General features: G+C 58.2%; 53 protein-coding genes and 2 pseudogenes (1 of these 55 only partly in view). 31 read left to right on the top strand and 24 right to left on the bottom strand.

The window, feature by feature from the left end; translation table 11 throughout:
• Positions 1-628, bottom strand: partial view of a LysR family transcriptional regulator gene (locus tag QN399_RS02065; RefSeq protein ID WP_322179722.1) — the 5' portion only. The gene continues 338 nt to the left of window position 1, outside the view; only the first 628 of its 966 coding nucleotides appear in the window; the start codon lies at positions 626-628; its stop codon lies beyond the left edge, outside the window.
• Between the two features lie 246 nt (positions 629-874).
• On the opposite strand from QN399_RS02065, the gene QN399_RS02060 reads away from it, so the two are divergent.
• Positions 875-1,591: a DUF969 domain-containing protein gene (locus tag QN399_RS02060; RefSeq protein ID WP_322179720.1), complete on the top strand. Its 717-nt coding sequence runs from the start codon at positions 875-877 to the stop codon at positions 1,589-1,591.
• Positions 1,588-2,538 carry a DUF979 domain-containing protein gene (locus QN399_RS02055; RefSeq protein WP_330200495.1) on the top strand — a complete coding sequence of 317 codons (951 nt, stop codon included), beginning with the start codon at positions 1,588-1,590 and terminating at the stop codon, positions 2,536-2,538. The genes QN399_RS02060 and QN399_RS02055 overlap by 4 nt, the downstream gene beginning before the upstream one ends.
• Before the next feature lie 9 nt (positions 2,539-2,547).
• Here the strand turns inward: QN399_RS02055 and QN399_RS02050 are convergent, their stop codons facing one another.
• On the bottom strand, positions 2,548-3,444 hold the full coding sequence (locus QN399_RS02050; protein ID WP_322182738.1) for an alpha/beta hydrolase: 897 nt from the start codon (positions 3,442-3,444) through the stop codon (positions 2,548-2,550).
• A gap of 205 nt (positions 3,445-3,649) precedes the next feature.
• Here QN399_RS02050 and QN399_RS02045 point away from each other — a divergent pair, with 205 nt between their 5' ends.
• Both QN399_RS02045 and QN399_RS02040 read left to right on the top strand, forming a co-directional pair.
• Positions 3,650-4,483 (top strand): AraC family transcriptional regulator, encoded by an 834-nt coding sequence (locus tag QN399_RS02045; protein ID WP_322179716.1) that lies wholly within the window; start codon positions 3,650-3,652, stop codon positions 4,481-4,483.
• 97 nt (positions 4,484-4,580) lie between these two features.
• A complete protein-coding gene (locus QN399_RS02040) occupies positions 4,581-4,970 on the top strand; it encodes a cupin domain-containing protein (protein WP_330200494.1) in 390 nt (129 codons plus the stop codon).
• Between the two features lie 38 nt (positions 4,971-5,008).
• On the opposite strand, the gene msrA is transcribed toward QN399_RS02040, so the two are convergent.
• The 3 genes from msrA to msrB all read right to left on the bottom strand — a co-directional run bounded on the left by msrA (position 5,009) and on the right by msrB (position 8,132).
• The gene (gene msrA, locus QN399_RS02035) at positions 5,009-5,740 is read right to left on the bottom strand and encodes a peptide-methionine (S)-S-oxide reductase MsrA (RefSeq protein ID WP_330200493.1); all 732 of its coding nucleotides are present in this window, start codon (positions 5,738-5,740) and stop codon (positions 5,009-5,011) included.
• 61 nt (positions 5,741-5,801) lie between these two features.
• Positions 5,802-7,574, bottom strand: coding sequence for a cytochrome c biogenesis protein DipZ (locus QN399_RS02030; protein ID WP_330200492.1), 1,773 nt, complete (start codon positions 7,572-7,574; stop codon positions 5,802-5,804).
• A 42-nt stretch (positions 7,575-7,616) separates the two neighbouring features.
• The gene (gene msrB, locus QN399_RS02025) at positions 7,617-8,132 is read right to left on the bottom strand and encodes a peptide-methionine (R)-S-oxide reductase MsrB (protein WP_330200491.1); all 516 of its coding nucleotides are present in this window, start codon (positions 8,130-8,132) and stop codon (positions 7,617-7,619) included.
• Between the two features lie 170 nt (positions 8,133-8,302).
• Between msrB and QN399_RS02020 the strand changes: the two genes are divergently transcribed.
• Complete coding sequence (locus QN399_RS02020; RefSeq protein ID WP_322179706.1) at positions 8,303-9,025, top strand: response regulator transcription factor; 723 nt, start codon at positions 8,303-8,305, stop codon at positions 9,023-9,025.
• On the top strand, positions 9,022-10,485 hold the full coding sequence (locus tag QN399_RS02015) for a HAMP domain-containing sensor histidine kinase (protein WP_322215680.1): 1,464 nt from the start codon (positions 9,022-9,024) through the stop codon (positions 10,483-10,485). The genes QN399_RS02020 and QN399_RS02015 overlap by 4 nt, the downstream gene beginning before the upstream one ends.
• Here the strand turns inward: QN399_RS02015 and QN399_RS02010 are convergent.
• Positions 10,482-11,408 (bottom strand): LysR family transcriptional regulator, encoded by a 927-nt coding sequence (locus QN399_RS02010; RefSeq protein WP_322179704.1) that lies wholly within the window; start codon positions 11,406-11,408, stop codon positions 10,482-10,484. The two genes, QN399_RS02015 and QN399_RS02010, sit on opposite strands and share 4 nt — an antisense overlap.
• 125 nt (positions 11,409-11,533) lie before the next feature.
• Here QN399_RS02010 and QN399_RS02005 point away from each other — a divergent pair, with 125 nt between their 5' ends.
• The 13 genes from QN399_RS02005 (at position 11,534) to QN399_RS01945 (ending at position 25,360) form a co-directional block, all read left to right on the top strand.
• Positions 11,534-12,373, top strand: coding sequence for a MaoC family dehydratase N-terminal domain-containing protein (locus tag QN399_RS02005; RefSeq protein ID WP_330200490.1), 840 nt, complete (start codon positions 11,534-11,536; stop codon positions 12,371-12,373).
• A 60-nt stretch (positions 12,374-12,433) separates the two neighbouring features.
• A complete protein-coding gene (locus QN399_RS02000) occupies positions 12,434-13,597 on the top strand; it encodes an acyl-CoA dehydrogenase family protein (RefSeq protein ID WP_322179702.1) in 1,164 nt (387 codons plus the stop codon).
• Positions 13,598-13,604: 7 nt separating this feature from the next.
• Positions 13,605-14,951, top strand: coding sequence for an MmgE/PrpD family protein (locus tag QN399_RS01995; RefSeq protein WP_330200560.1), 1,347 nt, complete (start codon positions 13,605-13,607; stop codon positions 14,949-14,951).
• Positions 14,948-16,153: a CaiB/BaiF CoA-transferase family protein gene (locus QN399_RS01990; RefSeq protein WP_330200489.1), complete on the top strand. Its 1,206-nt coding sequence runs from the start codon at positions 14,948-14,950 to the stop codon at positions 16,151-16,153. The genes QN399_RS01995 and QN399_RS01990 overlap by 4 nt, the downstream gene beginning before the upstream one ends.
• A gap of 59 nt (positions 16,154-16,212) precedes the next feature.
• The gene (locus QN399_RS01985) at positions 16,213-17,031 is read left to right on the top strand and encodes a CoA ester lyase (RefSeq protein ID WP_322179700.1); all 819 of its coding nucleotides are present in this window, start codon (positions 16,213-16,215) and stop codon (positions 17,029-17,031) included.
• A 255-nt stretch (positions 17,032-17,286) separates the two neighbouring features.
• On the top strand, positions 17,287-18,279 hold the full coding sequence (locus QN399_RS01980) for a TRAP transporter substrate-binding protein (protein WP_322179699.1): 993 nt from the start codon (positions 17,287-17,289) through the stop codon (positions 18,277-18,279).
• A 90-nt stretch (positions 18,280-18,369) separates the two neighbouring features.
• The gene (locus tag QN399_RS01975) at positions 18,370-19,002 is read left to right on the top strand and encodes a TRAP transporter small permease (protein WP_322179698.1); all 633 of its coding nucleotides are present in this window, start codon (positions 18,370-18,372) and stop codon (positions 19,000-19,002) included.
• Positions 19,002-20,285 (top strand): C4-dicarboxylate TRAP transporter large permease protein DctM, encoded by a 1,284-nt coding sequence (dctM, locus tag QN399_RS01970; protein ID WP_219060643.1) that lies wholly within the window; start codon positions 19,002-19,004, stop codon positions 20,283-20,285. The genes QN399_RS01975 and dctM overlap by 1 nt, the downstream gene beginning before the upstream one ends.
• A gap of 143 nt (positions 20,286-20,428) precedes the next feature.
• A complete protein-coding gene (locus QN399_RS01965; protein ID WP_322179697.1) occupies positions 20,429-20,911 on the top strand; it encodes a GNAT family N-acetyltransferase in 483 nt (160 codons plus the stop codon).
• A gap of 343 nt (positions 20,912-21,254) precedes the next feature.
• Complete coding sequence (locus tag QN399_RS01960; RefSeq protein ID WP_322179696.1) at positions 21,255-21,524, top strand: DUF1652 domain-containing protein; 270 nt, start codon at positions 21,255-21,257, stop codon at positions 21,522-21,524.
• A gap of 836 nt (positions 21,525-22,360) precedes the next feature.
• Positions 22,361-23,791 (top strand): pyridine nucleotide-disulfide oxidoreductase, encoded by a 1,431-nt coding sequence (locus QN399_RS01955; protein ID WP_322179695.1) that lies wholly within the window; start codon positions 22,361-22,363, stop codon positions 23,789-23,791.
• A gap of 188 nt (positions 23,792-23,979) precedes the next feature.
• Positions 23,980-24,915 carry a ketopantoate reductase family protein gene (locus QN399_RS01950; protein WP_322179693.1) on the top strand — a complete coding sequence of 312 codons (936 nt, stop codon included), beginning with the start codon at positions 23,980-23,982 and terminating at the stop codon, positions 24,913-24,915.
• A gap of 202 nt (positions 24,916-25,117) precedes the next feature.
• The gene (locus QN399_RS01945) at positions 25,118-25,360 is read left to right on the top strand and encodes a DUF465 domain-containing protein (RefSeq protein WP_322179692.1); all 243 of its coding nucleotides are present in this window, start codon (positions 25,118-25,120) and stop codon (positions 25,358-25,360) included.
• A 91-nt stretch (positions 25,361-25,451) separates the two neighbouring features.
• On the opposite strand, the gene QN399_RS01940 is transcribed toward QN399_RS01945, so the two are convergent.
• The gene (locus QN399_RS01940) at positions 25,452-26,357 is read right to left on the bottom strand and encodes a pyridoxamine 5'-phosphate oxidase family protein (protein WP_322179691.1); all 906 of its coding nucleotides are present in this window, start codon (positions 26,355-26,357) and stop codon (positions 25,452-25,454) included.
• Positions 26,358-26,441: 84 nt separating this feature from the next.
• Positions 26,442-26,744 (bottom strand): annotated as a pseudogene (locus tag QN399_RS01935) (hypothetical protein).
• Positions 26,745-26,883: 139 nt separating this feature from the next.
• On the opposite strand from QN399_RS01935, the gene QN399_RS01930 reads away from it, so the two are divergent.
• Positions 26,884-27,807 (top strand): LysR family transcriptional regulator, encoded by a 924-nt coding sequence (locus QN399_RS01930; RefSeq protein ID WP_322179689.1) that lies wholly within the window; start codon positions 26,884-26,886, stop codon positions 27,805-27,807.
• A 114-nt stretch (positions 27,808-27,921) separates the two neighbouring features.
• Here the strand turns inward: QN399_RS01930 and csrA are convergent, their stop codons facing one another.
• The 3 genes from csrA to QN399_RS01915 all read right to left on the bottom strand — a co-directional run bounded on the left by csrA (position 27,922) and on the right by QN399_RS01915 (position 30,511).
• A complete protein-coding gene (gene csrA, locus QN399_RS01925; protein WP_219060851.1) occupies positions 27,922-28,110 on the bottom strand; it encodes a carbon storage regulator CsrA in 189 nt (62 codons plus the stop codon).
• Positions 28,111-28,560: 450 nt separating this feature from the next.
• Positions 28,561-29,913 (bottom strand): GntP family permease, encoded by a 1,353-nt coding sequence (locus QN399_RS01920; RefSeq protein WP_322179688.1) that lies wholly within the window; start codon positions 29,911-29,913, stop codon positions 28,561-28,563.
• A gap of 103 nt (positions 29,914-30,016) precedes the next feature.
• Positions 30,017-30,511 (bottom strand): gluconokinase, encoded by a 495-nt coding sequence (locus QN399_RS01915; protein ID WP_322182734.1) that lies wholly within the window; start codon positions 30,509-30,511, stop codon positions 30,017-30,019.
• 257 nt (positions 30,512-30,768) lie between these two features.
• On the opposite strand from QN399_RS01915, the gene QN399_RS01910 reads away from it, so the two are divergent.
• On the top strand, positions 30,769-31,785 hold the full coding sequence (locus tag QN399_RS01910; RefSeq protein WP_322179687.1) for a LacI family DNA-binding transcriptional regulator: 1,017 nt from the start codon (positions 30,769-30,771) through the stop codon (positions 31,783-31,785).
• Between the two features lie 78 nt (positions 31,786-31,863).
• Here the strand turns inward: QN399_RS01910 and QN399_RS01905 are convergent, their stop codons facing one another.
• From QN399_RS01905 to glcD, 5 genes are read right to left on the bottom strand one after another with little or no spacing between them, the layout of a single operon-like run.
• A complete protein-coding gene (locus QN399_RS01905; protein WP_322215694.1) occupies positions 31,864-34,044 on the bottom strand; it encodes a malate synthase G in 2,181 nt (726 codons plus the stop codon).
• A gap of 54 nt (positions 34,045-34,098) precedes the next feature.
• Complete coding sequence (locus QN399_RS01900) at positions 34,099-34,506, bottom strand: heme-binding protein (protein WP_322179685.1); 408 nt, start codon at positions 34,504-34,506, stop codon at positions 34,099-34,101.
• Between the two features lie 54 nt (positions 34,507-34,560).
• Positions 34,561-35,778, bottom strand: coding sequence for a glycolate oxidase subunit GlcF (glcF, locus tag QN399_RS01895; RefSeq protein WP_322179684.1), 1,218 nt, complete (start codon positions 35,776-35,778; stop codon positions 34,561-34,563).
• Between the two features lie 3 nt (positions 35,779-35,781).
• Positions 35,782-36,852, bottom strand: a complete 1,071-nt coding sequence (glcE, locus tag QN399_RS01890; RefSeq protein ID WP_322215697.1) for a glycolate oxidase subunit GlcE — start codon at positions 36,850-36,852, stop codon at positions 35,782-35,784.
• Complete coding sequence (glcD, locus tag QN399_RS01885) at positions 36,852-38,351, bottom strand: glycolate oxidase subunit GlcD (RefSeq protein WP_322179682.1); 1,500 nt, start codon at positions 38,349-38,351, stop codon at positions 36,852-36,854. The genes glcE and glcD overlap by 1 nt, the downstream gene beginning before the upstream one ends.
• Positions 38,352-38,584: 233 nt before the next feature.
• Here glcD and glcC point away from each other — a divergent pair, with 233 nt between their 5' ends.
• The 3 genes from glcC (at position 38,585) to hppD (ending at position 41,350) form a co-directional block, all read left to right on the top strand.
• Positions 38,585-39,352, top strand: a complete 768-nt coding sequence (glcC, locus tag QN399_RS01880) for a transcriptional regulator GlcC (RefSeq protein ID WP_322179681.1) — start codon at positions 38,585-38,587, stop codon at positions 39,350-39,352.
• Positions 39,353-39,495: 143 nt separating this feature from the next.
• Positions 39,496-40,128, top strand: coding sequence for a maleylacetoacetate isomerase (gene maiA, locus QN399_RS01875; RefSeq protein WP_330200488.1), 633 nt, complete (start codon positions 39,496-39,498; stop codon positions 40,126-40,128).
• Positions 40,129-40,273: 145 nt separating this feature from the next.
• Entirely contained in the window at positions 40,274-41,350 is a 1,077-nt protein-coding gene (gene hppD / locus QN399_RS01870) for a 4-hydroxyphenylpyruvate dioxygenase (protein WP_330200487.1), read from the top strand.
• A 7-nt stretch (positions 41,351-41,357) separates the two neighbouring features.
• Here hppD and QN399_RS01865 read toward each other — a convergent pair whose 3' ends face one another.
• Positions 41,358-42,179, bottom strand: a complete 822-nt coding sequence (locus tag QN399_RS01865; RefSeq protein ID WP_330200486.1) for an IclR family transcriptional regulator — start codon at positions 42,177-42,179, stop codon at positions 41,358-41,360.
• 151 nt (positions 42,180-42,330) lie between these two features.
• On the opposite strand from QN399_RS01865, the gene hmgA reads away from it, so the two are divergent.
• Both hmgA and fahA read left to right on the top strand, forming a co-directional pair.
• Complete coding sequence (gene hmgA, locus QN399_RS01860; protein ID WP_322179677.1) at positions 42,331-43,638, top strand: homogentisate 1,2-dioxygenase; 1,308 nt, start codon at positions 42,331-42,333, stop codon at positions 43,636-43,638.
• On the top strand, positions 43,635-44,936 hold the full coding sequence (gene fahA / locus QN399_RS01855) for a fumarylacetoacetase (protein WP_330200485.1): 1,302 nt from the start codon (positions 43,635-43,637) through the stop codon (positions 44,934-44,936). Before hmgA ends, fahA begins: the two co-directional genes overlap by 4 nt.
• A gap of 104 nt (positions 44,937-45,040) precedes the next feature.
• On the opposite strand, the gene QN399_RS01850 is transcribed toward fahA, so the two are convergent.
• From QN399_RS01850 to QN399_RS01840, 3 genes are all read right to left on the bottom strand, one after another.
• Positions 45,041-46,525: an ATPase domain-containing protein gene (locus tag QN399_RS01850; RefSeq protein ID WP_322179675.1), complete on the bottom strand. Its 1,485-nt coding sequence runs from the start codon at positions 46,523-46,525 to the stop codon at positions 45,041-45,043.
• A complete protein-coding gene (locus QN399_RS01845) occupies positions 46,522-46,956 on the bottom strand; it encodes a hypothetical protein (protein ID WP_322179674.1) in 435 nt (144 codons plus the stop codon). The genes QN399_RS01850 and QN399_RS01845 overlap by 4 nt, the downstream gene beginning before the upstream one ends.
• Positions 46,957-47,022: 66 nt before the next feature.
• A complete protein-coding gene (locus tag QN399_RS01840) occupies positions 47,023-47,637 on the bottom strand; it encodes a TetR/AcrR family transcriptional regulator (RefSeq protein ID WP_322179673.1) in 615 nt (204 codons plus the stop codon).
• Positions 47,638-47,816: 179 nt separating this feature from the next.
• On the opposite strand from QN399_RS01840, the gene QN399_RS01835 reads away from it, so the two are divergent.
• Entirely contained in the window at positions 47,817-48,902 is a 1,086-nt protein-coding gene (locus tag QN399_RS01835; RefSeq protein WP_322179672.1) for an MBL fold metallo-hydrolase, read from the top strand.
• 79 nt (positions 48,903-48,981) lie between these two features.
• On the opposite strand, the gene QN399_RS01830 is transcribed toward QN399_RS01835, so the two are convergent.
• Positions 48,982-49,464: a GFA family protein gene (locus tag QN399_RS01830; protein WP_322179671.1), complete on the bottom strand. Its 483-nt coding sequence runs from the start codon at positions 49,462-49,464 to the stop codon at positions 48,982-48,984.
• 93 nt (positions 49,465-49,557) lie between these two features.
• Between QN399_RS01830 and QN399_RS01825 the strand changes: the two are divergent.
• A pseudogene (locus QN399_RS01825) lies at positions 49,558-49,875 on the top strand (methyl-accepting chemotaxis protein); the annotation flags it as partial.
• 114 nt (positions 49,876-49,989) lie between these two features.
• Complete coding sequence (locus QN399_RS01820; RefSeq protein WP_323565633.1) at positions 49,990-51,234, top strand: AGE family epimerase/isomerase; 1,245 nt, start codon at positions 49,990-49,992, stop codon at positions 51,232-51,234.
• Positions 51,235-51,291: 57 nt separating this feature from the next.
• On the opposite strand, the gene QN399_RS01815 is transcribed toward QN399_RS01820, so the two are convergent.
• Positions 51,292-52,371, bottom strand: a complete 1,080-nt coding sequence (locus QN399_RS01815; RefSeq protein ID WP_330200484.1) for an AbrB family transcriptional regulator — start codon at positions 52,369-52,371, stop codon at positions 51,292-51,294.
• Between the two features lie 210 nt (positions 52,372-52,581).
• On the opposite strand from QN399_RS01815, the gene QN399_RS01810 reads away from it, so the two are divergent.
• Positions 52,582-52,824 (top strand): hypothetical protein, encoded by a 243-nt coding sequence (locus QN399_RS01810; protein WP_330200483.1) that lies wholly within the window; start codon positions 52,582-52,584, stop codon positions 52,822-52,824.
• Positions 52,825-52,871: 47 nt separating this feature from the next.
• Here QN399_RS01810 and QN399_RS01805 read toward each other — a convergent pair whose 3' ends face one another.
• Positions 52,872-53,387: a nucleoside 2-deoxyribosyltransferase gene (locus tag QN399_RS01805; protein WP_330200482.1), complete on the bottom strand. Its 516-nt coding sequence runs from the start codon at positions 53,385-53,387 to the stop codon at positions 52,872-52,874.
• A gap of 120 nt (positions 53,388-53,507) precedes the next feature.
• On the opposite strand from QN399_RS01805, the gene QN399_RS01800 reads away from it, so the two are divergent.
• A complete protein-coding gene (locus QN399_RS01800) occupies positions 53,508-55,226 on the top strand; it encodes a VRR-NUC domain-containing protein (RefSeq protein WP_330200481.1) in 1,719 nt (572 codons plus the stop codon).
• A gap of 17 nt (positions 55,227-55,243) precedes the next feature.
• Here the strand turns inward: QN399_RS01800 and QN399_RS01795 are convergent, their stop codons facing one another.
• Positions 55,244-56,194 carry a LysR family transcriptional regulator gene (locus tag QN399_RS01795; protein WP_322179666.1) on the bottom strand — a complete coding sequence of 317 codons (951 nt, stop codon included), beginning with the start codon at positions 56,192-56,194 and terminating at the stop codon, positions 55,244-55,246.
• Positions 56,195-56,535 lie beyond the last annotated feature (341 nt).

The following is a 56,535-nucleotide window of genomic DNA, read 5'->3' as shown; positions in this document are numbered from 1 at the left end:
TGGCCGTGTGCAGCATGTTCAGGATGTCCTGGTGCGGGCGAGAGTTCCGCGAAAAGGTCACGATACGCTCCAGCGACAGCTCTTCGAGCGAGGCGTAAGGCCGGTCATAGGCCGAGCCGGTCGGCACCACCCAATGCATCGGGTAGCGGGCCAGTACCGTGTTGCGCACCGAGTCGAAACGCAGCACGTCGGTCTGGAAAATAATGTCCTGATAACCCTTTTCCAGTTGCACGCACAGGTTACTGGCAGTGTCTGCGGTCAGTTCGATCTCCAGCGCCGGGTAACACTTCATCAGGCGTGTTACCAAAGGGCTGAGCCAGGTGTGTATCACCGTATCCATCGCCCCGATACGAATCCGGCCGCGTACCTGTCGCGGGTCCTTGATCGCGTCTTTCATGCTCTGCATCGTGTCCATGATGTGTTCTGCGTACTCCAGCACGCGCAAACCTTCGGTGGTCAGCGAAACCCCCTTGGAGTCACGAACGAACAGGCGCACACCCATTTCATCCTCCAGCGCGGCGATGCGGCTGGAAATAGACGCCTGGGTGCTGAACAGTTTCTCTGCCGTGAGCCTGAAGCTTTTCAGGCGGGCGACCCAGACGAAGGTTTCCAGAAATTTGAGATTCACTGAGTTGATTCCTTGCTGTTTAAGGTGTCGCGGTTTCGCATGCCGCACAAATAAGGTGAACGGTGCCCTGTAGCCATAGCGCGCATGCTTTTGGAAATTGCAGGTTGTATGCCACAACCTCTACAGAAATTCTTATGAGGCATAGCGGTTTTTTCTCGTTGGACGCCGTTCTCGGCGTACCGAAAGATTGCTGAAGAATGAAATAGGACTCCATGAATAACAACACAACGGAACGAGATCCTTATTATGCAAACCGCTATCAATCTCTGGCCGCTCCTAGGGGTGCTGGTCATCGTCATTGGCTTTGTGCTTCGCTTCAATCCGATGCTGGTGGTCGCTCTTGCGGCCGTGGCTACCGGCTTTGCCGCGAGCATGCCGCTGGACACTATTCTCGCAACTATAGGCAACGGGTTTATTAAAACCCGTACCTTGCCGCTGATCATCCTGTTGCCGCTGGCGGTCATCGGCTTGCTTGAGCGCCATGGCCTGCGTCTGCACGCGCAAAACTGGATTGCGCGCTTCCAGAGTGCCACGGTCGGACGTCTGCTGATCGCTTACCTGTTTGTCCGTGAAACCACCGCTGCGGTAGGTCTGACCAGCCTGGGTGGGCATCCGCAGATGGTCCGCCCGCTATTGGCGCCCATGGCTGAAGGCGCTGCCGAGGCGCGTTTCGGTAAGTTGCCGGAGGCAGTGCGCTTTCGATTGTTGGCGCTATGCGCGGCAACGGACAACGTCGGGCTGTTTTTCGGCGAAGACATATTCGTCGCCTTTGGCGCTATTGCCTTGATGCACACCTTTTTGCTGGGGTCAGGGATCGATGTCGATCCGATGCACATCGCGTTTTGGGGGATGCCAACGGCATTTTGTGCGTTCGTGATTCATGCCATACGGCTGCATCGCTTTGATCGCCGGTTAGGTCGTGAGCTGCACGCCAATCTGGTGATGAAGGAGGTCGCACAATGATCATTTCCATTCAATACCTGTACTGGCTGGCCGGAGTGATTCTGGCGATCACCACGGTCATGACGCTCACCGATAAAAGTAATCCGAAGCGTTGGAGCACGGGTTTATTTTGGGGCCTGTTCAGCATCGCGTTTTTGGTGGGCGAGCAACTGCCGCCCGCGCTGGTTGGCGTCGGCGTGCTGGCGATGGCTGCCATCGCCGGGTGCGGCGGGGTTGGTATGGGCAAACATCATGACCTGCCCGACAAGGCTCGTCGGGCATGCGCCGGGCGTTTGGGCAACAAATTGTTCATCCCGGCGCTGGCGATTCCGCTGGTGACTGTGATCGGCGCGGTGTTTCTGAAAAACGTCAAATTCGGCGACGTGGCTTTGCTTGATCCGGCCAACAGCACTTTTGTCTCGCTGGGCATCGGTTGCTTGATCGCGCTGGCGTTGGCGTGCTGGCTGACCCGCGACACCCCAGTGCAGGCGATGCGTGAGTCACGCCGTCTGACAGAAGCGCTGGGTTGGGCTCTGGTACTGCCACAAATGCTTGCCATGCTTGGGTTGTTATTCAATGACGCTGGCGTTGGCAAGGCGGTGGCGCACTTGGCCACGGCCTACATCAACCTCGACTTTCGCTTGGTAGCGGTGATGGTCTACGTGCTGGGCATGGCCCTGTTCACTGTGGTCATGGGCAACGGTTTCGCCGCCTTTCCAGTGATGACGGGTGGTATTGGTGTGCCCATTCTGGTCGGCATGTACGGCGCCAACCCTGCGGTGATGGCGGCCATTGGCATGTTCTCCGGTTACTGCGGAACACTGATGACGCCCATGGCCGCCAACTACAACATCGTCCCTGCGGCGTTGCTGGAGTTACCGGACAAGTACGCGGTCATCAAGGCGCAGATCCCCACAGCGCTGGCGATGCTGGTGGTCAATATCGTGCTGTTGTATGTATTGATGTGATGTTTTAAATCACCCGGCAGCGGTGCTCTGTTTGAATGCAATGGGTTTCTCTAGCGGGGTCGCGGCGTTACCGGACTTCAATAGCGTTTGAATCGCCTGGCTGTAGGCATCACGGCCCAGGCTCATGCTGTTGTTGTGCGTGCCGCCAGGGACCAGTAACAAGCGTTTGGGTTCCTGCGCGGCCTGATACAGCGCTTCACTGAAGCGTGATGGCACATAAGGGTCATCCATGCCGTGCACGATCAGTACCGGCATGTGGATCTCAGCGATTTTGTCGATGGAATCGAACTTTTGCGACAACAACCAGCGCACCGGCAACGACGTGTTGGCGACAGCCGTCGCCACGTCAGCGAGGGTGGTGAAAGTGGATTCGATGATCAGCCCCCGCGCCTGCTTTTTACCGCCGTCGCTTTCAGCATCGCGACCCAGTTCGGCGGCCAGATCAATCGCCACGGCACCGCCCAGTGAATGGCCGTATAAAAGCCGTTTTGTGGCGTCGGGTTGCAAGACTTTCAGGCGCGCCCAGGCGATACGTGCATCTTCGTACACCGAGACCTCTGACGGCAGTGGCCCCAGGCTCTGACCGAAGCCGCGGTAATCGATAGCCAGCACAGAAAAACCCATGGCATGCAGTTGTTCGATGCGGAAAAACTGGCCCGTCAGGTTCCACCGTGTTCCGTGCAGATACAGCACGGCGGGCGCGCCGGCTTTAGCCGCTGGCCACCACCAGGCATGAATGTTTTGCGAGTCGCCAAAACCGGGCGCTTTGAGTTCCAGTTCTTCAACGTCGGCTGGCAAACCGTGATACCAACTGGCGGTGCCGGGCTCGATCTGGAACAGCAGAGAGCGCTCTTCGTGCTTTAGCACCGAGCAACTTAACGGCATGCCGAGGATCACCAACGTCATGCATAGCAGCCTCAACCAGTGGGCTTTGATGCGCGAAAAATATAACGTCGGCATGGCAGCTCTTTGCGTTGTGGGTCGTCAGTCGACAGGTTGGCCTTAGTGCGCAGGCTTAACCTGTTTTGGGTTGGCGTACAGCTCTTTTCAACGTAAATCGATAAACGTGTTATCAGTAGTGCCATTCGTGCCTTCTATCCGAGTCTTCACCATGGGTAAACACACAATCGGCGATTCATCCACCGCGCCTGGAAAAGACTGGGTGCTGCGCGCCACACAATCGCCAAAGCTGGAGCGGATTGAAGCATTTTTTCACGGCCATGGTTATGAGATGCATCGGCACGATACCTACGCTATAGGCCGGACCTTGTCCGGTGTGCAAAGCTTCAATTATGGCAAAAAGTTGCAGCACAGCTTGCCTGGCCGGACGATGGTGTTGCATCCCGATGAACCCCATGACGGGCACGCCGGTACCGAGGACGGTTTTCACTACCGCATGTTTTATGTTGAACCGGCACACTTGCAGCAGGTGCTGGGAGGCAAACCGTTGCCGTTTATCAAGGGCGGGATCAGCGGCGATCCGGGTCTTTTTGCGGCGACTCAGGTTTTGCTTCAGGACATGGACTGCGCGATTGATCCGCTGGAAATGGACGATGCCTTGTTCGACCTGGCCACGGCGCTGCAGGTCGCGTCGGGCGTGCACGCGGTCAGGCAAATCGTGGATTACCCGGCCGCGCAAAAGGCGCGTGAATTTCTTCTGGCTTCATGGCAGCACACCGTCACCCTCAGTGAATTGGAGGCTGTTAGCGGCCGGGATCGCTGGCGCCTGTCACGAGATTTTCGTGCACTGTTCGGCACCAGTCCCTACCGTTACCTGACCCTGCGCCGTCTCGATCAGGTTCGGCGCATGATGACTCAGGGCTATTCGCTGACTGATGCAGCAGCGCTAGCCGGGTTCTCTGATCAAAGCCATATGACTCGGCATTTTGTCAGGACCTACGGCATTTCGCCGGGGCGCTGGTTGAAGATGCTCGGCGCTCGATAGCGGGCAGCGCACTACGCTCAACGCTGCACGATCATACAAGACGAGGCCAACCTAGCGCTCTTAAGCTTAGGGTTCATTGACCATGGGAAGCGTCGCCATGCACACGGAATCCTCTAGCCAGACCCCGTATAAAGCCATCAATCTTGCTGAAAAACTCAGCCTGTTCAGTGAACACTGGACACCCAAAGTCGTTGCGCAGATGAACGATTACCAATTCAAGGTGGTGAAAATCCAGGGTGATTTTGTCTGGCATTCTCACGCCGATACCGATGAGACGTTCATCGTCCTCGAAGGCCAGTTGCGTATCGATTTCCGCGATGGAGCGGTGCGGCTGTCGGCAGGCGAGCTATATGTCGTACGCAAGGGTGTCGAGCACAAACCCTACGCCGAACATGAAGTGAAACTGATGTTGATCGAGCCAACCGGCGTGCTCAATACCGGGGCCGAGGGTGGCGACAGGACGGCGCAGAATGATGTGTGGATCTAGGGTCAGGTCGCCAGCCCTTGGTTTCACGAGCTACACGTTTACTTTGCTATGCCAACGAGTACTGGATCGGCCCTGTAGAGGGTCGGCTCCATCTGCTTGAGATTCTCTACTTTCGGCAGGTCATTGATGGCGATGTAGGGACTGCTCGGGTGCAGGGTCAGGTAGTTCTGATGGTATTCCTCGGCCGGGTAGAAGCTTTTGTTGGTTTCAATTCGGGTGACGATCGGTGCGTTGAACGCTTTGGATGCATCAAGCTGGATGATGTAGGCCTTGGCGATTTTTTCCTGCAGCGGGTTCTGCGGGAAAATCGCTGACCGGTATTGGGTGCCGCTATCAGGGCCTTGTCTGTTCAATTCGGTAGGGTTGTGGGCCACCGAGAAAAATACCTGCAGCAAGCGTCCATAAGTGATTGTTGTCGGGTCGTAGGTGATCTGTACCGACTCCGCATGCCCGGTATTGCCGGAACTGACCTGTCCATATTCTGCCGTGTTGGCGGCGCCGCCCGCGTAGCCGGACACTGCGTTCTCGACGCCGCGTACGTGCTGGAATACGCCTTGAACCCCCCAAAAACATCCGCCAGCGATTACGGCTACTTCGTGGTGGGCGGTGCCGACAGGTTCATCCAGAGCGGGTGGGGCGATGGCAACGGCTTTTTCGGCTGAACACGCTGATTGCGACAGGCCTAGTAGCGCCGTGATCAAGCTGATGCCAGCCAGTTTCAACGGCAACCACGAAGCCGATTTCTTTTCGCCCACTGTAGAAGTACTCATTTCTTTCATCCTCACGTTCATCATTGAGAAAATCGCACGCTGCGAAGGCAGAACCACGTGATCAACCGAATGTAAATGCGTAGGCCTGCACGCCGGGGTCCATGAACTCAATGGCAAAGGTGTGATCGATAATGGGGCCGGTCTGGCGTATCAGTTGATAAAGGCGCTGTTCGGTCACCGTGCCGTCACCATTGGGCGCACTGTCAGTGCCGTGATCCTCACCGGGTGCTGCGCCGTCGATGCTGACCCGAAAGCGCACAGGTTTGCCGTCGGGCCCAGGCCCGAGAACCAGATGCAGGTCCCGCGCATGAAAACGATAGATGATACGGCCGGGGGCATGTTCGAGCCTGACCTGCTCGGGCTCGGCGGTCCATTTACCCGCCAGGCCCCATTGGTTCAGATTCAGTTGCGCCGGAGCGGCATAGGTCTGCGCCTTGTCGGCTACCTCATCGCCCCCGGATGTGAAGTTCTGCGCCCGCGCGTAACCCAGGTAGGTTTCAGGAGAGCTTACCTCCGCATCATCTGCGGCCATCTGGACGCCTTGAGCATCGGCCGCGGTGACCATGTCACTGGCAACATTTTTATGACCTGCTTCTGCCAGTAATTGTTGGATAACGTGCTCTGACTGCGCGTAATCACCCTCGCCAAAATGGTGGTAACGAATGTTTCCTTGAGCGTCGATAAAGTAATGCGCGGGCCAATACTGATTGTTGAAATCACGCCAGATCGCGTAGTCGTTGTCGAGGGCAACCGGGTAATGTATGCCCAGATCACGCACCGCCTTGCGCACGTTGTCGACGTCTCGTTCAAAGGCAAACTCGGGCGCGTGCACGCCGATCACCACCAAACCCTGATCATGGTATTTCTTTGCCCATGCGTTAACGTAAGGCAGGCTGCGCAGGCAGTTGATGCAGGAATACGTCCAGAAGTCGATGACCACGACTTTGCCCTTCAGCTCTGCGGCGGTGAGCGGGGCAGAGTTCAGCCATGTAGCTGCGCCGGAGAGGTCGGGCAACGAGCCTTCTACTGGCAGTTTCAGGGCTGAGTCGGCGACGTCCTTAAGACTCACGTTCATCGTGGCGCCGCTCGGACTGCTGTCACTCGGTGCAACCGGCGACAGGGTATTGAGCAGCTTTTGCTCGAGTCCGGCTGTCGCCACGCTGGATACGTTGCTCAGCAGCCCTGTGTCCAGCCCCGTAGCGATAGCGACGACGCCGATTAGCATGGCGATACCCAGGCCTCGACGCAGCCATTCGCCTGCACCCAATGAGCGTTTCATGGCTGTAAACAGTTTGCCGCCAATCAGCAAGGCAAAGGCGAGGGAGGTCGCAGCCCCGGCAGCATAGGCCAGCAGCAACAGGGTTGTGCCAACGCTGGCGCCATGCAGCGCCGCGCCGGTGAGTACTAGGCCGAGGATGGGACCGGCACAAGGTGCCCATAACAGACCGGTGGCAACCCCGAGCAAAAACGATGACTTGATGCTGGGTGGGCCGCCCGCTGTTTGTGCCGATTGGGAAAGACGGTCTCCTGCCGAGACCAGCGGGCGTGTCAAACGCTCGGCCAAATGGGGCATCAACAGGGTCAAGCTGAAGAATGCCATCAGCGCGACGGCCAGCCAGCGACCATATTGGTTGGCCTGCACCACCCATCCACCGCCGACGGCTGCCAGGGTCGCGACCGCCGCGAACGTCAACGCCATGCCGCACAATAGTGGTAGGCCACTGCGCCGGAACGGCTCGCCTGAGCGGGCGAAGACGAAGGGCAGCACCGGCAGAATGCAGGGGCTGAGAATGGTCAGCACGCCCCCTAGATACGACAAGATGATTAATAGCATTTGGGCTGAATCCTGTTTAGTCGCTGTGGGCTGAGTCATGGCTCATGCCGAACCTGGCTTGAATGTCATGGCCACGCCGTTCATGCAGTAGCGCAGCCCGGTCGGTTCGGGGCCATCATCGAACACATGGCCAAGATGGCCGCCGCAACGACGGCAGTGCACTTCGGTGCGGACCATGCCAAGCGCCATGTCGCGTGTTTCTGCGACGGCATGTTCGAGCGGGGCATAAAAGCTTGGCCAGCCGGTATGACTGTCGAATTTGGTGCTGGAGGAAAACAACTCAAGCTGGCATCCGGCACAGGAAAAGCGTCCGGTCCGGTGTTCGTTGTTGAGCGGGCTGCTGCCCGGCCGTTCGGTTGCACTGTGGCGCAGTACCTCGAATTGATCCGCCGTCAGTAGCGCGCGCCACTCGGCCTCGGTGTGCGACACCTCGAAGACTTCACCGGTATTGGCCGTTCCGCCCGACGTCGCGGCCAGGGCGCGCCAGTCGAGGAGTCCTGTCGCCGCCAAGGCGACGCCAGCCGTGCCGCAAAAAAGAAACCATCGTCTGGATTGCATAGGGTTCACTTGGAAGGAGTGGGCGTTGTGTCATTGTTTTTCGCGGGCAGTCACCAAGTCCTCACGCAAAGTTAAATTAATTGTGATAAATGGATTCGATGGAATCTTGCACAATGGCTTTCCCGTCGCGTCCCCCGCGCGTCGGCGTCACCCATTCCAGAAGGCTGATAATGGATACGCCCAAACGTGTATTGATTGTCGAAGATGATCTGCAGCTCGCAGGCTTGTTGCGCCTGCATTTGCAGGACGAGGGCTACGCAGTGACGCATTGCGCCGATGGCAATGCCGGGCTGGCGCAGCTTGAGCAGGGCGGCTGGGATGCCCTGATCCTGGATTTGATGCTGCCGGGCGTGGACGGTCTGGAAATCTGCCGGCAAGCCCGTGCCATGGCTCGCTATACGCCAATCATTATCACCAGTGCCCGCTCCAGCGAGATGCATCGGGTGCTTGGGCTCGAACTGGGCGCTGACGATTATCTGGCCAAACCCTTTTCGATGCTGGAACTGGCGGCAAGGGTCAAGGCGCTGTTGCGCAGGGTGGACGCCCTGGAAAAAAACATGAGAACCGTCGCTGGCAAGATTGAGCTCAACGGGCTGTCGCTCGATCCCGTGACGCGTCAGGCCGAGGTCGATGGTAAATACCTCGAACTCACGCCGCGTGAATTCGACCTGTTGTATTTCTTTGTGAAAAATCCTGGAAAGGTATTTTCACGCATGGACTTACTCAATCAGGTGTGGGGCTACAAGCACGATGGCTATGAACATACCGTCAACACCCACATCAATCGTCTGCGCGCAAAAGTCGAGGTTGATCCGGCGGAACCTAGCCGCATCCTGACCGTTTGGGGCCTGGGTTATCGCTTTTCGCCGGACCGCGTGAGGCCTCCTGAATGAACCTGACGCTATTACAACGCCTGTCCGTGGCGTTCGCGATCTTGCTGTTGGCCTGTTGTGGGGCGTCGGCGTGGTTGCAGATCCGGGCCAACGACCTGCATGAAAAGGAAGTGGTGCAAGGCTTGTCGCGTGGCTTGGCTGACAGTATCGCCCGCGACAACAACATGATTGGTCCCGGTACTCTCAAGGTTGAGGACATCCGCAGGCTGTTCAGCAAGCTAATGAACGTCAATCCCAGCGTCGAAGTCTATTTGCTGGACAGCGCGGGCCGTATCACGGGCGACGATGCGCCAGCCGGGCACCTGAAGCGCGACCGCGTCGACCTCAATCCTCTGCACCGCTTGCTGGACGGGCAGCCACTGCCAATCCTCGGCGATGATCCGCGCAGTGTCGACGGCCAAAAGGTTTTCAGCGTCGCCGCGCTGCACGATGGGAGCCAGGATTTGGGCTACCTCTACGTGGTATTGATGGGCGAGGCGCATGACCTCATTTCTGCTCAGGTGGCTGCCAGTTCGGTGTTGCGCACGACGTTATGGTCGATGGCGCTGGTTGCACTGCTGGGGCTTGTGGCGGGGCTGATGGCATTTCGGATGATTACCCGGCCACTGCGCCGACTGACCGACACTATGCGCCACTTCGATACCCAGGCGGAACCGGTCGCGTTGCCGGTAACCGCAGAAGATGGCGCCAGTCGACGCGATGAAATAGCCGTGCTTGAGGCCAGTTTTAGCCAGATGGCTGCTCGGATTGCCGAGCAATGGCGCACCCTGACGCAGCTGGATCAAGACCGACGCGAACTGGTGGCGAATATTTCCCATGACTTGCGCACGCCGCTGGCGTCGTTGCATGGCTATCTGGAAACCCTCTCGTTCAAGGGCGCAACGCTGAGCGAGGCCGAGCGGCAGCGCTATCTCGCTGCGGCCCTGAGTCAGAGCGATAACGTACGTCAACTGGCGCAGGCGTTGTTCGAGCTGGCCCGGCTGGAGCATGGCGCTGTGCAACTGGTGGTCGAAGATTTTTCGCTCTCCGACTTGATTCAGGACGTCTTTCAGAAATTCGAATTGATGGCCGAAGCCAGACAGTCGCGGCTGGTGGCGGTATTACCGCGCTCGTCGTCCATGGTGTCGGCCGACCTGGGCATGATCGAGCGGGTACTGACTAACCTGATCGACAACGCGATCCGGCATACCCCGTCGGGCGGGACCATCGAGGTGGCGCTCAAGCATGAGGCGGGCAAAGTAATTGTCACGGTCAGCGATACTGGGCCGGGTATTCCTGCGCGACTGCTGGAAAACCTGTTCCGCCGACCTTTCAGTCAGGCGGGCGACCGGCGCTCGGGAGGGCTCGGCCTGCTGATCGTGCGGCGCATTTTGCAATTGCACGACGCTCAGATTCGTCTGCTGTCGGCGCCCGGAAAAGGCGCGATTTTTTGTTTCGAACTCACGGCGGCGGGGGCTTAGCCGAGCGCCGGTACCGCGTCGTCGGTTGTCACTTCGGGCGCATCCGGCATCAAGGTTGCGATCAGCGCGCGCACCGTGCCTGGCAAGGCGTCCAGTTCGCGGACCAGGATACTGCGTTCGCGAATCGCCCAGGGTTCGTCGAGTTCGACAATCGCCAGTTGCATGGTGCGGCTGTGCCGGGCAGCGGCGGACTCGGGAATAATGCCAATGCCCACGCCAGCTTCGACCATGCGGCAGATGGCCTCGAAGCTGGACACCTGAATCCGCAGCGACAGGTTTTGCCCCAGTCGCTCGACATGATCACGCAGGAAACTCAGGAGCGTGCTGCCTTCGTGCAGGCCTATATGCTGGAAGGCCAGGGTCTGTTTAAGGGTGACCGGTTTCGGGCTGGCCAGCGCATGCCCCACGGGGACGGCCAGCACCAGACGGTCGGTGCTGAAGTGCATCACCTGTAAGCCAGCGGCTTCCACCGGACCGGCAATGATGCCCATGTCGGTGGTGCCATCAAGCACGCCGCGCACGATGTCCCGTGACAGGCGCTCCTGCAGGTCGACGGTTACCCCCGGTCTTTTCGCCAGAAAACCTGCCAGCACTTCCGGCAGAAACTCGGTCACTGCTGTGGTGTTGGCGAAGATGCGGATGTGCCCGGCGGAATCGGTACCGTAGCGGGTGAACTCGGATTTCAGGTAATCCACCTGACGCATCACCAGTCGCGCATGCTTGAGCAGGCGGTGACCGGCGGGTGTCAGCTCTACACCACGGCTGTCACGGTACAGCAGGCGAGTATCGAATTGGCTTTCCAGCGCCTTGATCCGGGCGCTGGCCGCCGCCGGTGACAGAAACGCCCGCCGCGCACCCTGGGTCAGGCTAGGCGATTCGCCAATGTGGATGAACAGGCGCAGGTCAGCCAGATCGAAGTGCATCATCGTCTCTCATTTTTATTAGCGTTCAGCATTTATGAACGCTGGCTTACGAAAATGCAAATTCTCAGAATGCCCAGCGCCTTGCATTATCCTGGCATAACAACAACTGCCCAGGGGTAACCCGCATGAGCGTTTCAGCTAGCAGCACCGACTTCACTGCGTGGATCGGTCGCACCGAAGAAGCCCAGGATCACCTGAGTCGCAATTTGATCAAACGTATTGCTGCCACCTTCGGTGAAGATATTCCCACCGATGGCGATGCTCTACCGCCACTGTGGGCGTGGTGCTTCTTTCAGGAACCATTGGCAGAGTCCCTGCTGGGCACTGACGGTCATCCAGCACGCGGCGGCTTTCTGCCACCGGCCGATAACCGCAATCGCATGTGGGCGGGCGGTCGTATCGAGTTCTTCGAACCGCTGCGGGTCGGCGCCGACGCCCATAGGCTGTCGACCATCACCCACATCGAAGAAAAGCACGGCCGTACTGGCGCGTTGTTGTTCGTCACCGTGCGCCACGATTATTCCCAGGACGGGCGATTGGCGATTCGCGAAGAACAGGACATCGTTTACCGCGAGCCCAACCCGCCGAAGCAAAGCAGCGGCGAAGCCGTCCCCGGGGGCGACTGGAGTGAGACTGTCGTGCCGACCTCGACGTTGCTGTTCCGCTATTCCGCCGTGACCTTCAACGGCCACCGTATTCATTACGACTACCCCTACGTCACCGGCACCGAAGGCTATTCCGGCCTGGTGGTGCACGGTCCGATGATCGCCACCTTGAGCTTGCGTGCGTTCTGCCGGGCCAACCCCGAGGCGCGTCTGCGCCGTTTCGCCTATCGCGGCGTGCGCCCGTTGATTGCCCCGCAACCGTTCAGCGTGGGCGGCCGCTTGCTTGAACCTGGCAAGGCGCAGTTATGGGCCGGCAATGACGCCGGTATCGCCCAAAGCGCTGAAGTCGATTTCGACTAAATCCAGTGGACAGTCCCGTTAGATAAGCCCGTGTCCGTGCGGACCCATGAGAGCCAATCGATGAACCCCAACGATAACGAAGAACTGAATGCCATCCGCGAAGGCGTGCGCGCCCTGTGTGCCGAATTCGATGCGGCTTACTGGCGCAAGGTCGATGAAGAGAAGGGCTTCCCTGAAGCGTTCGTCAAGGCGCTGACCGATGCCGGCTGGCTGGCGGCGCTGATCCCGACCGAATACGGCGGCTCGGGTCTGGGCCTGGCCGAAGCGTCAGTGATCCTTGAAGAAGTGAACCGCTGCGGCGGTAACTCTGGCACCGTTCACGGCCAGATGTACAACATGTTCACCCTGTTGCGTCACGGCAGTGAGGCACAGAAGAGCTATTACCTGCCGAAGCTGGCCAGCGGTGAATTACGCCTGCAATCCATGGCCGTCACCGAGCCCACCACGGGTACCGACACCACCAAGATCAAGACCACTGCGGTGAAGCAGGGTGACAAGTACGTGATCAACGGTCAGAAAGTCTGGATCTCGCGGGTCCAGCATTCGGACCTGATGATCCTGCTGGCGCGCACCACACCGCTGACTGAAGTGAAGAAGAAATCCGAAGGCATGTCGATCTTTCTCGTCGACCTGCGCGAGGCCATTGGCAACGGCCTGACCGTTCAGCCCATCGCCAACATGGTCAACCATGAAACGAACGAACTGTTCTTCGACAACCTGGAACTGCCCCTCGACAGCCTGATCGGCGAGGAAGGTAAAGGCTTTCGCTACATCCTTGATGGCTTGAATGCCGAGCGTACGCTGATTGCCGCCGAATGCATCGGCGACGGCCGCTGGTTCATCGAAAAAGCCAGCGCCTATGCCCGTGATCGGGTGGTGTTCGGGCGACCCATCGGCCAGAACCAGGGGGTGCAGTTCCCGATTGCCGAAGCGCACATCGAGATCGAAGCTGCCGACCTGATGCGCTGGCGTGCCTGCGAGGAATACGACAGCGGCAAGAATGCCGGAGCCAGCGCCAACATGGCCAAATATCTGGCGGCCAAAGCATCCTGGGAAGCGGCTAACGCCTGCCTGCAAACCCATGGGGGTTTTGGCTTTGCCTGCGAATACGACGTCGAGCGCAAGTTCCGTGAAACCCGTCTATATCAGGTCGCGCCGATCTCGACCAACCTGATTTTGTCCTACGTCGCCGAGCATTTGCTCGAACTGCCACGCAGTTTCTGAGGAGCCGATCATGAGCCATACCCAAGCATTGGCCGGCTTCCTGGCCGACCTGAACTACGAGCAGGTGCCAGACGCCGTGCTCGACCGCACCGAAGACTTGTTTCTCGACTGGCTGGGCTCGGCGCTGGCCAGCCAGGGTTCGCACCCAATTCCGCTGTTCGAGCGTTATGCGCAGCACATGGGGCCAGCCGATGGCCCGGCGAAAATACTGGTGAGCGGCCGTGGTACCTCGGCGTATTTCGCCGCGCTGGTCAACGCAGCTTCCTCGCACCTGGTCGAGCAGGACGACCTGCACAACAGCTCGGTGCTGCATCCGGCCACGGTGGTGTTCCCCGCCGTGCTGGCGGCGGCTCAGGACCTGGGCAAGTCCGGTCGCGAATTGTTGCTGGCCTCAGTGGCCGGTTATGAGGCCGGGATTCGCATCGGCGAGTTCATGGGTCGTTCTCACTACAAGATTTTCCATACCACGGCCACGGTCGGTACCCTCGCGGCAGCCGTTGCGGTCGGCAAGTTGCTGGGCTTCGATAAAGAGCAATTCATCAACCTGTTTGGCAACGCGGGCACTCAGGCTGCCGGGTTGTGGGAGTTTTTGCGAGACGCCGCCGACTCGAAACAGCTGCACACCGCCAAAGCCGCTGCCGATGGTTTACTCGCAGCGTACATGACCCTCGATGGCCTGACCGGTGCACGCAATATCCTCGAAGGCGATCAAGGCATGGCCGCAGGCATGTCCAGCGATGCTGATCCGAGCAAGCTGTCCGACCGGTTGGGCAGCCGTTGGGCGCTGGCCGAGACCTCGTTCAAGTTCCACGCCTCGTGCCGCCATACTCATCCGGCTGCCGATGCGTTGCTCCTTTTGATGCAGCGCGAGGGGCTGACTCATGATCAGATCGAGCATGTCACCACCCGTGTGCATCAGGCCGCTATCGATGTGCTTGGGCGGGTTGTGGTTCCGCAGACGGTGCATCAGGCCAAGTTTTCGATGGGCGCAGTACTCGGTTTAATTGCAGTGCACGGCAAGGCCCAATTGACCGAGTTCCAAGCGTTTGCCCTGACTGATCCTGCCGTGGCAGCGTTCCGCGAGAAAGTCAGCATGGCGCTGGACAGTGAAGTCGACGGTGCCTATCCGGCGCGCTGGTTGGGCCGTGTGGTGGTCACCACGACGGACGGCCGCACCCTATCCGCAGCTATCGACGAGCCCAAGGGCGATCCGGGCAACACCCTGTCGCGTCCTGAACTGGAAGAAAAATTTCAGCGTCTGTTGGCGTTCTCTGGCGCACGCACGCCGGAGCAGGGCCGAGCGCTGATTGAAAAGGTCTGGCAGCTGCGCAATGCGGCGGAGGTAACCCTATGACGACTCAACCAGCCAATCCTCGTCCGCTGGACGGGATTACCGTGGTCAGCCTCGAACACGCGATTGCAGCGCCTTTCTGCACCCGGCAGCTGGCTGATCTGGGGGCGCGAGTGGTGAAAGTCGAACGCCCCGGCAGCGGCGATTTTGCTCGGGGCTACGACGAGCGCGTGCGTGGCCTGGCATCGCACTTTGTCTGGACCAACCGCTCCAAGGAAAGCCTGACCCTGGACCTCAAACAGGACGAGGCGGAGGACATTCTTCAGGCCCTGCTTGGCAAGGCCGATGTTTTGGTGCAGAACCTGGCACCGGGTGCTGCGGCGCGCATGGGGTTGTCGTTCGAAGAGCTGCATGAGCGCTTCCCTAGGCTGATCGTCTGCGACATTTCCGGCTACGGTGAAGGCGGGCCTTATGAAAAGAAAAAGGCCTACGACCTGCTGATTCAGAGCGAGGGTGGCTTCCTGTCGGTGACCGGCGGGCCGGGCGAAGACCAGATGGCCAAAGCCGGTTGTTCCATCGCCGACATCTCGGCGGGCATGTATGCCTACAGCGGGATTCTGTCGGCGCTGTTGCTGCGCGACAAAACCGGGGTGGGTAGCCGCATTGACGTGAGCATGCTGGAAAGTCTGGTGGAGTGGATGGGCTACCCGATGTACTACGCCTTCGAAGGCGCCCAGCCGCCACCGCGTGCTGGAGCTTCGCACTCGACAATTTACCCGTATGGTCCGTTCCCGACCAAGGGCGGCGACACGGTGATGCTGGGTTTGCAGAACGAACGCGAGTGGGCGCTGTTCTGCGAGAAGGTGTTGCTCGACACTGCGCTGACCACCGATGAGCGTTTTTCGGCGAACTTCAAACGATCGGAAAATCGCGAGGCGCTGCGCCAGATCATTGTCGATGGTTTCGCCCAACTGACGGTGGAAGAGGTCGTGACCCGGCTGGAAGAGGCGCAGATCGCCAACGCCCGGGTCAACGATATGCAGGGTGTGTGGGAACACCCGCAACTCAAGGCCCGCGACAGCTGGCGCGAAGTGGACAGCCCGGCCGGCAAGCTGCCGGCATTGCTGCCGCCAGGGCGCAACGCTGGCTTTACCCCGCGCATGGACCCGGTGCCGGGGCTGGGCGAACACACCGGTAGTATTTTGGGTGAGCTGGGCTTTTCGGCTGAAGATCAGGCGCGGCTGCAAGCGGCAGGGGTGGTCTGAGACCTCCACACCGTGCTCCCACAGATTAATTGGGCCTCCCCAAGAAAGAGGAAATAGCCATGTCCGGTTCCATTGTCCGCTCTGCACTGTTTGTGCCCGGTAGCCGACCCGAGCGATTCGCCAAGGCGCTGGCTGCGGGTGCCGATGCGGTGATTGTCGATTTCGAAGATGCAGTGGAAGAATCGCTCAAGCGCCAGGCTCGGGATAACCTGGCGGCTTTTCTGCAAAGCACTCCGCAGGCCTCGGTCTGGGTTCGGGTCAATGCCCCGGAGCACGCCGAACACCTCGCTGATCTGGCGTTCTGCCAACGCCATTCAGGGGTTATCGGGGTGTTGCTGCCCAAGGTCGAGAGTTCTGCCCAGGTAGCTGCAGTGGCGGCCACCGGCAAGCTGATCTGGCCGATCATCGAGAGCGCTCGTGGCCTGTTGGCGCTGGCCGAGATTGCTTGTGCCAAAGGCGTTCAGCGCTTGTCGTTTGGCAGCCTGGACCTGGCGCTGGACCTGAATTTGAGCAACGGCACTCGGGCTGCACAATGTGTACTCGATCAGGCGCGCGTCTTGTTGTTGCTGCATTCGCGTGGCGCGGGGTTGTTGCCTCCCCTTGATGGCGTGCACCCGGCCATCGACGACCCAGAGGGGCTGCACCAGTCCGTTCGTCATGCTTATGAGATGGGTTTTGCGGGCGCCTTGTGCATTCACCCGAAACAGATTTCGGTGATTCACCAGGCTTTGGCCCCGTGTGCTGAAGACCTGGCTTGGGCGCAACGCGTGCTGGACGCGGGTGCTGATGGCGCAGGCGTATTTCAAGTCGACGGGCAAATGGTCGACGCGCCGGTCTTGCTGCGCGCTCAACGATTATTGGCCCTGACGCTTATCTAGAGGGTAAGAGCTGTCTACGACTTTAGTCGTAACATCGTTGTACGATAACTGCTTTGGGTCAATAGTCTTCGAGGGTTTATCCCCACGCCACAGGGGCTTCAGAGTCGACCATGGGTACAAAGTGCCAGCGTTCAGCTAAACCAAACGCTGGATTATAAAAATGCAAATTCTCTAAACGCGCGGCCTTGTGCATCTTTGTACCAGCGCTTTAAAAGCTCCCTCAAAAATAATCACAACAATAAAAAGGTGAAATCGATGTTGAAGGTGACCCGCGCGCTCCTATGCGCCGCCGCAGTGTCCATCGCCAGCCTGACGCAGGCAGCCGACCCCATAATTATCAAGTTCGCTCACGTCGTGGCTGAAAATACGCCCAAAGGGCAGGGCGCTTTGCTGTTCAAGAAACTCGCCGAGGAACGTCTGGCGGGCAAGGTGAAAGTCGAGGTCTATGCGAACTCGTCCCTGTTCGGCGACGGCAAGGAAATGGAAGCATTGCTCTTGGGTGATGTGCAGTTATTGGCTCCGTCCCTGGCCAAGTTTGAGCAGTACACCAAACAGGTGCAAATCTTCGACCTGCCATTCCTGTTCAATGACCTGGCAGCGGTCGACCGTTTTCAGCAAGGTCCGCAGGGCAAAGCGTTGTTGACCTCCATGGACGACAAAGGCATTCACGGGCTGGCCTATTGGCACAACGGCCTGAAACAACTCTCCTCCAACCAGCCTTTGCGCGTGCCTAAAGATGCACGCGGCCTGAAGTTCCGGGTCCAGGCGTCCAGCGTGCTCGAAGAGCAATTCAAGGCCGTACACGCCAACCCGCGTAAGTTGAGCTTCGCCGAAGTCTATCAAGCGTTGCAGACCGGTACGGTCAATGGCACCGAGAACACGTGGTCGAATTATGAAAGCCAAAAGGTCAATGAAGTGCAGAAGTACTTCACTGAATCCAACCATGGCTTGATCGACTACATGGTCATCACCAACTCCAGGTTCTGGAACGGCCTGCCAGTAGATATCCGCACCGAGTTGCAAAAAATCCTCGACGAGGTCTCGATTGAAGTGAACAGGCAAGCTGAAGCGCTGAACCAGAGCGCCAAGCAAAAAATCATCGACGCCAAAACCAGCGAAGTCATCGAACTGACCTCCGAGCAACGCGCGGAATGGCGAAAAGCGATGCGTCCAGTATGGGAAAAGTTCTCGGCTGAAATTGGTCCCGATCTGATCAAAGCTGCTGACGACTCCAACAAAGCACCTTGATGTTTACCGACAACTGATCGGTACAGACAGCAATGTCTGCGCGGCCGTTCTGATCTGAGCGGCTGCTCTCTCTACGTTCGGAGAACTTCTATGCAATCGCTGACGCGACTTTGGGAGCATCTGGAGGAAGCCGTTATTGCCTTCCTGCTGGCCGCCATGACCCTGGTTACATTCGTCTACGTGATGTTCAACAACATCTATACGTTCTTTTACACCCTGAGCGACAAGTGGGTGGTGAGCAGCGCTTTTTTCTCGAGTATCGGTGACCACTTAATGGGGATTGCCCAGGAAATGACTTGGAGTGTGGCGCTGACCAAGGCGCTGTTCGGCTGGTTGATTTTCTTTGGCATGTCCTACGGAGTGCGTACCGCCGGGCACCTGGGTGTGGACGCATTGGTCAGGCTGACGCCACGGCGCATGCAACGCCTGCTGGGAATGCTCGCGTGCGTGTGTTGCCTGGCTTACGCCGGATTGTTCGTGGTGGCCAGCTACAAATGGGTGTCGGCCGTGTTCATCGCCAATATTGGTGCTGAGGACCTCGATCAGTTCGGCATTAAGGTCTCGTACATCGCCGCGATCGTGCCCCTTGGTTTCGGCCTGGTATTCATCCGGTACGTGGAAATTTTCTGGCGCATCTTCACCCATCGTCAACTCGGTCTCGGGCTGGCAGATGAGGCGGCCGAAGCGAGCAAACTCGCCAGTTCGAGCGAGGAGCACCACTGATGACGGTTCTTTGTCTGTTCCTGCTGCTGTTCGTTTTTATGTTCCTGGGCGTGCCGATCGCGATTTCGCTGGGTCTGTCCGGGGCGGTTTCCATCCTCTTGTTCAGTCAGGACTCGTTGAGTTCGCTGGCGATCAAGCTGTTTGAAACGTCTGACAGCTACACCTTTCTGGCGATCCCATTCTTCCTGTTATCGGGCGCGTTCATGACCACCGGCGGCGTTGCGCAACGCCTGATCGACTTTGCCAACGCTTGCGTCGGGCACATTCGTGGAGGATTGGCGATTGCCGCTGTGCTGGCCTGCATGTTGTTCGCGGCATTGTCTGGCTCCTCTCCGGCGACGGTGGCTGCCGTTGGCTCCATCGCGGTGGCAGGCATGGTGCGCTCCGGTTATCCAAAAGAGTTCGGCGCAGGCATCATCTGTAACGCGGGGACGCTAGGCATCCTGATCCCGCCGTCCATCGTCATGGTGGTGTACGCCGCCGCGACTGAAACCTCGGTGGGCAAGTTGTTCATCGCCGGCATTGTCCCCGGGATTTTGCTCGGTGTGATCTTGATGGTGGTGATCTACATCGTCGCCAGGGTCAAGAAGTTACCGGCACAGCCACGGGTCAGCTTTCGTCAGTGGTTGCACACCGCACGGCGTGCATTCTGGGGCTTGCTGCTGCTTGTGATCATCCTCGGCGGTATCTATAGCGGCATGTTCACCCCGACGGAAGCAGCGGCGGTGGCAGCAGTCTATTCGGCCTTCGTTGCGTTGTTCGTCTACAAGGACATGCGGTTCCGTGACTGCCCGAAAGTGTTGATGGAGTCCGGACGGCTGTCGATCATGCTGATGTTCATCATCGCTAACGCCATGCTCTTCGCCCACGTCCTGACCACCGAACAGATTCCGCAGCAAATCACGACATGGGTGATTTCCGAAGGCCTGACGCCCATTGGTTTTCTGATCATGGTCAATATCGTATTGCTGGTGGCCGGCAGCTTCATGGAGCCGTCGGCCATCGTGTTGATCCTGGCACCGATTTTCTTCCCGATTGCCATGAAGCTGGGCATCGACCCGATCCATCTGGGCATCGTCATGGTGGTGAACATGGAGATCGGTCTGGTGCACCCACCGGTGGGACTGAACCTGTTCGTCACCTCGGCGGTAACCGGGCTGACCCTCGGCCAGACAATCCGGGCCGCCATGCCGTGGCTGATGATCCTTCTGGCGTTCCTGATCTTGGTGACCTACGTCCCCTTCATCTCGATGGCCCTGCCCAATTGGCTGGGGATGCCTTGACCCGTTACTGAGAGCGCAGTGCCTTGACCCCTGTGAACTTAGGTTCTCAGGGGTTTTTTTAGCAAGGATGTAGTTGCTCTATCCTTCGCATATAGTGTCCTTACTATGCGTGTGCTCCTGATGCTTCGAGAGGTTATCCAGCTATGTTTCTTCATCGCCCCCTGGAAGAAAAAGACATCCCGGTTATCTGTGAATTTCCACAGAGCGCCGACGAGCTGTTTTATATGTTTCCCAAGGCCACTTATCCGCTGACTCCGCATCAGCTAAAAGAGGCTATCACCCACTGCTCCGACTCCACCGTGATTGAAATGGATGGCACAGTAGTCGGTTTCGCAAACTTCTCTCGTTGGGAGTTTCGGGGCCGTTGTTCGCTGGGTAATGTCATCATTTCCCCCCATGCTCGCTCGCGAGGTGTGGGGCGTTATCTGATCAGCTACATGATTGATATCGCTTTCGATAAGCACGAGGCCCGGGAGGTGACTGCATCGTGTTTCAACCGCAACGTCCCGGGTCTGTTGTTCTACCCCAAGCTCGGCTTTCAGCCGTATGCCGTGGACGAGCGTCAAGACAAACACGGCGCCAGGGTTGCGCTGATTCATCTGCGACTCGCAAGAAGCGAGTCATGACGCTTGCGTGAAGTCAGCCGACGGAAGGTGGTCTGAGACGTAACGGTTTTTTTTATTTTTTATGAGGTAAATGTGGTCAAACGGGTGTGTTCCGCCGGTATTGTTATCATCCGTAAAAGATGAAACGTTTCTTCTATGCGTTTTATAAATCAGGCCGTTCCAATTGATTGTGTACACCCTCGTTAACATGGCATTGCCCCGCACAGGGGGCGGGTATAGAGTTAAGGACGTTCAAGTAATAGACGCCGTTTATTTGACGACCATGGACGAAATCCTTGTACCCTAATAAATAGATGTAGCCAGTGTCTGGATCTTGACCCGGCCTGCTGCGAGGAGACTGCACATGATTGCGTACAGGCTTTCCACGTTGGAACTACGAGGTATTATCGAACGTGCCTTTTTGCCGTTGCGCTGCAAGTGCACGGTGGCGCCTGATTTCTCATTGACCGTTCAAATTTCCGACCCTCAATCCGACCGGGTCGATTTGATCGTCACGGGCATTTCTTTGGACCGGCTTAATAACAGTCGGGATATATGCGAATTGGTGGCTGAGCTGCGTTATGACCTGGCTAACCATGGTCAGCTGCATACACAGGCCCGCTACGCCGGGTGAGGCTCGCCCTTGGGCCCAGGGGACTACGGGTTCTAGTGATGTGTCACGCTCGCTAAACGTGCGGGTGGCACTCCCCGGCTACAGGGGCTCAGTCATTTTCATCCGGCTATTTATGTCAACTTGCCGTCTAGACTGGGCCTTGCAGGCGGTCAATCCACGTTGTTGTCAATCGCCTTTCGTTAGACCTTTTTTGGGTTTTCTCCCTCCTCCATTTTTATGCCCGCTCCTTGTCTGGCTGCCACTCATGCCCAGAAATCCTCGCGCCAAATCGATTATTTAAAATAAACTTTTTGCATGTGAATGATGGCTTTTTAACGTCAAAAAAAAATAACCATATCTATCATGCAGTTAATGAGTAAGTGTAACGTTTTTTGTAATGAGTCTGTAATTTGACACTTTCCTGAAATTTTGAAATTATTGGTCGAGGTTTTGGCGCCTAAGTTAAGTACTTAAGCCAAGGCTGTTCCAGGGCGAATCGTTGAACCGCTGTGTGGATGTTTTTTTGGAACGCTCCACACAATGCCTATTAATAGGGCATCCAGATTTGGCCCCAGCGGTAGCGTTGCCTGCGATAAAGATAAATAAGTTATCGAGGAGCAGTTACCGAATGACGTTGCATGTTCCCGCGCAACGCAGAGGAAGAAGCATCGTACCAAGCCCACCAATGAGGCTTGCGCTAACGCCTTCTTGTTTTCCCCTCGTTAGTTATTCCCCACTTTTCATCCTCTTCTATTCAAACACGACGCTAACGGTTATCCCTGCTTTTTTAGGACGGACTTGACACGTCACTCTGACCACAGAAAGACGACCTGAATTTAAACACGGAGTCAATTATCATGTATGGAGATCAACTGGAAGTAGTCTGCGGTTGTTTGGTAGGAGGGGCTGGCCCTGCTGGCATGGGGCTGATATTCAATGCCTTGAAAAGCGGAGCCTTGCCTGATTTAACGCGCGACGGATTGATTATCGTCGACGCCAGTCCTCATCCGGGGACTGGTAGATTGGGTGAATACCAGATTACGGCCAACTCTGTGGGCGATGTATTTCTCGATTGCCTGCGTGATCCGGCATTGCGCGAAGTGTTTGAACCGTTGGAGCACAGCGCGGCGTATTGGCGCATCCGCGATCAGGCTTTTGTCGCACCACGGCTATCAGACGTAGGGGAACTGCTGGCAGAAGCGTCGAAACTGGTGCTGGATTTTATCGTTCAACGTTATGACGTTCAGGTGTGGAGCAGCACCACGATCACGGAAGTGGTTAGCGACGATGATGCGTTTCAGGTCTGGGTCGAACACGAGGGGCGTGCTCAGGCGATTCTGTGCCGTACGCTGGTACTCAACCTTGGTGGCCGTCAAGATCCGCAGCATCTGCTAAACGCACTGGCAGATCAGGGGTTATCGCTGCCTCCGTCGACCAGTATTCAAAGTGCCGATACAGTGCTGCGTATGAGTGCCTCAGAGTTGCGCGAACATTTTGCGCCGACCCTCGCCGCAGGGGGGCGATTCACAGTGGTCGGTGGTTCTCATAGTGCTTTTTCCGTGCTGGAAAACCTCGCCAGCGCACTGCAAAGCGTTGGTCTGGAAGAGCTGACTTTGGTGCATCGCTCGCAAATCCGTTTGTTCTATGAAAGTGCCGATCAGGCATTGGCGAACGGCTACGAGTTTGATCCGGTCAATGATATTTGCCCGGTATCAGGCCGGGTCAACCGGTCAGGCGGCTTGCGTTATCGCGCTTTAGACGTGGGCCGGGACATTCTTGAGCGCGGCCGAATAGGTGCGGACGGGGTCCGGGTCCATCTCCTGCAAACTCGAAATGGCCCCGCCCGGCAGTATGAACGTGCGAGCCAAGCGTTGGCTGAATCGAATGTGGTGGTGCAATGCACGGGTTATCAACCTCGGATACCTGAACTCAAATACGCCGATGGCACGCCGATCACCCTGCGCGAGGTGAAGGGAGGTCTTGATTCCGACCCTTCAGGCTGTCCTTTGGATCTGGCGGGGCGGCGCTTACACGGTTTGTATCTGTTCGGTCTGGGCTCGGGGCTTGGGATTGACCCGCGCCTGGGCAGCGAGCCGTCCTTCGATGGGAGAATCTACGGCGTCTGGCAGTTTCATAACGACGCCAGCCGCGCTGTCATCGACGCTATATCAGCACGATTGGGAGCCGCAGCATTGGCTGAACGGGGAGTCCCCAGCCGTAGCTTGAGCGAGCGTTTAGACAGTGGCTTGCCACTTTTCTGGCCAGACCTCACACCCTTCAAAATATAAGATGTATTCAGCGTTGAGCTAACTCTCTCGTCCCGAGTGGTCTTTGGCTACTCGGGTTTTTTTTGCCTGCGATTTAGTGCCTGGGGACAACTGATGAGGGGGATATCTGTTGTTGAAGAGCGCTTTTTATCATCTATTCTTATCTTTCATGCAGACCCTCTCAACGGCTCAGCAGAGGTTGGACAGCCATGCGCATTTTGATCGTTGGAGCCGGTGCGATCGGCGGTTATTTTGGTGGACGACTGCTGGAGGCGACGCGGGACGTGACGTTTCTGGTCAGGCCTCGTCGCGCCGAAGAGCTTGAACGTGACGGGCTGATCGTGCGAAGCCCGTTGGGCAACGTCGATTATCCTGATCCGCCCTATGTGCTGAGCCAGGCACTGGATACTCCCTATGACCTGATTCTCCTTAGTTGCAAGGCCTACGATCTCGACGCGGCGATGGAGTCTTTTGCAGCAGCGGTGGGGGCTGAAACGATGATTCTGCCGCTGCTCAATGGCATGGCGCATCTAGATCGCCTGGCCGCACGTTTCAGTCATACGAATATATTGGGCGGGCAGTGCCTGATCTCTGTGGACCGCGATGCGTCGGGCACCATCGTGCATCTGAATGACACCAACCAATTAACATTTGGCGAACTGGATGGGCAAGTGAGCGCACGTATTCAGCGCGTGACGGATGAGTTGGTCGGCGCGGGTTTTGAGGCTAACCTCAGCTCAAGCATCCTTCAGGAGATGTGGGAAAAATGGTGTTTTATCGCCACCGGTGCTGGCGTTACCTGCTCCATGCGCTCTACGGTCGGTGATGTGCTCGCCGCAGGTGGTGAGTCACTGGTATTGAGATTGCTGGATGAGTGCGCCGAGATCGCCGCCAAGGCCGGTTACCCGCTGCGCCCGCAGGCGCATGAGCGCTTTGTGAATATGTTGACGACTCCCGGGTCGAAGATGACCTCTTCCATGCTGCGAGACATCGAACGTGGTGCCGCCATCGAAGTCGAGCATATGTTCGGTGATCTGGTCGCACGCCGTGACGCGGCAGGGCTGTCGACAGCAGATTTGTCGGTTCTTGAATTCGCCTACACTCACCTTAAAGCCTATGAAGCACGGCGTTTGCGCGAACATTGATCTCCAGTCCATGTCCCCCAGACAATATCGAGCCCCGGCATGCCCAGGCTTCCATCACGAACCGATCTGCTGGCGTCCATGCGGGGTGATCGGGTTACCCGATTCACCCACTGTGCGGGTTGGACCGGCAGAAATAACGAACCTTTTCCAGGAGCCAGCCTCATAACCTTACGATCACTGCAGGTTTAACAGAGGTGACAACATGCCGGTCAAACATAATTTGCTCAAGGATTTGAATATCACCAAGGAAGAGATCACCAGGCGCAGAGACGCCGACGACAGGCTCAGCCAACTGCTCGAATCCTACAACTCGATAGACGCTGAAGTGGTTGACGCTGAATCCGGGTCAGCCGGAAACGTTACCGATGAACAGCTCAGGAAGCTCAAGGAAAAACGCCTGCATGTGAAGGACAAGATAGTCAAGCGTCTGACGTCTTCGGACTAAGACTGTGGGCGCGTCGTTCCGGGCACGGCGGCACGGGTACCCCAGCTCCCGGCCGTCAGTGAGTAGGGGAGCTGCCGTCAGGCTTGGTTGATCAACAACGTAATGCCAGTGCATTCGAGCGCCTGACGATACGTTGCGGGCTGAAACGCCATAACCGCTCGGCACCTTCCAAGGTGCTGAGGGTGCCTGAGTGAAGAATAAGCTCCACATCGCCTGTCATTTGCAGCAGGTCGCCTGTGGGGAAATCGACAAACACCAGACCTGCTTTCGGATTGAGGACAAAGTTACCTAAGGTATTGAAGAATAGATTGCCGGCGAAGTCCGGAATCGTCAGCGTGCCGTCCTCATCCAGTCGCACGAAACCTGATGTCCCTCCACGGTGGGACACATCGACCTGTCGCCCGCTCGGGGTATCGTCGACGTAAGACGCGACAAAAAAAGAATATGCGCTGTTGATCAGATCGCGCGCGTCGGTATCCAGCTGCTCCATCCATTGAACCGTTGCCGGACGTGAGTCACTTCGGACGCTGAGTTGCCGCTGTTGAATATAGCGCGGGCAATTCCCGTAACTCTGCTCGACGGAAATGTCGAAGCTGTGATCGTCGCTGCGTTTGAGGGTGCCATTAAGCCGGTTGCGTCGACGGGTCAGTAAATCAATCCCCAACAAACCGATGGCCAGGCCGTCATCCATGCCTCTGTCCGCCGGGTCACTGGTATTGCGTGGTAATTGCAGGTGCAGACGGTATGGATCGACCGCATGCATAAAGCCTGGCTCATCGTCGCGAAGGGTTGCCCACACATCCCCTTCGGGATCGACCGTACCGAGCACGACGAAAGGTAACTGCGGGTAGAACGCACGGTGCTGCTCGATGATCTGATCACGGATGATCCTGCTGCCTAGTTCACCCATTTTCTCGGCTACCCCGACGCTGTGCTGCAAGGCGCGTTCACCTGCGTGCCAGGGTGAGTGAGGTCGTTGAGGTTGTTCGTTACTCATGACAGATCACCTCCCTCATCGCGCATGGACCCTGCTGAAAGTGCCCATGCACCGGTCCTTTAGCCAATCCTTTAGGACCTGGGATTAGGCAATTGCGGCCAGGCCTGCGGGTGTTTTCTGAAAGGGAACAAAGCCTGGTAATGCTTCGATCCGAACCAGCCAACGGTTTATCCGAGGATAGCCTGCGAGGTCGACATTGCCTTCAGGGGCTTGAGCGAAGTAGAGCTGTACAGCGCGACATCAGCCAGCGTTGGGTGGGGGGCCTGCGACGATCTAGTCATGGTCGGCAAGGTCGACTTCGATCAGAGAATGCTCAATACCCAGCAACGACAGAAACAGACGAACACGATGGGCATGACCGGAGAGGGGGCGGGAATAGAGCTTCATGGCAATCACCTTTAAAGGGCTGCATGGAATGGGGCCGTTGTGGTACAGGTGATGATGCTAGTGCTCGCAGGCGCTTGAATAAATGCTGTAAAGAGAAGATCTTTACTCCGTAATTTGGAGTAAAACGGCGAGGCAAGTGATGGACACGGTTCAAGCGATGCGGGTGGTATTGGCGATAATCGAGCATGGCAGCCTTACGGCCGCATCGGAAAAGCTCGATGTCTCACTGCCGACCGTGGTCCGGGTATTGGCCTCTACGGAGCAGCACTTGGGTGTGCGCTTGTTCGAACGCACCACCCGACATGTGCGGATCACGGAGGAGGGCAAACTGTACGCCGATGTCTGTCGTACGGTGATTCGTGAAATCGGCGACATTGAGGATGTGTTCCGCGACAAGGAGAGTGAGCCCAGCGGTCCTTTGTCGATCACGGCCCCGGTGCTGTTCGGTCGTCATCACGTAGCCCCGGTGCTCAACGGGTTCATGGCTCGCTATCCCAAGGTGACAGTGAACTTGAGCCTGATCGACCGGGTGACTGACTTGCTGGAAGAAGGGATCGACGTCGCGGTGCGAATCGGCCACGTCACCGCCCCGGATCTGGTGGTGTCTCGCGTGGGGCAGGTGCGCCGTTATCTGTGTGCCAGCCCTGCATTACTGGCTGAGCTTAGGACTCTCAAGACACCGGATGACCTCAACGGCGCGCCCTTCATTTGCCTTGCTGGAGTGCTCGGGGGGACCCAGTTGATGCTGCAAGAGAACGGCAAGCCGCTGCCGGTGAAAATAACCAATATCCGCATGACCACGAATAACGGTGACACGGCTATTTCTGCCTGCCTCAGTGGGTTGGGAATCGGGTTTTTTCTGTCCTATCAGGTCCAGGACCTGATAGATGCCGGGCAACTTGAAAGAGTGCTGATTGATTACCAGCCCGAACCATTGCCGGTTTCGCTTGTTTACCTGCCATCGCGGCGGGTGTCGATTCGTTCGCGAACGTTCATCGCCTGGGCGAAGGTGAAGCTCGGTGAGCGGCTGATTCGTTTTGCAACCCCGGAACGCTCATCTTGACAGCTGATCGCTAGCAGCGCGGGGAAGACAAAAAAAACGGCGTCATCTAGACGCCGGGTAGCTGTTCTGCCCAAAGAGGGCAGAGTGCTCAGTAGTGGGGATGCAATTTCGAATTCATTGGGGGTCTTGGTGGGGTGCGATCTCGGCTTGGATACGTTTGTAAATTTCTTCACGATGCACAGAAACATTTTTTGGAGCATTGATACCTAGCCGGACCTGAAGGCCCTGAACGCCAAGAATCGTAACGGTGATGTCGTCACCAATGTTTATGCTTTCGCCTACTTTTCGGGTGAGTATCAACATGATCTTTTCCTTGATGGCCTCTTGAAGCGCCTCTGCCAAGAGGCTGGCGTGTGCCTTGGGTGTGATTGTTGCCGAGTACATCCGAATGCGTCCATCCCTAAGACGTCATAAGTGCAAATTTAATTCCCTTGAAACGCACATCTGTCATCGAGTCACCCCGCAAGTGGACGAATAGTGCACCTGCTTGGTGCTTGCGCGTCTAAGCATTATCCCTCAAACGCCAACGTTTGCTGACTATTGTGGTGAAAAGAGTAGCAAAGAGCGCAAAAAAGCCAGAGGTGTTTAAAGGTCTTTATAGAGCGGCGCTATTGTTGCCCAAGGCCGTTTTAGAGGCGGTCAAGAATTCAAGCCAGGCCATTGTCAATCACGTGGCTCATTCAGCCCGCAGCTGAGAGGGGGTGCCCGTTTCAGCGCGGATCTATCGCGAATCCGTTCGCGACAGAGGGGCCGTCAAACCAACAGTGACAACAATAGAATGAAGATCAGCCCGACCACCGACAGAATGGTTTCCATCGCGGTCCAGGTTTTGAAGGTTTCGGCGACGGTCATGTTGAAGTACTGCTTCACCAGCCAGAAGCCCGCATCGTTGACGTGCGACAGGATCAGCGAGCCCGCACCCGTTGCGAGCACCAGCAGTTCGCGGTTTACCCCTGGGATCATGGCCACTACTGGCGCGACGATACCCGCGCCGGTGATGGTTGCGACTGTTGCGGAGCCCGTCGCAATGCGGATTACCGCAGCAACCAGCCAGGCCAGCAGAATCGGCGAAATTTCCGCACGGACCGCCATGTGGCCAATCACATCACCCACGCCGCTGGCGACTAGCATTTGTTTAAAACCACCGCCCGCGCCGACGATCATGACGATGGCCGCGACAGGCGCCAGGCTCTGATCAAGCAGCTTCATAATCTGCTGCCGGGAGAAACCGCGAGCGGCACCAAACGTGTAGAACGCCAGCAACAAGGCGGCGAGGAGGGCGGTGATCGGGTGACCGATCAGGTCCATCCAGACCCGAATAATGCTGGTGTCCGGCAGTACGATGTCGGCCAGGGTTTTGAGCAGCATCAGAAACACTGGCAGCAGGATCGTGACCAGCGTGATGCCGAAGCCCGGCAGGTTTTCGGTTGTCGACTCCTGGGCGATCTGGTCCATCAACTCTTTTGACGGTGTGCCAGGAATGTAGCGTGAAATCCACTTGCCGTAGATCGGTCCGGCGATCATCGCTGTGGGCAGCGCGACGATCAGACCGTAGAAAATGGTTTTACCGATGTCGGCATTAAATACGCCAATTGCCAGCAGCGGACCCGGATGCGGCGGGACCAGCCCGTGCACCGCTGACAGCCCGGCCAGCAGGGGGATGCCGATTTTGACAATCGATAAGCCTGTGCGTCGAGCCACGATGAACACCAGCGGGATCAACAGGACGAAGCCGATCTCGAAGAACAGCGGGATGCCCACTAGGAATGCTGAGAACATCATCGCCCAGTGCACACGATCCTTGCCGAACAGTCGGACCAGGGTGCGGGCGATCTGGTCGGCGCCGCCTGAGTCAGCCATCAATTTGCCGAGCATGGTGCCCAGCGCCAAGAGGATGCCGACGAAGCCGAGAACGCCGCCGAAGCCGTCCTGGAATGACTTCATGACCTTGTCCACAGGCATGCCGGAGGTCAGGCCCAAAAAGCCGGAGGCGATGGTCAGCGCGACGAAAGGGTGAACTTTAAAGCGGGTGATCAGCAGCACAAGGCCGATGATGGTCACCAGTGCATCGACGAGCAGGTACGTCTCTTGGGTCATGCCGAACATAGGTGCGTCTCCAGTTGTCTTTGTTTTTTGGAGCTACTGATGAGTGTGACGTTCAATTCCGTTTGCAGGGTGCAAGACAGCGCTATCTTTTGCGTTCACAGCTTTATTTTTGTGGCCACGAAGCTTTCCACCAGGCGGCGGCTTGTTCTCCCAGCGTATCGACGTGGAGGGTCGCATCGACCACCAGCGTCAAGGGTTCGCCATAAGGGGGTTCGAGCGTCGCGAACTGGCTGTCCACCAGGCTCGCGGGCATGAAATGCCCTGGGCGGTGCTCACAACGCTGGATTGCCAGTTCCTTGCTCAGCTCGAGAAATATAAAACCCAGCCCCGGCACCGCCTCGCGAAGCTTTTCGCGATAGCTGAGTTTGAGCGCAGAACAGGTGACAATCGGACGCTCACCGTTGCGCAACGCGGTGGCCATTTCTTCGCCCAGGCGGACGAGCCAACCGGCACGGTCTTCATCATTGAGGGGGATGCCAGCGCTCATCTTTTCGATGTTGGCGGCAGAGTGGAAGGCGTCACCTTCGATGAGGCGGCCGTCGCTGCGCAGCGCGATGGCGGCGCCGATGACGCTTTTGCCGCATCCGGCGACACCCATCACGACGAGGGCGGAAATAGCAGTATTCATAATTACCTCAGCGGGAGACAGCGCTGTCTTTGACGGCTTGAACAAAAGGCCGGCCAGGCTGTTTCCAGTTCTTGTCATTGTTATGGGCAAATCGGTCAATCATCGGACCGTGCATACGTTACTCGTGACCGTTAAGTACGAATAAAGCGTTGCGAGGCTCCGTGAGACAGCGCTACCTTAGAGCGCATTCGCCATCTTTGGCAACCCCTCTGAGTTATTGGCAGCACATGACACGCATTGGTTCCCGCTCCACGGGTCGTCCGACCCTTAATGAAGTTGCGCGGCTTGCCGCCGTCTCACCGATTACCGCCTCAAGGGCGCTACGCGGTATCGCCACTGTCGCGCCGGAGTTGGTAGAAAAAGTCCGGGCTGCCGCGCAGAACTTGGGGTATGTCGCTAACCCGGCCGCTCGCGCACTGGCCTCATCACAAAGCCAGACGGTGGTGGTGCTGGTGCCGTCGCTGACCAACCAGTTGTTCATTGAAACCCTGGAAGCAATTCAAGGCGTATTGCGCACGCGTGGCCTGGAAGTAGTAATCGGCAACTACCACTACTCGCCCGTCGAGGAAGAAAACCTGCTGCGCACCTACCTGGCTAATCGGCCACGGGGGTTGTTGTTGACCGGTTTCGACCACACACCCGCCGTGCGCCAGTTACTCGCCGCCAGCGGCGTACCCTGCGTGCACATGATGGAGCTGGACCCGGCGCGGGGTGCCTATTGCGTGGGGTTTTCTCAGGAACAAGCCGGTGCCGAAGCGGCCAGGCATTTGCTGGGGCGCGGTCGGCGGCGCCTGGCCTACATTGCGGCGCAACTTGATCCCCGGGTGTTGCAGCGTGGCGAAGGTTTTCGGCGTGTCCTGCGTGAAGCCGGACTGCATGATCCGGCGCTCGAAGTGATGTCGCCGCTGCCTTCGTCCATTGGTCTGGGCGGTGAGTTGTTTGCGCAATTGATGGAGACCCATCCGGACGTTGATGCGGTTTTCTTCTGCAACGATGACTTGGCCCAAGGAGCGACCCTGGAAGCCCTGAGGCGGGGTATCGCCATCCCCGAACGCGTGGCGCTGATCGGCTTCAACGACCTGCCTGGTTCTGCGCACATGGTCCCGCGCCTGACATCGATCCGCACGCCACGCGAAGCCGTCGGTCAACGGGCCGCGCAGTTGTTGCTCGGGTTGATGGAAGGGGTTGCGCAGGTGCCGCAGGTGGACCTGGGGTTTGAATTGGTGATGCGGGAAAGTACGTGACCCCAAAGCCCCACTGAAAAATATCGGCTGTCTTCAATCATGGGGGAGCGAACTCATTCGCTCCCCCATGGGTTTGCCCTAGCCCTGCTGTTTTTTAAACGCCAACCGGAATTCATGCAGCAACGGCTCGGTATAGCCGCTCGGTTGCGCACAGCCTTTGAATACCAGTGCGCAAGCCGCCTGGAAGGCGATGGAGGCGTCGAAGTCGGCGGCCATCGGCCGATACAGCGGGTCCCCGGCATTTTGCTGATCGACGACCGCAGCCATACGCTGCAGGGTTTCCAGCGTTTGCGCTTTATCGATCACGCCATGGCGTAACCAGTTGGCGATGTGTTGGCTGGAAATCCGCAGCGTTGCCCGATCTTCCATCAGGCCGACGTTATGAATGTCCGGCACCTTGGAGCAGCCCACGCCTTGTTCGACCCAGCGCACCACATAGCCCAGCAGACCTTGGGCGTTGTTTTCAACTTCCTCGCGAATCTGCCCGGCAGTCCACTTGGCGTCCGCCGAGACAGGAATCGTCAGCAGGTCGTTGAGGATTTGCTCGCTGACACTGGCCAGATCGACCTGTTCCAGTTCCTCCTGAATCGCCCGCACATCGACCTTGTGATAATGCAGTGCGTGCAAAGTGGCCGCGGTCGGTGAGGGCACCCATGCCGTGTTTGCACCAGCCTTGGGATGGCCGATTTTCTGCTCGAGCATGTCGGCCATCAAGTCTGGCATCGCCCACATGCCCTTGCCGATCTGCGCTCGACCACGCAGGCCGCACGCCAGGCCCACCAGCACGTTGCTGCGTTCGTAGGCTTTGATCCACGGCGTGTTTTTCATTTCGCCTTTGCGCAGCATTGCGCCAGCTTCCATCGAGCTGTGCATCTCGTCGCCCGTGCGGTCGAGGAAGCCCGTATTGATGAAGGCAACCCGCGCCGACGCCGCACCAATACAGGCTTTGAGGTTGACGCTGGTACGCCGCTCTTCATCCATGATCCCCATTTTTAGGGTGTTGCGCGGCAGCTTGAGCAGGTCTTCGATACGGCTGAACAATTGCTCGGCAAACGCGACCTCGGCCGGACCGTGCATTTTCGGTTTGACGATGTACACGCTGCCGGTGCGCGAGTTGCCGCGACGAGCCAGGTCATGCACGGCGATCAGGCTGGTGATCACGCCATCGAGAATACCTTCCGGTATCTGGTGACCTTCGCCGTCGAAAATCGCCGGGTTGGTCATCAAGTGGCCGACATTGCGTATGAACAACAACGAGCGACCGTGCAGCGTTAGCGTGCTGCCGTCGGCAGCGGTGTATTCACGGTCGGCGTTGAGGCGACGGGTGATGGTTTTGCCGCCTTTCTCGAGGTCCTCGGTCAGGTCGCCTTTCATCAGGCCCAACCAGTTGCGGTAGACCGACACCTTGTCATCGGCGTCCACGGCGGCTACCGAATCCTCGCAGTCGATGATGGTCGACACGGCCGCTTCCATCAGCAGGTCTTTCACCCCCGCAGCGTCGGTGCGGCCGATGGTGCTGTTGGCGTCGATCTGGATTTCGACGTGCAGGCCATTGTTCTTCAGAAGGATGGCGGTCGGTTGCAGTGCCTGGCCCTGGTAGCCGACGTATTTTTCCGGCTGCTTGAGTCGGGTCTGGCTGCCGTCGGTCAGGGTGATCAGCAATTGGTCACCGTCTACGCGGTAGCTTTGCGCATCGGTATGCGAGCCGTTGGCCAGCGGAGCGGCTTCGTCAAGAAAGGCGCGGGCGAAGGCCACGACTTTTGCGCCGCGCACAGGGTTGTAACCGCTGCCTTTTTCCGCACCTTCAGTTTCAGCGATGGCATCGGTGCCATACAGCGCGTCATACAGCGAGCCCCAGCGGGCGTTCGCGGCGTTCAGGGCGTAGCGGGCATTTACGGCAGGCACCACCAATTGCGGGCCAGCCTGGCTGCTGATCTCGATGTCGACGTTGGCGGTGCTGGCTTGCACGGTGGCTGGCTGCGGTTGCAGGTAGCCGATTGACTGGAGGAACGCGCGATAAGCCGGCATGTCGCTCACCGGGCCGGGATGAGCGCGGTGCCAAGTGTCCAGTTCAGTCTGCAACCGATCGCGTTCGGCAAGCAGGGCACGGTTCAGCGGTGCGAGTTCATGCACCAGGGCATCGAAGCCGGTCCAGAACGCATCACGGTCCAGACCCGTGCCCGGCAGCACGTCCTCATCGACAAAACGTTGCAGGTTGGCGGCCACTTTCAGGCGCTGGCAGTTAACGAAATCAGTCATCTTGGGGTCTCCAATCGTGGGAGCGAAGGTATTCGCAAAGGCGGTCTATTCGGCTTACTTGCCGTTCAGGCTATCAGCGCCGGCTTTTGCAATCTGTGCATCTTGATCTGCCTTGACCCCGGACACGCCCACGGCGCCAATCACCTGACCATCGACAATCACCGGCACGCCACCTTCGAGGGAGGTCAGCAGGGGGGCAGACAGGAAGGCGCTGCGCCCGCCATTGACCATGTCTTCATAGCCTTTGGATTCGCGACGGCCCAGCGCAGAGGTGCGGGCTTTTTCGGTGGCGATGTAGGCGCCAATCGGTGCGCAGCCGTCCAGACGCTCCAGGGCCAATGGATGGCCGCCGTCATCGACCACCGCGATGGACACTGCCCAGTTGTTTTTCTGTGCTTCAGCGCGAGCGGCGGCGAGGATCTGGCTGACTTCGGTCTGGCTCAAAATGGCTTTGGTTTTCATGTGGCTCTCCAATAGGGCAGCAATAGGGGCTGTAATAAAAAATTATGCAGTCGATTAGTGCAGCGCTTCTTCGACCAGTTCGATCCAGTGCCTGACCGGGGTCCGGCCAGCGCTGTCCAAATGGGTCTGGCAGCCGATGTTGGCGGTGACGATCACCTGTGGCTTGCCGCTCTCCAGTGCATTCATCTTGTTATCGCGCAGTTGCCGCGACAGCTCGGGTTGGGTCAGTGAATAGGTACCTGCCGAGCCGCAGCATAGATGGCCGTCGGGTACTGCGGTGAGGTTGAAGCCTAGCCGGGTGAGCACGCTTTCGACTGCGCCACCGAGCTTTTGTGCGTGCTGCAAGGTGCAAGGGCAATGGAACGCCAGACGCAGGTCACTCTCGACCCCGAGCTTTTCCAAGGGCTCATCGCGTAGCACTTCCACCAGGTCGCGGGTCAAGGCACTGACCCGTTGCGCTTTGGCAGCATAGGCCGGATCGTCTTTGAGCAGGTGCCCGTAGTCTTTGACGAACGCGCCACACCCGCTGGCGGTCTGGACGATGGCTTCGGCACCGCTTTCGATACTCGGCCACCAGGCGTCGATATTGCGACGGGCACGGTTCAGGCCGGCTTCCTGTGCATTCAAGTGGTAATCCACCGCGCCGCAACAACCGGCCTGGCTGATCGCTGTAATGCTGATCCCCAAACGATCCAGTACGCGTGCCGTGGCGGCGTTAGTATTGGGTGACAGCCCAGGCTGTACGCACCCTTCGAGCATCAATACACGCCGCGCATGCTGTTGGATCGGTCGCGCCTTGGCCGGGTGTACCACGCGAGGCAACTTGATCGCGAGTGATTCAGGCAGCAGGGGGCGAAAGGCCTGGCCGAGTTGGACCAGCGTCTTGAACAGCGACGGGTTCGGCACCACTGCACGCAAACCCTGACGGAGCAGGCGCTGGCCCAGTGGACGAGGAACGGCGTCATCCACCACGGCCCGGCCGATGTCCAGCAGGTTGTGGTAATCGACGCCAGACGGGCAGGTGGTCTCGCAGTTGCGGCAGGACAGGCAGCGGTCCAGGTGCAGCTGGGTTTTTTCGGTAACGTGGTGGCCTTCAAGTACTTGCTTGATCAGGTAAATACGCCCGCGTGGGCCGTCCAGCTCATCACCCAGCAGCTGATAGGTTGGGCAGGTGGCGTTGCAGAATCCGCAATGCACACAGGTGCGCAGGATGCTTTCGGCCTCTTCGGCACGCGGCAGGCGTTTGGCATGTTCACTCAACGTGGTCTGCATGGCTTAGATCTCTGCGTACATTCGGCCCGGGTTGAAAATCCCCTTCGGGTCGAGTTGTGCCTTTAGTTGGCGGTGATAGCGCAGCAATGGGCTGCCCAGCGGCTGGAACGGGCTGTCGCTGACGCCATGGCTGTAGCAGGTCGCGTGGCCGCCGACTTCGCTGACAATAGCGCGAATGGCTTCAGCCTCCGCATCGGACTTCAACCAGCGCTGGGCGCCGCCCCAATCGATCAACTGCTCGCCGGGCAAGGCGAGGGTGCCGGTGTTGTTGGGTAGCGATAGGCGCCACAGTGGCTGACCTTCGTCGAAAAACCCCAGGCGCTGTTCATTCAGTTCGCGCCAGTAAGTCGGGTCGAGCAGCTCACCTCCGAGGCGATCATGGGCGGCAGATACTGAACCTTCACCGCCTTCCAGGCGCAGACGCAGCACGCGGCCATCATGGCTGGCGGCGCTGATCGGCAACGGCTGCTGGCCCCATTCGGCCAGTTTTAGCAGGGCCTGCTCCGCGTTCATTTCCAGGGCAATGCTGATGCATTGGCGCGGTTTTGGCAGAACTTTGAGCGACACTTCGGTGAGTAGACCGAGACAGCCATAGCTGCCAACCAACAACCGGGACAGGTCGTAACCGGCCACGTTTTTCATCACTTCGCCGCCGAAGCGCAGGTGTTTACCGAGGCCGGTGATGACCCGTGTGCCGAGAACAAAATCACGCACCGAGCCTGACCAGGGCCGACGAGGCCCGGACAATCCGGCGGCGACCATGCCGCCGACCGTGGCCTCGTCGGCGTCGCCGAACGACGGCGGTTCGCACGCCAGCATTTGCCCGGCGGCTTCCAGTGCCGCACACAGCTCGCTCAACGGCGTACCGGTGCGGGCGGTGATCACCAGCTCAGTCGGGTCATAGGTGACGATGCCGCGATGTGCGCGGGTGTCGATGATTTCGCCAGCGACCTCGCGTCCCAGAAACGCCTTGCTGTTGCCCCCCTGAATACGCAGGGGGGTGGCATTTTGCAGCGCTTGATTAACCTGTTCCAGCAACGCGGCGCTGGCGTCGACATTCTGTTGGGCAAGCATCAGAAACGCTCCAGTTCAGGGAAGGGCAACTGCCCCAAATGCACATGCATGGCACCAAACTCGGCGCAGCGATGCAGGGTCGGAATGTTCTTGCCGGGGTTGAGCAGGCCGCTTGGGTCAAACGCCGCTTTCACCGCATGAAACAAGGTCAGTTCGTCGCTGTTGAACTGGGCGCACATCTGATTGATTTTCTCGCGGCCGACCCCGTGTTCGCCGGTGATGCTGCCACCGACCTTGACGCACAGCTCGAGGATTTTCCCACCCAAGGCTTCAGCGCGGTCCAGTTCGCCGGGCTGGTTGGCGTCGAACAGAATCAGCGGGTGCATATTGCCGTCACCGGCATGGAAGACGTTGGCTACACGAAGCCCATATTCCTCGGCCAGCGCCGTGATGCCCTTGAGCACCCCTGGCAATGCTCGGCGTGGGATGGTGCCGTCCATGCAGTAATAATCCGGCGACAGGCGCCCGACCGCCGGGAACGCGTTCTTGCGCCCGGCCCAGAACCTGACACGTTCGGCTTCATCGCGAGCCAGGCGCACTTCGGTTGCGCCAGCTCTTTCCAGTACGGCACGAACCCGGTCGCAATCGTCGTGGACATCGGCTTCGACGCCGTCCAGTTCGCACAGGAGGATGGCTTCGGCATCCACCGGGTAGCCCGCGTGAATAAAGTCTTCAGCGGCGCGAATCGCCAGGTTGTCCATCATCTCAAGTCCGCCAGGGATGATGCCCTCGGCGATGATGTCGCCCACTGCGCGCCCGGCTTTTTCCACCGAGTCGAAGGCGGCCAGCAACACTTTGGCGACCTGCGGCTTGGGCAGTAGTTTGACCGTGACTTCAGTGATGATGCCGAGCATGCCTTCTGAGCCGGTGAACAGCGCCAGCAGGTCGAAGCCTGGCGAATCCAAGGCGTCGGAGCCGAGGGTCATGCGCTCGCCTTCGACCGTGAGAATGTCCACCTTGAGCAGGTTGTGCACGGTCAGTCCGTACTTCAGGCAATGCACGCCACCGGCGTTCTCGGCGACATTGCCACCGATGGAGCAGGCGATCTGCGAGGACGGGTCCGGGGCGTAATAAAGGTCATAGGGCGCTGCGGCCTGGGATATTGCCAGATTGCGCACGCCGGGTTGTACACGGGCCAGACGCGCGGCGGGGTCAATCTGCAGAATCTGATTAAAACGGGCCATGACCAGCAGCACGCCTTTTTCCAGCGGCAGGGCGCCACCCGATAAGCCTGTGCCAGCGCCACGGGCGACCACGGGAACCTTGCGCTCATGGCACAGCTTGAGCAGGGTTTCTACCTGTTCGATGCGCTGGGGCAATACCACCAGCATTGGCGTGGTGCGATAGGCGGAAAGACCATCGCACTCATAAGGCTTGAGTTCTTCTTCTCGATGGAGAATGTCCAGGTCGGGCAAGTGCTCGCGCAGGGCCAGGAACAGTTGGCCTTTATCAACGAGAGGCAATACACCGTCGACACGTTCGTCGTACAGAATGTTCATGGTGGGCTGACAACCCTGAGTTGTTGTTATTGAAGACCGATCTACGGCCTCGACTGTCTTGCATGATTGGCCGCAGAGGCTTTACTGTCCATGACTTATAAGTCTGGTCGAACCAGTTATTTTTTCTAGGTGATTGCTAATTTTTTTAAAAGTACTTATTTTTCAATAGGTTGAAATTATTGTTGAATATTTTTGGTTGAGTATATATAGCTGGTCATACCAGTGGAGGTTGCATGGCTAACGCTGCTTCGACGCGCGCGCCGCAGGTCGCCGATGTTGTGTGTGAGCGCATCGAACGTTTGATCGTTGATGGTGTGTTGAAAACCGGGCAGATTTTGCCGTCCGAACGGCGCCTCACGGAAAAACTTGGCGTATCCCGCACTGCCTTGCGTGAGGGCCTGAAATTGTTGCGGGCCAGAGGCATCATCGAGACCGAACAAGGCAAGGGCTCGTTCGTCGCTCAATTGTCGAGCCACACCGCCACGTCGCCCTTGATGCATCTGTTCGGCTCGCAGCCGCGCACCCTTTATGACCTGTTCGAAGTGCGCAGCCTGCTGGAAGGAGAGTCCGCGCGGTTGGCAGCCTTGCGCGGTACTGATGCCGACTTTGTGCTGATCACTCGCAGCTATGAAGCGTTGATCGCCGCCCACGACCAACCGCTTGACGCCTCAGGTCATGCACGTCTGGACCACGCCTTCCACCTGGCGATCTGCGAGGCATCGCACAATCCGGTGCTGGTGCAGACCTTGCGTTCGTTGACCGATCTGCTGCTCAACACTGTGTTTGCCTCGGTCAACAACCTGTATCACCGCGAGCCGCAAAAACGCCAGATCGACCGGCAACACGCGCGGCTGTACAACGCCGTCACCGGTCGCCTGCCTGAACAGGCACGCAAGGCCGCCATCGCCCATATCCAGAGCATTTGCGAGAACCTCAAGGAAATCGAAAATGAAGAGCAGCGTTTGGTGCGCTCCACGCTGCGGCTTGAGGGGTGGGCATGAGCGACTTGACATCAACGGGTATCTGTCGCAATTTACGTATTGCGTAATGTGATTACGATTTGTGCGAAGCCGAACATAACAATCAGACGCGTCTCCGACGACTACCATTAACGGAGAACGTGCAATGAAACAGGCAGCCCCCCGTGGATCTATTTACGTACTACCGCTCAACCTCAAGTTACCGGGTGCGCATCGTGCTGGCCTTCAAGGGGCTGGCGTTCAATGCGATCCCTGTGAACCTGATTCGCGACGGTGGCGAGCAGCTCAAGCCTGAATACAAGGCCATCGACCCACAGGGCAGGGTGCCTGTACTGCGGGTGGAGACGGGCGAAGTGATCATCCAGTCGTCGGCAATCATCGAGTACCTGGAAGAGCGCTATCCACAGCTGCCTCTATTACCCGTGGACCTGATCGAGCGGGCGCAGCAGCGTGCTGTCGCGGCGCTGATCGGTTGCGACATTCATCCGCTGCACAACGTGTCGGTGCTGAACCGGTTGCGGGGTCTGAAGTGTGAAGAAGCTGACGTTGCCGCCTGGATCGGCCACTGGATTACTGAAGGCTTCAGCGCAGTCGAGGCGCTGATCGGTGAGCAGGGGTTCTGTTTCGGCGAGCCAGGACTGGCTGACGCTTACCTGTTGCCGCAAATCTATGCGGCTCGTCGTTTCAATGTCGATCTGACCCCGTATCCAAAGATTTGCCGGGTCGAACACCTGGCGCTGCAACATCCGGCTTTCCAATGCGCGCATCCCGATGCGCAACCCGACAAGCCAGAGTGATCCATTCAACATGAAAATACTGGGCTTACAACTGATCTTCGGAGACTTCCTCGCCCGCAGTGTGCGAGGGATTTCCTGTGCTCCTCCCGCTGGAGAGTGATGTGCGCTGCGTGCTTCCCACTCTCTATTTGCAAGGAGCCAAACCATGGCTGATCTCTACGAAAACCCGATGGGCCTGATGGGCTTTGAATTCATCGAGTTCGCCTCGCCGACCCCGAACGTCCTTGAACCTGTGTTCCAGATCATGGGCTTCACCAAAGTGGCCAATCACCGCTCCAAGAACGTGTCGCTCTATCGTCAGGGCGAGATCAATATCATCCTCAACAGCGAGCCCCACAGCGTTGCCTCCTACTTCGCGGCTGAACACGGCCCGTCAGTGTGTGGCATGGCGTTTCGGGTCAAGGATGCACAAAAAGCCTACAACCGTGCGCTGGAACTGGGCGCGCAACCGGTTGAAATCGCCACTGGCCCGATGGAGTTGCGTCTGCCGGCAATCAAGGGCATTGGCGGTGCGCCGCTGTACCTGATCGACCGTTTTGGTGAAGGCACGTCTATCTATGACATCGACTTCAATTTCATCGAAGGCGTGGAGCGTCATCCGGTGGGTGCGGGCCTGAAGTTCATCGACCACCTGACCCACAACGTCTATCGCGGGCGCATGGCATATTGGGCGAACTTCTACGAGAAGCTATTCAACTTTCGGGAAATTCGCTATTTCGACATCAAGGGCGAATACACCGGCCTGACCTCCAAAGCCATGACCGCTCCGGACGGCATGATCCGCATTCCGCTGAACGAGGAATCTTCCAAGGGCGCGGGCCAGATCGAAGAGTTTTTGATGAAGTTCAACGGCGAAGGTATTCAACACGTCGCGTTCTTTACTGATGACCTGATCAAGACCTGGGATGCCTTGAAAACCCTCGGCATGCGCTTCATGACCGCGCCGCCGGAGACGTATTACGAGATGCTCGAAGGACGCCTGCCGAACCACGGCGAGCCGCTGAATGAACTGCAAACCCGGGGCATCCTGCTGGATGGTTCATCGGACGGTGGCGAGCGTCGGCTGTTGCTGCAGATATTCTCGGAAACCCTGATGGGTCCTGTGTTCTTCGAGTTCATCCAGCGCAAGGGCGATGATGGGTTCGGCGAAGGCAACTTCAAGGCGCTGTTCGAATCCATCGAGCGCGATCAGGTGCGACGCGGGGTGTTGAAGGCCGAGTAAGGCACAGTTAATCGCGTTCCCCTGTAGGCGCGGGCGTGCCCGCGGCCGGCTGGCTGCCCCCCATCCGGTCGCTGATGGCCTGAGCTGTTGTCAGCAGTTGTCTGGCCGCCGAATCCTGTACCTCCGCCGTAAACACCGACGCCGATCCGACCACGGTCAGCACGCCTGCCAGTTTATTGCCCACAGCGAAGATGGGTGACGACACGGCATTCACGCCGGCCATCAACAGCCCGTGAATCTGATGCACGCCGGTGCTGCGAATCTGTTTGATGTGCAGGTCGACTTCTTTCAGTTGTCGCGCACTCAGGCGTGTTGACTCTGATTCGCGTAGTTCGGCGGTTTCGTTGGCGGCAAGAAAGGTATTAAACACCAGCCCGGTCGACGACCCGAGCAGTGGCAACACAGAGCCAATCTGTGTCACCAGCGTCACTGCGCCGATGGACTGCTCGACATACACCACGGTGGGGCCCTTATTGCCCCATACCGCGAGAAAGCAGGTTTCGTTGAGTTCATCACGCAGCGCGACCAGATGCGGCGCGGCGATTTTCAATACGTCCAGCTGCCCCAGCGCGGCCAGTCCGACCTGCAATGCTTCGCGTCCCAGGCCATAGTGATTGGTGGTGACGTCCTGTTCGGCGAAACCACCGGCCACCAGCGCTTGCAGATAACGATGGACCTTGCTCGCGGGCATGCCCACGTGTTCGGCGAGCTTTGACAGTGAGGTAGAAGGCGCGAGCTCGGCCAGCGCCTTGAGCACGCCGAGCCCGACCTCGGCCGCTTGAACTTTTTGCTGCCGTCCACTTGCTGGGCTTTCGATTTCCGCTGTCATGAAGGGGTGCGCGCCGGTCTGAGAAGGCTGCTTTATAGCTTGACCTCACCACAAACTCAAATTACGTTATGCGTAATCTAATTACGTTTAGTTAAATCCCCATCGCAAGCGCTATCAACGCCACCTCACACCCACATAACAAGAGGTAGAGATGCACACAGCCCACTCTCCTGAAGCCTTGGCCTATCAAAGTGGCTTCGGCAATGAGTTCAGCAGCGAAGCACTGCCTGGCGCATTGCCGGTCGGACAGAATTCCCCGCAAAAACATACGCACGGCCTGTACACCGAGCTGCTATCGGGCACGGCCTTTACCGTGCCGCGTTCGGAAGCCCGACGTACCTGGTTGTACCGGATCAAACCGTCCGCCACCCATCCTCGCTATGAGCGACTGTCACGGCAGATACTGGGTTTGGAATCCGGGCCAATCACCCCCAATCGCCTGCGCTGGAATGCCTTCGACCTCCCAACCCAACCTACCGACTTCATCGACGGATTGATCGGTCTGGCCAGCACTGCGGCGGCGGATCAGGCCGAAGGCGTCAGTGTTTACGTCTACTGCGCCAACGCGTCCATGGACCGGGCTTTTTTCAATGCCGACGGTGAGTGGCTGATCGTGCCGCAGTCGGGTCGTTTGCGGATCGTGACTGAACTGGGTCTGCTGGACATCGAGCCACAGGAAATAGCGGTATTACCGCGCGGGCTCAAATTCAGCATTCAGCTGCTTGACGCCACGGCACGCGGTTATGTCTGCGAAAACCATGGTTGCGCCTTGCGCCTGCCGGAACTGGGGCCGATTGGCAGCAATGGTCTGGCCAATGCCCGAGACTTTCTGGCGCCGGTCGCACAGTTCGAAGACCGGGATGGGCCGGTCGTACTGGTGCAGAAATTCCTCGGTGAACTGTGGGCCACACAGCTCGATCATTCACCGTTCGACGTGGTCGCCTGGCATGGCAACAACGTGCCGTATAAATATGATCTGCGCCGTTTCAACACCATTGGCTCCGTGAGTTTCGATCACCCGGACCCTTCCATTTTTACCGTGCTGACCTCGCCTGGCACGGTGCCTGGTCAGGCCAATGTCGATTTTGTGATTTTCCCGCCGCGCTGGATGGTGGCTGAAAAGACCTTTCGGCCGCCCTGGTTTCACCGCAACCTGATGAACGAATTCATGGGCCTGATCGACGGTACCTACGATGCCAAGGCTGAAGGCTTTGCCCCTGGCGGCGCGTCCCTGCATAACTGCATGAGCGCTCACGGCCCGGACAACACCACGGCGGAAAAGGCTATCGCCGACAACCTCAAACCGCACAAGATCGACAACACCATGGCGTTCATGTTCGAGACGGGCAAAGTGCTGCGCCCCAGCCGCCATGCCCTCGATTGCCCGCAATTACAAACTGATTACGATGCCTGCTGGTCAGGCATGGCCAAACACTTCGATTCGGGAACCCCGCAATGACTACTTCATCGAACCCCCTTAGTTGGGTGACGTCCGCCAACGGCCACCCAGATTTCCCTCTGCAAAACCTGCCGCTCGGCATCTTCAGCCATTCAGGCCTGAGCAAACGCGGTGGTGTTGCCATCGGCGAGATGATTTTCGACCTGCGTGCTGCGCTGGATGTCGGCTTTTTCAACGGCGCGGCGCGTGATGCTGCTGAAGCCGCAAGCCGCGATCAGCTCAATGACTTTTTTGCTCTGGGCGCACCAGCCCGCCAAGCCCTGCGCAGCGAACTACTGCATTTGCTGGACGAAAACAGTCCGCAGCTGTCGCGTTTGCGGCCATTGGCCGATACCGTGCTGCACCCGATGTCCGAGTGTCAGATGCACGTGCCCGCGCGTATCGGTGACTACACCGACTTTTACGTCGGCATTCATCATGCGCTGAACGTGGGCAAGCTATTCCGCCCGGACAATCCGTTGCTGCCTAACTACAAGTACGTGCCCATCGGTTATCACGGCCGCGCCTCGACCATCTGCATCTCCGATACACCGATCAAACGTCCCAATGGCCAGACGTTGGCCCCGGGTGCGACCGCTCCTGAGTTCGGCCCCAGCAAACGTATGGATTATGAGCTGGAGTTGGGCGTGTGGATCGGCCCGGGCAATGCGATTGGCGAGGCGATTGCGATTGGCGAAGCTGCCGAGCATATCGCCGGCTTCTGCCTGCTCAATGACTGGTCGGCGCGGGACCTGCAAGCGTGGGAATATCAGCCACTGGGTCCGTTTCTATCGAAGAGTTTTGCCACCAGCATTTCTGCCTGGGTCGTGACGGCTGAGGCGCTGGCGCCATTCCGTACCGCGCAACCGGCCCGGCCAGAAGGTGATCCGCAGCCGCTGGCCTATTTGTTCGATGCCGCCGATCAGCAGGGCGGGGCGCTGGATATCGAGCTTGAAGTGTTGCTGCTCACCGAACAGATGAGCGCGCAGGGCATAGCGCCGCATCGCCTGGCGCTGAGCAATACCCAAAACATGTACTGGACCGTTGCACAAATGGTCGCGCACCACACGGTCAATGGTTGCAAACTTCAGCCGGGAGATTTGTTCGGTACGGGCACCTTGTCCGGTCCGCTGTCAGGGCAGTTTGGCAGCCTACTGGAAGTCAGCGAAGGCGGTAAACAGGCCCTGACATTGCCCAATGGTGAAAGCCGACGCTTTCTGGAGGATGGTGATGAAGTCATCTTCCGCGCGCGATGCCACCGTCAGGGTTACGCCTCCATTGGTTTTGGCGAATGTCGGGGCACGTTGCTAGGGGCTTGATACGGCCCGTGCTTTTAAGGCTTTTTGGCCGGGCAAGAAGAGTACGCGAGGCGCACTGACCATCGCACCTCACGCTTGCCCGTGGCCTCGACCACACGGCTGACTCAAGCCTCATCTTCTCCACGGCGTGCCACATCCGAGCGCCTTCGGGTCGGCCGGCCTCCGAGCAAGCCTTCCTGGTCAAGAAGCATGTCTTCAATCTGCAGACCCTTATCGTCAATGCGGTACAGGCGCAGCTCATCCGAGTGGGCGCTGGCTCGGACCTTGACCACCGCCATGATGCGCAGCAAGCGGCTTTGGACTTCAATGTAGCGCTGGACGATGATGGCGTCGGTCAGGAAGGCCGTGCCGTACGGACTGAAGCGCAGGTCGGTGTAACGGTCTTCAAGTTCGGAGGTCATCAATACGCTGACACCGACACTGGTCAGCGCAGTGACCATGCGTGACAGTGATTCGCGGAAGTCCTCACGGAAGGTCGGTGCCAGCGCCAGCTCGAAGCCCGACAGCGAATCAATGACCACCCGGGTGGCCTTCAGGCGCTTGATCTCGCCCAATAGTAACTGGACGATTTCGTCGATGGACATGTCTGGCGCGTGACTGTCTACCAGACCGACCTTATCGCTCTTGATCAGGCGTGCCAGCGTGGCGTTCTGTGAATGGTTGGGGCGCTGCTCGAACATTGCGATCACGCCGGTCTCGCCTGTGCGGGCACCTTCAGCGAGGAAGGACGCCGCCAGAATGCTTTTTCCGGAGCCGGATGGACCGGCGACCAGCAAGGAATACCCCTGGGGAAGACCGCCACCAAGCATTTCGTCCAGTTGAGGAATGCCCATTTTCAAGCGCGGTGGCACGACATTTTTTGACAGAACATTCTGCTTTTTGACGTGGAAGGCTGCCGGTGCGAAGACTCTGATGCCCGAGGTATCAATACGGAACGTGTGCAGCCCGGGCAATGTTGGCTGGCCGCGCATCTTCATGATTTCCATCTTGCGCACCATGGAGTTGCGCTGCACGCTCTGCCGCAGCCAGATCAAGCCATCGGCCACGGTGAAAATCGGGTTGGTGTCGGTCTCGGTGAAGTATTCACCAATCAGGAAGGTGGTCGCCTGCCAGGTGGTCATCAACATGCCCAGTTGTTGAATGAACTGAGGCAGGTTGTTGTTCGGGTTGTCCTGTGTCCGGCTTGCCAGCACCACTGACCGGAAGGAATCTACGAACACCAGTGCCGGACCGTGAGCTTCGACCTCGGCAACGATACGCCGCAGTACTTCATCCAGATTACCTGCCAGCGTGTCATCGGCCAGGTTGACGTAGCGGATCGAATGATTGATCGCTTCGCTGTCGAAAAAATCGAATTGTTGTTGGTAACGCAACATCTTCAGCGGAGGCTCGCCGAGCACCGTGAAGAAAAGGGCCGGGCGCTCAGGCGTTGCCAGGTTGAACATTATCTGATGGGCCAGCGTGGTCTTGCCGCAGCCGGGAGGACCTGCGATCAAGTTGAACGAAAACTCCGGCAATCCTCCGCCGAGCACCTCGTCAAGTCCAGGCACTCCGGTTGCCAAGCGGTTGATTGTCACTTTGGTGGTCATGGCGAGGTATCCTGCGCGGGCGCACCGCTCAAAGAATTTTCCCACACGGAACGAAGTAAATGTTCGGTGAGCGAGGGCCCGACCAATGTGGTCAGTAGCTCGTAGAAGGTCTTCAATAGCTCTTCGCCGAAAAGACAGGCTTCGGTGCTGTTTTGCTTAACAAGCATGGATTTGAGTGCAGTCAGATCTATGGCGGTCCGCACGTGTTGATGCGTGCCAGCCAGGCGGGGATGAGTGGAAGCACACAGGTAGAGACTGCGGCGATAGAGCGCGACAACCCCTTGCTGTCCGATGATGGGGGTCAGGGCTGCGTCCATGTCTTGCAATGTCGCAACAATCGCTTCAACGATATGTGCGGGGTCGGTTTTATTACCGACTCGGTGCGCCAGAGAAGCTACGATCTGACGGCTCTCTTCGCTTTCCGTGGACATGGCTCACTGATTCATTGTGCTGAGCGTGCAGTATTACACTTTCCATAGAAAGTCGTCAGCCCACCATCAGGCCGGTATTTCGTAACCGCCCAGAAACAGGTCCAGTGCCGATTCGACCACTGACATCTGGGCGGCAGGGGCCAAAGCCGGAGCACCCAGAGTGATCTGCGGCCAGAAAGCGAAGGCCTTGAGCAATGCATGAATCTGGGTGGCGGCGAAACGCGGGTCGACGGCCTTGAAACGACCGTCTGCCTGGGCAGCGCAGATCCAGGCGGTAAAGCTTTCTTCGCGCTCATTGAGGCGGGAGACCATGTTTTGCGCGCGTTCGGGGGAGTGGATCGTCGCGGCAATGGCCACTCGCGCCAGATCGAGAAAGTTGCTGTCAGCCAGCATCTGCATTTTCGACACCAGCAGCTCTTGGAGCTGATCGCGCAGCGGGCGCTCAGGGTGATAGGTCATGTCCAGACGATCGGCGCTGCTGATCCATAACTGCTGGAGAATTTCGGAGAAGAGTTCCTCTTTGCTCGGGAAGTGGTTGTACACCGTGCGCTTGGACACCTCAGCCAATGCGGCAATTTTGTCCATGCTGGTGACCTCGAACCCGTTGGCGCGAAACTCGGCAATAGCTGCCTGAACAATGGCTTCACGTTTACGGTCGGTCAGGCGTAGAGGGGCTTTCATAGGTTCGCTTCAGACTGGCGGAGTAAAAATTTTTACACTCGGCAGTTTACTTGTCATCTGACATGTTGCAAGCTTGAAACTACACTGTGTAGTGTAGTTGCTCCCGATCTTTATTCTCGCTGCCATCCTCATGCGTGCGGATGCAGGAACCTCCATCCGCCCCTTGGAGTCAGTTTGTCATGACCAAGCCACCACGAGATTCAGATGACGTTGCCCGATCACGGGCCTCTCGGCTGCACGAGGGACGTTATCGTAACCACTCGCCAATGAACCGGATGGGCTTTCTGAAGACGTTGCGCATTTTTTGGAACGCCCTCTTTAACAAACCGGCGCATACCCGGCCGGTGGGGGAGATTCCGGTGCAGACCCTGTCGCGTCAGCAATTGCTGGCAGCACCCAATAACAGCGTCTTCCGCCTTGGGCATTCCACGGTGCTGCTCAAATTGCGCAATCAATTCTGGCTGACCGACCCGGTGTTCGCCGAGCGTGCTTCACCGGTGCAATGGGCTGGGCCGCAACGTTTTCATCAGCCGCCTATCAGCCTTGAAGAGTTACCGCCGCTCAAGGCGGTGATCCTTTCGCACAACCATTACGACCACCTCGATCACATGACGATCAAAGCATTGGCGCACAAGACCGAACATTTCCTGGCACCTGTCGGCGTGGGTGACACTCTTATCAAGTGGGGCGTCCCTGCGCAAAAAGTGCAGCAACTGGACTGGTGGCACTCCACTGAAATCGACGGCATGCGTTTTGTCGCAACGCCGTCGCAGCATTTTTCAGGCCGTACCCTGCGTGATGGCAATCGTTCGTTGTGGGCATCATGGGTGATGATCGACGACGATCAGCGGATTTTTTTTAGTGGTGATACGGGTTACTTCGATGGCTTCAAACACATTGGCGAGCAGTACGGGCCGTTCGACCTGACCTTGATGGAAACAGGTGCCTATAACGTCGACTGGCCGGACGTGCACATGCAACCCGAGCAAACCTTGCAGGCCCATATCGACTTGCGTGGCCGCTGGTTATTACCGATCCACAACGGTACGTTCGATCTGGCGATGCATGCCTGGCACGAACCCTTCGACAGGATCCTGGCCCTGGCCTGGGAAAAGAACATCACCATCAGCACGCCGCAAATGGGCCAGCCGTTTTACCTGCAATACCCCAGTCGCGGGCATGCGTGGTGGTTGGGCGTGGAGGGGGTGATCGAAACTTACAGCCCGGACGCTGCCGAACCCCAAGGCCACCGCCGACAGGTTTGAGTCCTCATGCACCTGAGGACGCTATAGGGTGGAGGTCATCTCCACACTGAAATTCGATTATCGAATACCGTTACTGGCGTCAGCGGCTCAAGCCGAGCCGCTCGTGCCATTGCTTAAGGGACTCTTCCGGGTAGCCGTCGAACTCCTTGTCGCCGGGCCGCACATTGACCTCGACCCAGGAGGCTTTTGAGTCGAGCAATATGTGCGTGTGTTCCGGCGGCACGGGTAGCGGGGTATCGATGGCCGAGGCAAACGGGTGAATCAGCGTTGGCCAGTCCGGGCTGAACAACCATAACCCGCTGCCGCAGAGCTTGCAGAAATGCCGCTCGGCATTGCTGATATGCGTCTGATGATCAAGCCTCATTCGTGCGTGATAGATGGCGATATGTTCGCGCCCGTTGACCTTAAGGCTGCTGGCGTCACCGCCAAGGTTGATCGAGTAACCGCCGCCGCCCTGAGTCTTGCGGCAGATTGAGCAGTAACAGCGCTGATAGGGATACGGATGAGCGCTGTTGAGGCTGAACTCGACCGCGCCGCAATGACAGGAACCTTCCAGATGCATGGCAAAAGCCTCCTTGAGCCAACGTTGACGGGGTGCCACTTTTGCTGCACACCTAACGTCTAGACAAGCAGATTAAGGCTTTTGCGTGATGGCGTTCGTCGGGTGATCCGCTCGATTGCCGAGCAGACCAACTTGCAGGCCTTGAACGCCGCCATCGAAGCTGCCCGCGCCGGCGAGTCGCTGGCCGACATCACCGAGTCGATCAATCAGATTTCCCAGCGCAACATGGTCATCGCCAGTGCTGCTGAAGAGCAGGCGCAGGTTGTCCGCGAAGTTGATCGCAACATCGTCAACATCCGCGACCTGTCTCTGCAATCGGCTACGGGCGCCCATCAGATCAGCACGTCCAGCCATGAGCTTTCGCGTTTGGCCGCAGAGTTGAGTGAGGTGGTGACGCGGTTCCGGGTCTGAGACGCCGGCTGATGGTATGTGACGTTGCGTGACATACCGGCCCTTGCTCAGGCCAACGTCGGCAAGCATGATCTGGCCTTTAGATCCTGCTCATCGACAGAGGTAAAACAACAAATGGATGAGGGAAAACGCGGATTCAGCAGTTGGTTGCAGGCACCGGGGCATACGGCCTGGCTGTCGATGGAAGGCAATAGGTTGCTGGCTTTTGCCAAGGCGGCGCAGGTGCCGCAAGGCTTCGGCAATCTGAGTGACCGGGGATGTCTGCCTGACAATGCTCGGGCCGAAACCATGAACACGGCACGGATGACCCACAGCTTTGCCCTTGCCCATATTCGCGGTATTCCCGGCTTTGCCGCGCTGGTCGATCACGGGATTGCGGCGCTGAACGGTCCGTTGCGCGATGCCGAGCAGGGTGGCTGGTTTGCGACACCTTTGTGCGAGGGAGCCAAAACCGGTAAAGCGGCTTACCTGCACGCGTTCGTCGCGCTGGCGGCCAGCTCGGCGGTGGTGGCGGGGCGTCCCGGTGCGGACGAGTTGCTGGCCGAGGCGATACGGGTGCTGGAGACTCGTTTCTGGAGCGCGGAAGAAGGTGCGATACGCGAGTCCTTCGCTCGAGACTGGAGCGATGAAGAAGCCTATCGCGGCGCCAACAGCAACATGCACGGCACTGAGGCGTTTCTGGCGTTGGCCGATGTCACCGGCGACAGCAAGTGGCTGGACCGCGCATTGAGTATCGTCGAGCGGGTGATTCATACCCATGCCGCCGCCAATGACTTTCAGGTGGTTGAGCATTTCAGCCTGCACTGGCAACCGCTTCCCGATTACAACCAGGACAACCCCGCGGATGGTTTTCGGCCCTTCGGCACCACGCCGGGGCATGCGTTTGAGTGGTCGCGTTTGTTGCTGCACCTTGAGGCCGCACGTCAGCGCGCGAAGCTGCCTACGCCGCCCTGGCTGCTGGAGGATGCCAAGCGTCTGTTTGCCGGTGCCTGTCGCCATGGTTGGGACGTCGATGGCGCGCCCGGCATCGTCTACACCCTGGACTGGGAAAATCGCCCAGTGGTGCGTCATCGCCTGCACTGGACGCACGCGGAAGCCTGCGCATCGGCTGCGGCACTGCTGCGGCGTACGGGGGAAAAACAGTACGAAGACTGGTATCGACGGTTTTGGGAGTTCAACGAGACCTTCTTCATCGACCGCGAACATGGCAGCTGGCGCCATGAACTGAACCCGTACAACCAACCCAGTGCGGATATCTGGCCAGGTAAACCGGACCTTTACCATGCCTATCAGGCAACCTTGTTGCCGGTATTGGCCTTGGCGCCAAGTTTGGCAACAGCCCTTGCACGGCTGGGTTGAGGCCCCTGTTCAGTCTGATTCAGGTTTACGCGAGAGATCAAAGTCATGGTCGACACCTCAGGCGATTTTCGCCGTCAATCTGATGATCTGCCGGGCGAAAAAACTCCCCGTGGCGATCACGCCGAACAGGCGCAAAGTCTGCATGGCGAGCACGAAGCCGACATCCGAGTGAGTATCGACGGCAATGATCGACATGGCGTCCAGGCCGCCTGGGCTGGTGGCGAGATACACCGACAGAAAGTCCTTGTCCATCAGTTCGGCGATCAACCAGGCGGACAGCGAGCACAAGGAGATAACCAATAGCGAGCCGCAGATCATCGCTGGCAGGCGTTGCCATACATAGCGAATCGTCGCACGGTCGAAGCGCAGGCCGATGTAGCAACCAATGGCGCCATAGGCAAGTGCCAGCAGCCAGGGCGGCAGGGTGATTTGTAACAGCCCGCTCAGTTGCAGGGCGCCACCGATCAGTAGGGGCAGCAGCAACGCGCCTGCGGGGATCCGCGTGCTCAGCACCACACCGACCGCGATCGCCGCAACGCTCAGGATGATGTTGAGTGCATTTGAACCCTGTAGTGCCACGGCGCTGCTCTGCATCTCGTGCACGCCGCTGTCCACGCCGAGCAGGCCGCTGACCAGTGCGCCGACCATCACCACGCACACCACGCGCACGTATTGCATGGTCGCGACCACCCGCGAATCCGCGCCATAGTCCTCGGACATGGTAACCATCGCCGAGGCAGCACCTGGCGCGGTACCCCATGCTGCGGTACTGCCTTCTATGCCAGCAAAGCGCACCAGCCCAATTCCGACCAGCGCGCTTAGCAGGACAGTCAATGCGGTGGCGAACAGCATCACATGCCAGGACTGAGCGACAGTGGTCAGTACTGAAATCGTCATGGCGTGCGCCACCAGCATTCCGACACACCCCTGACTCAGGCGAAAGGCTTGCCTGTGCAGGCGGATCGACGCACCGGATACGCCAAACAGAATCGCCGTCAGCATCGGCCCAAGAAACAATGCAGCGGGGATTTCACAGAATTTGAGCAATTGACCAAAGGCGCCTGCCAGCAGAGCCAAGCCGAGCCATTGCACGAGTGGGGGGAGCGTATGCAGCGATAGAGCGGAAGCGCGTGACACAGAAGTTCTCCAAGGCGTTGGCTTTCCTCATGGACTATTTGCCAACGCAACGAGGAGTAGTATCGACAGTGCAATCGATCACGTCTATTTTCTAATAGTCATGAATCGATAACTTTAGTTGATCAATAGGGGTCTTCGCGATCTCACCTATTACTCTGGCATGGGCAGACCACGCTATTAATTCAGGATGCAGGGAGGGAGGCGGACTCGATGAATGTTGACCCACGCGCAGCGGAACACATGTCAGTGCAAACAACGGCACCTGTATTTTTTACCGAAACGGAACCTCATTTCGGCGGCGATCAATCGCCGTTGAATGATTCCGACGCCGATGACGACAGCGACCCCGAGGGTGATCTCGACCTCGAAGAATTGGGGCTGGAAGAGTTCATTGATGCGGAAAAACTCGACTCGACCATCAGCGGGGATGTGGGATCGTCTACCTTGAGTTGAGGGGGATCGGGCAATACGGGTTGTCCCTGACACAGATTGCTTTGAGGTCACGGCTGTTTATGGCCCACCAGATACTGGGCCAGACCTGCCGCAGCTTCTTCCGCCGTCTCACTGGCGCCGGCCCACGTACACGCCAGCATCAAGTTGCGCGGCAGGCCGAAGTCCTCCACCACAAAGCCCTGGGCATCGACCCCCTGAGCATCATGGGCCACCAGCGCGCGCAGTGAATCGATCGGATCGAAGTAAGCCCACACCGTTTTGCCCAGTCCCACCGCCATACCGACTTCGAAGGCGGTACCCGAGTCCGGCTCCAGGCCGCGAAATACATTCAGGTTGGCAAGTATCGCCGTGCAGCGCTGGATCATCTCTATATTCATCGAGCAGATCAGATGCGCGGTTGCCTCTGGGGTCAGGCCGGGCGTGACCTCATTGTCGAACGGATACAGCCCTTGCATGCCGTGGGCGGCACACAGCGCCTTGAGGTAACGGCCATGCTCAATGGCGTCCGGCCTGAAGACATCGAAGCCGGCCAGATAGATGAGTGGCGTTGTGTTCTGGTTCATGTCGGTACCTTGAGATCGTACGTAGGGCAATTCTATCGTCAGCTGCGCTGGTCGCGCGTCACCATTGCACGCCACTGATCAGTCGAATGCAGTTGATGTGAATGCGATGCTGGAATCTGTATGGATAACCAGTATCCTGACGACTTCCAAAAAACGTTGCGTGAACCTCAAACCGTGAACACCTCGCCCCTCGAAAAACCGTTTTATTACCTGGAAAACTTCCATCAGGTGCTGGAGTGGATCGCTCAGCGTTACGACGACCTGCTCGATGAGCAGGAACGGCAATTTATCGTCGATTTTGCCGGTTTGCCGAAAACGGCTCAGGGTTTGCTGGTGCGGATGGTCATGCGCAAGGGCACATTGTTTCGAGCAAGCAAGCTGAGCTATCCTGAGCTTGGCGCGGTGTGGGACGCGGTCATGCCGTTGCTCGAGAATGGTTGGGTCGATCAGTTCCCGGCCATCAGTCTGGAGGCGTTATTCGGGCTGCTGCGCAAGTCAGAGTTGACTGCCTGTTTCCAGGCGCATGCGATAAAAAGCACGGAGAAAAAGACCGACCTGTTGATGCGACTGCAGCCGCACTACGAACAGCGGCAAACGCTGGCACAGTGGTTTGCCGGGTGTGAGGACGTGATCTTCGGCCTCACTGTCATGCCCATCTGTGACCGATTGCGGTTGCTGTATTTTGGCAACCTGAGCCAGGAGTGGTCTGAGTTTGTGCTGGCTGACCTGGGTATCTATCGCTATGAAAAGGTCGAGTTTTCGCTGGATTCCCGAGGCCTCACCGCGCGGGCGGACATCGATATTTGCCTGCACTTGCATGCCTGCCGTCAAGGGCTTGAAGAGGGCCATGACCTGCAGGACCTGGCCCGGCAGATCATCGCCATCGGCACCGATAATGCCTGGCTGCGGATGCGCCGGGCCAAACTGTTGTTCCGGATCGGTCAACAGGCGGAGCGCGTTCAGGATTGGCCGCTGGCATTGAGTATGTATCAGCGATGTGACTACCCTGGGGCGCGTTCACGGCGGCTTCGAGTGCTGGAACTCAGTGCCGACTATGAGCAAGCCATGGCCTTGCTCGAACAGGCTCAAGCGGCGCCTGAAAGTGATGCCGAAGCGCAGCATCTATTGCGGATACTCCCGCGTTTGCAGCGCAAGCTGGGTTTGTCGGTCGAGCGTCAGCGGCGCACGCGAGCCTTGAGTCGACTCGACGTGGTGGTGACGCCCTCGGCTGATACCTCTGTTGAGCGCTTGATCCAAGTGCATTTGGGCGATCAGGCGGGGCCGGTGCATTACGTCGAGAACGCACTGATCAATTCCTTGTTTGGCTTGCTGTGCTGGCCGGCGATTTTTGCGCCGCTGCCGGGCGCGTTTTTTCACCCGTTCCAGAGTGCTCCCAGCGATCTCTACAGCCCGGATTTCTATCAGCGCCGGGCCGGGTTGTTCAGCGAGTGTCTGGAACAGCTGGATTCGGACGCCTACAAGACCACCATTTACCGGCACTTCAAAACCAAATACGGTCTGCAATCGCCCTTCGTTTTTTGGGGCAGCCTGTCAGAAGAACTGCTGGAACACGCGCTGCATTGTTTGCCCGCTGATCACCTGCGGCATTGGTTTCGGCGTCTGCTACTGGACATCAAGGCCAATCGCACGGGTATGCCGGACCTGATCCAGTTTTACCCGGACGAGCAGCGCTATCGCATGATCGAAGTCAAAGGGCCGGGCGACCGTTTGCAGGACAACCAACTGCGCTGGCTGGATTTCTGTGCCGCGCATGGGATGCCAGTGGTGGTGTGTTATGTGCAGTGGGCACCAGTGGTCAGTCCGGTGCCGACCGACTGAGTCACCGGGAGCTTTGGCTAAACGCCAAAGACTGCGCCAGCGGTGACGGGCGTTTCTTGCTGCATGTTGCTCATGAACGATTCCAAGCGTGAGCGCAGCCAGCGTTCGGCCGGGTCGGTGTCATTGATGCTCAGCCAGACCATCGACAGGTCGAGGGTCGGCGTCATGAAGGGCAGGGGCTCATCGAACAGCAGGCTGGAGGCAGCCGACATCGCCGTTGCCGTGTAGTCGGGCAAGTTTGCCAGCAAGTCGGTACCGGCCATCAGAGCGGGCAAGGTGCTGTACTGCGGAATCGCCAGCACCACGTGGCGCTTGCGGCCGATCGCCTTGAGCCATTCGTCCGCAAAACCGCTGACATTGGCGATGTGGGAGACCACGACGTGCGGGCGTGAGCAGTACTCATCCAGGGTCAGCGGGGTCGATGATGCATCGGCGCGCAGCACCCTTGGCTTGGTTTGCCTGAGCAGCTTGCGCTTGGCGTTGGCCGGCAGCTCACGGGTCTGGCTGACGCCGATGGTGATCTCTCCCGAGGCCAGCATGTCCGGGATGCGCCAGGAGTCCACATGCTTGATCACGCACACGATCTGTGGCGCTTCCTGGCGCAAGGCGCGCAACAAGGGCGGCAGCAGGCCAAACTCGACATCGTCGGACAGGCCTATGCGAAAAGTCATGGTGCTGACTGCGGGATCGAAGTCGTGGCTCAGGCTCAGCGCCACTGACATGGCGTCCAGCGCAGGCGAAAGGTGCAGGATGATTTCCTCGGCCCGTGCGGTCGGTTCCATGCGATGGCCGATCCTGATGAACAATGGGTCGTTGAACAATACTCGCAGGCGGTTAAGTGCAGCGCTGATCGTCGGCTGCCCGAGAAAAAGTTTTTGCGCGGCCCGTGTCACATTGCGCTCTTGCATCAGGGTTTCGAAGACCACCATCAAGTTGATGTCAGCCTTGCGCAATTCATTGCGGTTCATCAGTTGCTGCCCCCAGATCTACACCCATCGCGCGATCGCAGGCGACAGTTTAGGAAACTGCATCGCCCCCCGTCTACAGCGGGCTTGAGCGGCTTGGGCTCGCGCTCGAGTCCATTGGTTGTAGATGAGTCCTCCGAACAGGGAAAAGTCCCACTGATCTTTTCTGCTGAGTCCGACAGACTCCCTGCACACTTTCATTCAGGCTTCGTTTCCTCGAAACCTGAATGGAGGAGTCCTTATATGGCCAAAAGCACATTGAGTGACGGCCCCTGCTGCGAAATCAATAAATTGATCGTACAGGTCACCGGCAACCAACATCCGGCCAGTCAGCGCCTGGCGTT

This window comes from Pseudomonas sp. 10C3 (assembly GCF_036346185.1).
Taxonomy (GTDB): Bacteria; Pseudomonadota; Gammaproteobacteria; order Pseudomonadales; family Pseudomonadaceae; genus Aquipseudomonas.
Note: the sequence above shows the minus strand (reverse complement) of the source record. Positions and strands in the feature narration are given on the sequence as shown.

Bases quoted from the DNA above. Each gene is read 5' to 3' on its own strand.
- QN399_RS02060 (WP_322179720.1), top strand. From the start codon at position 875: ATGCAAACCGCTATCAATCTCTGGCCGCTCCTAGGGGTGCTGGTCATC.
- QN399_RS02055 (WP_330200495.1), top strand. From the start codon at position 1,588: ATGATCATTTCCATTCAATACCTGTACTGGCTGGCCGGAGTGATTCTG.
- QN399_RS02050 (WP_322182738.1), bottom strand. From the start codon at position 3,444: ATGACGTTGGTGATCCTCGGCATGCCGTTAAGTTGCTCGGTGCTAAAG.
- QN399_RS02045 (WP_322179716.1), top strand. From the start codon at position 3,650: ATGGGTAAACACACAATCGGCGATTCATCCACCGCGCCTGGAAAAGAC.
- QN399_RS02040 (WP_330200494.1), top strand. From the start codon at position 4,581: ATGCACACGGAATCCTCTAGCCAGACCCCGTATAAAGCCATCAATCTT.
- msrA (WP_330200493.1), bottom strand. From the start codon at position 5,740: ATGAGTACTTCTACAGTGGGCGAAAAGAAATCGGCTTCGTGGTTGCCG.
- QN399_RS02030 (WP_330200492.1), bottom strand. From the start codon at position 7,574: ATGCTATTAATCATCTTGTCGTATCTAGGGGGCGTGCTGACCATTCTC.
- msrB (WP_330200491.1), bottom strand. From the start codon at position 8,132: ATGCAATCCAGACGATGGTTTCTTTTTTGCGGCACGGCTGGCGTCGCC.
- QN399_RS02020 (WP_322179706.1), top strand. From the start codon at position 8,303: ATGGATACGCCCAAACGTGTATTGATTGTCGAAGATGATCTGCAGCTC.
- QN399_RS02015 (WP_322215680.1), top strand. From the start codon at position 9,022: ATGAACCTGACGCTATTACAACGCCTGTCCGTGGCGTTCGCGATCTTG.
- QN399_RS02010 (WP_322179704.1), bottom strand. From the start codon at position 11,408: ATGCACTTCGATCTGGCTGACCTGCGCCTGTTCATCCACATTGGCGAA.
- QN399_RS02005 (WP_330200490.1), top strand. From the start codon at position 11,534: ATGAGCGTTTCAGCTAGCAGCACCGACTTCACTGCGTGGATCGGTCGC.
- QN399_RS02000 (WP_322179702.1), top strand. From the start codon at position 12,434: ATGAACCCCAACGATAACGAAGAACTGAATGCCATCCGCGAAGGCGTG.
- QN399_RS01990 (WP_330200489.1), top strand. From the start codon at position 14,948: ATGACGACTCAACCAGCCAATCCTCGTCCGCTGGACGGGATTACCGTG.
- QN399_RS01985 (WP_322179700.1), top strand. From the start codon at position 16,213: ATGTCCGGTTCCATTGTCCGCTCTGCACTGTTTGTGCCCGGTAGCCGA.
- QN399_RS01980 (WP_322179699.1), top strand. From the start codon at position 17,287: ATGTTGAAGGTGACCCGCGCGCTCCTATGCGCCGCCGCAGTGTCCATC.
- QN399_RS01975 (WP_322179698.1), top strand. From the start codon at position 18,370: ATGCAATCGCTGACGCGACTTTGGGAGCATCTGGAGGAAGCCGTTATT.
- dctM (WP_219060643.1), top strand. From the start codon at position 19,002: ATGACGGTTCTTTGTCTGTTCCTGCTGCTGTTCGTTTTTATGTTCCTG.
- QN399_RS01965 (WP_322179697.1), top strand. From the start codon at position 20,429: ATGTTTCTTCATCGCCCCCTGGAAGAAAAAGACATCCCGGTTATCTGT.
- QN399_RS01960 (WP_322179696.1), top strand. From the start codon at position 21,255: ATGATTGCGTACAGGCTTTCCACGTTGGAACTACGAGGTATTATCGAA.
- QN399_RS01955 (WP_322179695.1), top strand. From the start codon at position 22,361: ATGTATGGAGATCAACTGGAAGTAGTCTGCGGTTGTTTGGTAGGAGGG.
- QN399_RS01950 (WP_322179693.1), top strand. From the start codon at position 23,980: ATGCGCATTTTGATCGTTGGAGCCGGTGCGATCGGCGGTTATTTTGGT.
- QN399_RS01945 (WP_322179692.1), top strand. From the start codon at position 25,118: ATGCCGGTCAAACATAATTTGCTCAAGGATTTGAATATCACCAAGGAA.
- QN399_RS01940 (WP_322179691.1), bottom strand. From the start codon at position 26,357: ATGAGTAACGAACAACCTCAACGACCTCACTCACCCTGGCACGCAGGT.
- QN399_RS01930 (WP_322179689.1), top strand. From the start codon at position 26,884: ATGGACACGGTTCAAGCGATGCGGGTGGTATTGGCGATAATCGAGCAT.
- csrA (WP_219060851.1), bottom strand. From the start codon at position 28,110: ATGTTGATACTCACCCGAAAAGTAGGCGAAAGCATAAACATTGGTGAC.
- QN399_RS01920 (WP_322179688.1), bottom strand. From the start codon at position 29,913: ATGTTCGGCATGACCCAAGAGACGTACCTGCTCGTCGATGCACTGGTG.
- QN399_RS01915 (WP_322182734.1), bottom strand. From the start codon at position 30,511: ATGGGTGTCGCCGGATGCGGCAAAAGCGTCATCGGCGCCGCCATCGCG.
- QN399_RS01910 (WP_322179687.1), top strand. From the start codon at position 30,769: ATGACACGCATTGGTTCCCGCTCCACGGGTCGTCCGACCCTTAATGAA.
- QN399_RS01905 (WP_322215694.1), bottom strand. From the start codon at position 34,044: ATGACTGATTTCGTTAACTGCCAGCGCCTGAAAGTGGCCGCCAACCTG.
- QN399_RS01900 (WP_322179685.1), bottom strand. From the start codon at position 34,506: ATGAAAACCAAAGCCATTTTGAGCCAGACCGAAGTCAGCCAGATCCTC.
- glcF (WP_322179684.1), bottom strand. From the start codon at position 35,778: ATGCAGACCACGTTGAGTGAACATGCCAAACGCCTGCCGCGTGCCGAA.
- glcE (WP_322215697.1), bottom strand. From the start codon at position 36,852: ATGCTTGCCCAACAGAATGTCGACGCCAGCGCCGCGTTGCTGGAACAG.
- glcD (WP_322179682.1), bottom strand. From the start codon at position 38,351: ATGAACATTCTGTACGACGAACGTGTCGACGGTGTATTGCCTCTCGTT.
- glcC (WP_322179681.1), top strand. From the start codon at position 38,585: ATGGCTAACGCTGCTTCGACGCGCGCGCCGCAGGTCGCCGATGTTGTG.
- hppD (WP_330200487.1), top strand. From the start codon at position 40,274: ATGGCTGATCTCTACGAAAACCCGATGGGCCTGATGGGCTTTGAATTC.
- QN399_RS01865 (WP_330200486.1), bottom strand. From the start codon at position 42,179: ATGACAGCGGAAATCGAAAGCCCAGCAAGTGGACGGCAGCAAAAAGTT.
- hmgA (WP_322179677.1), top strand. From the start codon at position 42,331: ATGCACACAGCCCACTCTCCTGAAGCCTTGGCCTATCAAAGTGGCTTC.
- fahA (WP_330200485.1), top strand. From the start codon at position 43,635: ATGACTACTTCATCGAACCCCCTTAGTTGGGTGACGTCCGCCAACGGC.
- QN399_RS01850 (WP_322179675.1), bottom strand. From the start codon at position 46,525: ATGACCACCAAAGTGACAATCAACCGCTTGGCAACCGGAGTGCCTGGA.
- QN399_RS01845 (WP_322179674.1), bottom strand. From the start codon at position 46,956: ATGTCCACGGAAAGCGAAGAGAGCCGTCAGATCGTAGCTTCTCTGGCG.
- QN399_RS01840 (WP_322179673.1), bottom strand. From the start codon at position 47,637: ATGAAAGCCCCTCTACGCCTGACCGACCGTAAACGTGAAGCCATTGTT.
- QN399_RS01835 (WP_322179672.1), top strand. From the start codon at position 47,817: ATGACCAAGCCACCACGAGATTCAGATGACGTTGCCCGATCACGGGCC.
- QN399_RS01830 (WP_322179671.1), bottom strand. From the start codon at position 49,464: ATGCATCTGGAAGGTTCCTGTCATTGCGGCGCGGTCGAGTTCAGCCTC.
- QN399_RS01820 (WP_323565633.1), top strand. From the start codon at position 49,990: ATGGATGAGGGAAAACGCGGATTCAGCAGTTGGTTGCAGGCACCGGGG.
- QN399_RS01810 (WP_330200483.1), top strand. From the start codon at position 52,582: ATGAATGTTGACCCACGCGCAGCGGAACACATGTCAGTGCAAACAACG.
- QN399_RS01805 (WP_330200482.1), bottom strand. From the start codon at position 53,387: ATGAACCAGAACACAACGCCACTCATCTATCTGGCCGGCTTCGATGTC.
- QN399_RS01800 (WP_330200481.1), top strand. From the start codon at position 53,508: ATGGATAACCAGTATCCTGACGACTTCCAAAAAACGTTGCGTGAACCT.
- QN399_RS01795 (WP_322179666.1), bottom strand. From the start codon at position 56,194: ATGAACCGCAATGAATTGCGCAAGGCTGACATCAACTTGATGGTGGTC.